General features: G+C 39.1%; 38 protein-coding genes (1 of these 38 only partly in view). 11 read left to right on the forward strand and 27 right to left on the reverse strand.

Features of this window, described 5'->3' with window-relative positions; genetic code table 11:
* The 24 genes from BLR60_RS13820 to BLR60_RS13935 form a co-directional block, all read right to left on the reverse strand.
* Nucleotides 1-3,834, reverse strand: partial view of a two-component regulator propeller domain-containing protein gene (locus tag BLR60_RS13820; RefSeq protein ID WP_090500816.1) — the 5' portion only. It extends 294 nt beyond the left edge of the window; the window shows 3,834 of its 4,128 coding nt (coding positions 1-3,834); the start codon lies at nucleotides 3,832-3,834; the stop codon falls past the left edge of the window.
* Nucleotides 3,835-4,581: 747 nt separating this feature from the next.
* Nucleotides 4,582-5,367: an NIPSNAP family protein gene (locus BLR60_RS13825; protein WP_090500818.1), complete on the reverse strand. Its 786-nt coding sequence runs from the start codon at nucleotides 5,365-5,367 to the stop codon at nucleotides 4,582-4,584.
* 23 nt (nucleotides 5,368-5,390) lie between these two features.
* Nucleotides 5,391-5,882 (reverse strand): DUF6265 family protein, encoded by a 492-nt coding sequence (locus BLR60_RS13830; RefSeq protein ID WP_090500820.1) that lies wholly within the window; start codon nucleotides 5,880-5,882, stop codon nucleotides 5,391-5,393.
* Nucleotides 5,883-6,011: 129 nt separating this feature from the next.
* Nucleotides 6,012-8,306 (reverse strand): S9 family peptidase, encoded by a 2,295-nt coding sequence (locus tag BLR60_RS13835; RefSeq protein ID WP_090500822.1) that lies wholly within the window; start codon nucleotides 8,304-8,306, stop codon nucleotides 6,012-6,014.
* Between the two features lie 76 nt (nucleotides 8,307-8,382).
* Nucleotides 8,383-9,831: an APC family permease gene (locus BLR60_RS13840; RefSeq protein ID WP_090500823.1), complete on the reverse strand. Its 1,449-nt coding sequence runs from the start codon at nucleotides 9,829-9,831 to the stop codon at nucleotides 8,383-8,385.
* 32 nt (nucleotides 9,832-9,863) lie between these two features.
* Nucleotides 9,864-11,642, reverse strand: coding sequence for a DUF885 family protein (locus tag BLR60_RS13845; RefSeq protein ID WP_090500825.1), 1,779 nt, complete (start codon nucleotides 11,640-11,642; stop codon nucleotides 9,864-9,866).
* 86 nt (nucleotides 11,643-11,728) lie between these two features.
* On the reverse strand, nucleotides 11,729-12,631 hold the full coding sequence (locus tag BLR60_RS13850; RefSeq protein WP_090500827.1) for an AraC family transcriptional regulator: 903 nt from the start codon (nucleotides 12,629-12,631) through the stop codon (nucleotides 11,729-11,731).
* 434 nt (nucleotides 12,632-13,065) lie between these two features.
* The gene (locus tag BLR60_RS13855) at nucleotides 13,066-14,307 is read right to left on the reverse strand and encodes an NAD(P)/FAD-dependent oxidoreductase (RefSeq protein WP_090500829.1); all 1,242 of its coding nucleotides are present in this window, start codon (nucleotides 14,305-14,307) and stop codon (nucleotides 13,066-13,068) included.
* A gap of 39 nt (nucleotides 14,308-14,346) precedes the next feature.
* Nucleotides 14,347-15,348: a 4-hydroxyproline epimerase gene (locus BLR60_RS13860; protein ID WP_090500831.1), complete on the reverse strand. Its 1,002-nt coding sequence runs from the start codon at nucleotides 15,346-15,348 to the stop codon at nucleotides 14,347-14,349.
* Entirely contained in the window at nucleotides 15,341-16,927 is a 1,587-nt protein-coding gene (locus tag BLR60_RS13865) for an aldehyde dehydrogenase (NADP(+)) (RefSeq protein WP_090500833.1), read from the reverse strand. The genes BLR60_RS13860 and BLR60_RS13865 overlap by 8 nt, the downstream gene beginning before the upstream one ends.
* 14 nt (nucleotides 16,928-16,941) lie before the next feature.
* Complete coding sequence (locus tag BLR60_RS13870; RefSeq protein ID WP_090500835.1) at nucleotides 16,942-17,859, reverse strand: dihydrodipicolinate synthase family protein; 918 nt, start codon at nucleotides 17,857-17,859, stop codon at nucleotides 16,942-16,944.
* A 320-nt stretch (nucleotides 17,860-18,179) separates the two neighbouring features.
* Nucleotides 18,180-19,850 (reverse strand): M1 family metallopeptidase, encoded by a 1,671-nt coding sequence (locus tag BLR60_RS13875; protein ID WP_090500992.1) that lies wholly within the window; start codon nucleotides 19,848-19,850, stop codon nucleotides 18,180-18,182.
* Between the two features lie 528 nt (nucleotides 19,851-20,378).
* Nucleotides 20,379-21,776 carry an aminopeptidase P family protein gene (locus BLR60_RS13880; RefSeq protein ID WP_090500837.1) on the reverse strand — a complete coding sequence of 466 codons (1,398 nt, stop codon included), beginning with the start codon at nucleotides 21,774-21,776 and terminating at the stop codon, nucleotides 20,379-20,381.
* 419 nt (nucleotides 21,777-22,195) lie between these two features.
* Nucleotides 22,196-24,979, reverse strand: coding sequence for a DUF5695 domain-containing protein (locus BLR60_RS13885; RefSeq protein WP_090500839.1), 2,784 nt, complete (start codon nucleotides 24,977-24,979; stop codon nucleotides 22,196-22,198).
* A 516-nt stretch (nucleotides 24,980-25,495) separates the two neighbouring features.
* Entirely contained in the window at nucleotides 25,496-27,271 is a 1,776-nt protein-coding gene (locus BLR60_RS13890) for an aminopeptidase P family protein (protein WP_090500841.1), read from the reverse strand.
* Between the two features lie 180 nt (nucleotides 27,272-27,451).
* Nucleotides 27,452-27,919, reverse strand: coding sequence for a hypothetical protein (locus tag BLR60_RS13895; RefSeq protein ID WP_090500843.1), 468 nt, complete (start codon nucleotides 27,917-27,919; stop codon nucleotides 27,452-27,454).
* A gap of 8 nt (nucleotides 27,920-27,927) precedes the next feature.
* Complete coding sequence (locus tag BLR60_RS13900; protein ID WP_090500845.1) at nucleotides 27,928-28,308, reverse strand: LytR/AlgR family response regulator transcription factor; 381 nt, start codon at nucleotides 28,306-28,308, stop codon at nucleotides 27,928-27,930.
* A 204-nt stretch (nucleotides 28,309-28,512) separates the two neighbouring features.
* Nucleotides 28,513-29,415 carry a metallophosphoesterase family protein gene (locus tag BLR60_RS13905; protein ID WP_090500847.1) on the reverse strand — a complete coding sequence of 301 codons (903 nt, stop codon included), beginning with the start codon at nucleotides 29,413-29,415 and terminating at the stop codon, nucleotides 28,513-28,515.
* 110 nt (nucleotides 29,416-29,525) lie between these two features.
* Nucleotides 29,526-31,391, reverse strand: coding sequence for an alkaline phosphatase (locus BLR60_RS13910; RefSeq protein WP_244155659.1), 1,866 nt, complete (start codon nucleotides 31,389-31,391; stop codon nucleotides 29,526-29,528).
* Nucleotides 31,385-32,908: a RagB/SusD family nutrient uptake outer membrane protein gene (locus tag BLR60_RS13915; RefSeq protein WP_090500849.1), complete on the reverse strand. Its 1,524-nt coding sequence runs from the start codon at nucleotides 32,906-32,908 to the stop codon at nucleotides 31,385-31,387. Before BLR60_RS13915 ends, BLR60_RS13910 begins: the two co-directional genes overlap by 7 nt.
* Before the next feature lie 11 nt (nucleotides 32,909-32,919).
* Nucleotides 32,920-36,264 (reverse strand): SusC/RagA family TonB-linked outer membrane protein, encoded by a 3,345-nt coding sequence (locus BLR60_RS13920; RefSeq protein WP_244155660.1) that lies wholly within the window; start codon nucleotides 36,262-36,264, stop codon nucleotides 32,920-32,922.
* A 122-nt stretch (nucleotides 36,265-36,386) separates the two neighbouring features.
* Nucleotides 36,387-37,331: a FecR family protein gene (locus tag BLR60_RS13925; protein ID WP_090500851.1), complete on the reverse strand. Its 945-nt coding sequence runs from the start codon at nucleotides 37,329-37,331 to the stop codon at nucleotides 36,387-36,389.
* Between the two features lie 63 nt (nucleotides 37,332-37,394).
* Complete coding sequence (locus tag BLR60_RS13930) at nucleotides 37,395-37,958, reverse strand: RNA polymerase sigma-70 factor (protein ID WP_090500853.1); 564 nt, start codon at nucleotides 37,956-37,958, stop codon at nucleotides 37,395-37,397.
* Between the two features lie 1,287 nt (nucleotides 37,959-39,245).
* Nucleotides 39,246-40,250 (reverse strand): LLM class flavin-dependent oxidoreductase, encoded by a 1,005-nt coding sequence (locus BLR60_RS13935; RefSeq protein WP_090500855.1) that lies wholly within the window; start codon nucleotides 40,248-40,250, stop codon nucleotides 39,246-39,248.
* A gap of 434 nt (nucleotides 40,251-40,684) precedes the next feature.
* Here BLR60_RS13935 and BLR60_RS13940 point away from each other — a divergent pair, with 434 nt between their 5' ends.
* The 3 genes from BLR60_RS13940 (at nucleotide 40,685) to BLR60_RS13960 (ending at nucleotide 44,222) form a co-directional block, all read left to right on the forward strand.
* Nucleotides 40,685-41,410 carry a LytR/AlgR family response regulator transcription factor gene (locus BLR60_RS13940; protein ID WP_090500857.1) on the forward strand — a complete coding sequence of 242 codons (726 nt, stop codon included), beginning with the start codon at nucleotides 40,685-40,687 and terminating at the stop codon, nucleotides 41,408-41,410.
* 234 nt (nucleotides 41,411-41,644) lie between these two features.
* Entirely contained in the window at nucleotides 41,645-42,781 is a 1,137-nt protein-coding gene (locus BLR60_RS13945) for a sensor histidine kinase (protein ID WP_090500860.1), read from the forward strand.
* Between the two features lie 823 nt (nucleotides 42,782-43,604).
* On the forward strand, nucleotides 43,605-44,222 hold the full coding sequence (locus tag BLR60_RS13960; protein ID WP_143009087.1) for a hypothetical protein: 618 nt from the start codon (nucleotides 43,605-43,607) through the stop codon (nucleotides 44,220-44,222).
* A 42-nt stretch (nucleotides 44,223-44,264) separates the two neighbouring features.
* On the opposite strand, the gene BLR60_RS13965 is transcribed toward BLR60_RS13960, so the two are convergent.
* Nucleotides 44,265-45,143: a sugar phosphate isomerase/epimerase family protein gene (locus BLR60_RS13965; RefSeq protein WP_090500868.1), complete on the reverse strand. Its 879-nt coding sequence runs from the start codon at nucleotides 45,141-45,143 to the stop codon at nucleotides 44,265-44,267.
* A 312-nt stretch (nucleotides 45,144-45,455) separates the two neighbouring features.
* Nucleotides 45,456-46,826: a YeiH family protein gene (locus BLR60_RS13970; RefSeq protein WP_090500870.1), complete on the reverse strand. Its 1,371-nt coding sequence runs from the start codon at nucleotides 46,824-46,826 to the stop codon at nucleotides 45,456-45,458.
* A gap of 294 nt (nucleotides 46,827-47,120) precedes the next feature.
* Between BLR60_RS13970 and BLR60_RS13975 the strand changes: the two genes are divergently transcribed.
* Genes BLR60_RS13975 through BLR60_RS14005 form a run of 7 tightly spaced genes read left to right on the forward strand, consistent with a single transcriptional unit; the run spans nucleotide 47,121 to nucleotide 55,610 of the window.
* Nucleotides 47,121-48,368, forward strand: coding sequence for an efflux RND transporter periplasmic adaptor subunit (locus BLR60_RS13975; protein WP_090500873.1), 1,248 nt, complete (start codon nucleotides 47,121-47,123; stop codon nucleotides 48,366-48,368).
* Between the two features lie 4 nt (nucleotides 48,369-48,372).
* Entirely contained in the window at nucleotides 48,373-49,833 is a 1,461-nt protein-coding gene (locus tag BLR60_RS13980; RefSeq protein WP_090500876.1) for a TolC family protein, read from the forward strand.
* A 26-nt stretch (nucleotides 49,834-49,859) separates the two neighbouring features.
* Nucleotides 49,860-50,540, forward strand: coding sequence for an ABC transporter ATP-binding protein (locus tag BLR60_RS13985; RefSeq protein ID WP_090500878.1), 681 nt, complete (start codon nucleotides 49,860-49,862; stop codon nucleotides 50,538-50,540).
* Nucleotides 50,534-51,766 carry an ABC transporter permease gene (locus BLR60_RS13990; RefSeq protein WP_090500880.1) on the forward strand — a complete coding sequence of 411 codons (1,233 nt, stop codon included), beginning with the start codon at nucleotides 50,534-50,536 and terminating at the stop codon, nucleotides 51,764-51,766. Before BLR60_RS13985 ends, BLR60_RS13990 begins: the two co-directional genes overlap by 7 nt.
* Before the next feature lie 19 nt (nucleotides 51,767-51,785).
* The gene (locus BLR60_RS13995; RefSeq protein ID WP_090500882.1) at nucleotides 51,786-52,967 is read left to right on the forward strand and encodes an ABC transporter permease; all 1,182 of its coding nucleotides are present in this window, start codon (nucleotides 51,786-51,788) and stop codon (nucleotides 52,965-52,967) included.
* 20 nt (nucleotides 52,968-52,987) lie between these two features.
* A complete protein-coding gene (locus BLR60_RS14000) occupies nucleotides 52,988-54,361 on the forward strand; it encodes a sigma-54-dependent transcriptional regulator (RefSeq protein WP_090500884.1) in 1,374 nt (457 codons plus the stop codon).
* Nucleotides 54,345-55,610, forward strand: a complete 1,266-nt coding sequence (locus BLR60_RS14005; protein WP_090500997.1) for a sensor histidine kinase — start codon at nucleotides 54,345-54,347, stop codon at nucleotides 55,608-55,610. Before BLR60_RS14000 ends, BLR60_RS14005 begins: the two co-directional genes overlap by 17 nt.
* Before the next feature lie 41 nt (nucleotides 55,611-55,651).
* Here BLR60_RS14005 and BLR60_RS14010 read toward each other — a convergent pair whose 3' ends face one another.
* The gene (locus BLR60_RS14010) at nucleotides 55,652-56,119 is read right to left on the reverse strand and encodes an Lrp/AsnC family transcriptional regulator (RefSeq protein WP_090500886.1); all 468 of its coding nucleotides are present in this window, start codon (nucleotides 56,117-56,119) and stop codon (nucleotides 55,652-55,654) included.
* Nucleotides 56,120-56,866: 747 nt separating this feature from the next.
* On the opposite strand from BLR60_RS14010, the gene BLR60_RS14015 reads away from it, so the two are divergent.
* Nucleotides 56,867-57,433 carry a GIN domain-containing protein gene (locus tag BLR60_RS14015; RefSeq protein ID WP_143009088.1) on the forward strand — a complete coding sequence of 189 codons (567 nt, stop codon included), beginning with the start codon at nucleotides 56,867-56,869 and terminating at the stop codon, nucleotides 57,431-57,433.
* Nucleotides 57,434-57,671 lie beyond the last annotated feature (238 nt).

The raw sequence follows: 57,671 nt of genomic DNA on the forward strand, positions 1-57,671 counted from the left end.
GGTTGATAAGGTATCGATATTAAAATCAGGATCGGTAAGATGTTCTTCTACAATGCGGATACAATTATCTAAAAACTCTTTGTATTCGGCAGAGATTTTGGTGCTGTTCGAGTTGAGTGTAATTTCATTATAAAAATACTTTTGAAGCGCATTTTTACTCTTTAATATACTGGCTACCCGTGCCTTTAAAAAATCCTTATCGAAAGGTTTGCTAATGTAATCGTCGGCACCACCCTCTATTCCTTTAAGCTTAACCTCTGGTGCAGATATGGCCGTCAGTAAAATAATCGGTATATGAGAAATGGAAACATCTTCTTTTATCTTGCTGCAAAGTTCTATGCCTGTTATACCATCCATCATCACATCGCAGATCACGATATCCGGTAAGAGCTCTTTCGTCATTTCGTAACCTTTTTCGCCATTACTGGCTTCGTAAAGATGGTAATCCATTTTAAAAACCTGTTTAAGGTATGCTCTGATCTCTACATTATCATCAATAATAAGCATGCTTTTTGATTCGATGGTAAGCTGGTTATCTATCACACGACCTTCGGCTGCTTCGACAACTTTGTTGGCGCTGATCTCGTCTTCTATCAGTTCTTTGAACAATGAAGATTCGCTATCTACTAATGCTTCCTGCAATATCACGGCGTCTTTAAAATGACTGATCCCCCGTAACAAAGCAATATTAAAGGTGGTACCCTTATTTTCTACACTGGTATAGTTTATAGTACCTCCATGCATTTTAATAAAAGTTTTAGCAAGATATAGACCAATGCCAAAACCACCTTTAGCCGATTTATTACCGGGATCCTGATAAAACTTTTCGTAAAGTTTCTCTCCTGCTACTTCTCCAATACCACAGCCGGAATCTTCCACAATGATGATTACATTTTCCTGGCTATTATCAACGATCATTTTAACATGACCACCATCTGGTGTAAATTTTATTGCATTGGAAAGCAAGTTAAAAAACACGATTTCCATTTTCTCACGATCAGCATAAAGCGTAATCATCTCATCGGCACAGCTAAACTCCAGCGTTATATTTTTTGACCGGGCCTGGTGTATAAAACAAAGAAATACCTCCCTGCACAAATTCACCAGATTTATTGGTGCTACTTTTAACTTTTCGCCATATGTATCTGCTTTTCTAAATAACAACAGCTGATCTACCAAACTTAGCAGTCGCTTGGCATTCCTGTACACAATATTTAAATCAGTAGTATCAACATTATTGTCATTTTTATACAAAAGTTCTTTAACCGGATTGATAATCAAGGTAAGCGGTGTACGGAACTCGTGTGATACGTTGGTAAAAAAGGATAGTTTCTTCTCGCTCAGCTCCTTTTCTTTTTCACTTTCTATATGAGCCAGTTTAATCTGAAATTTTAAGTTAGATTGGCGTTCTCGATATTTAAGATAGGCATATACCAGACCAAAGAAAGCCAAACCATACAAAGCAAACGCCCACCAGGTACGGTACCAAGGTGGCGTAATGATGATCTGGATCGAATTTCCGGTCATATTCCAAATGCCATCGTTATTTGATGCCCTGATCCTTAAAGTATATTTACCGGGATTTAAGTTGGTATAGGTTACTTTATGTTCGCTACCGCTATAATTCCATTTTTTATCAAAACCTTCCAGAAAATAAGCATACTGGTTTTTTTCTGAGAGTGTATAGTTCAGGGCTACAAAACCGAATGAAAGCACACTCTGATCGTAAGGCAGGGTGATACTTTTCGTCATATAAACAGGCGATTTTAAAGGAGAATCCTTTCCTGGGAGAATTAGTTTGTTAAAAATAGAAAAATCAGAAAAGTAAACTGCAGGCGCTTCTTTATTGTATTTGAGTTGTTGTGGATTAAAATAAACGATGCCTTTATTACCCGCCACAAAAATTTCTCCCTTTGCATTTTTGCAAATGGCCTCATTGGCATAAACACCGTCCTTTTCGTCATAATTTCTAACCGTTTTGGATACCGGATCGAAAAGCGAAATGCCTTGCTCGGTAGTTACCCATAGCTTGCCATTATTGTCTTCTACCAAATCAGTAAAAACATTACTGGCAAAACCATTTTGTTTTGAATATACCTCGAAAGTATTTGTTTTGGCTACATATTTATTTAATCCATCGCGGGTACAGATCCAAATATTTTGATGCGAATCCAGATAAAGGTTTATTACAATATTATTGCTAATACCACCTCTTTTTGAATTATCGATTCTATAATTCGTAAACTTTTTGGTTTTTGGATTAAAGCGGCTCAAGCCACTTCCATAGGTTCCAATCCAGATATTTCCCTGCGCATCTTTTAACAGGCAGTTTAAATGGTTATTACTTAATGAGCCTAAATTTTTAGGATCGTTATAATAATGCGTATAAGCTTTGGTTTGATCGTTATAGATTTTTAAACCTGCATCCGTAGCTAAATAATATTCGCCATCGTTTACTTCTATCAGATCTCTAAAAACATCTTCGTTAAAAAAACTGCCGAGTGCCGAACGATGGTGGTGATGTACAAACTTGTTCTCCTTTTCATTATAATAGTCAAACCCATTCTCGCTCATTACCCATAAATCACCTTTTAAATCGACAGACAGGTTAATAATATCGTTACTGGATAAACTATTTGAGTTACTACTGTGCGAAAGCCTGGTAATGGAGCGGTTATCCGGATGATATTGATAAAGGCCTTTGTTGGTACCCAGCCAAAAATTGCCCTTATCACTAATGATTGATTTGATTTCTGCCTGTCCGAAAGGGAGTGAGATGAAATTAAATTTGTACTGATTAAAATCGATTTTACTGAGACCATTTTTACCACAGAGCCAGATCATCCCTGTTTTATCGCGGTAAAAGCTGCCATTGGCAAAAAATTCGAGGTTATCTATTTTCTCCCATTTATTGAGCTTTGTGTTTACCCAGAATATCCCCGCACTTCCTCCTACCAGTAATTTTCCGGCACCTAAACTCAAAACATTAAATACTGCAGAATTACCTGTTTTCCCACTATTATAAGTGGTAAACATTTCCCTTTTCGGATCAAAACGGAACAGATCGCCTTTCCAATAACACCCGATCCATATCATGCCCTCATTGTCGATACAGAGGGTCCAGATGTCGTTTGGATTTTTTTGACTGGCGATTTCCTTTTGCATATAACTGGTAAACCGCTTTGTTTTTTGATCGAATTTGTTCAGTCCATTGCTCCAGTTGCCCAGCCATAAATTACCAGATCCATCCTCTGCAATGGCATTGACCGATTTTCCTTTAATGGCATATGTATTTTTTGCATCGGGCTGATAAACCGTAAATGTTTTTGATTTCTTGTTGTAAAGATTAAACCCATCATCGGTACCTACCCATAATTTATTTGTTTTGTCAATCAATAGAGACCATACCTTATTATTGCTGAGCGAAGTTTTATCGTTTTCTTTATGATAAAAGCGTTCAAATTTCTCGGTAACCGGGTCAAATCTGTTTAGTCCATTCATGGTAGCCACCCAAAAAACCCCGTGGTTATCCTCAGCTATTGCGTTGATGTAGTTATTGGTTAAGGAAGTGCTATCGCCGGCAATGTTTACATAAATTTTAAAAGAATAACCATCAAATTTACAGAGCCCATTTTCTGTACCTATCCATACAAAACCTCTTTTATCTTTTAAAGCAACAGTGGTATTTTTAGAAGGGAGACCATCGTTAATGCCATATGTTTTTAGCACATAATGTTCTGGAATAGCAGTTTGATCAACTACCTGTGCATTAACGCCGTTAAAAAACAGCAAGCATTGCACAATAAGACCAAATGCTTTGATAAATTTCATCATTAGTAAGGCAAACCGACAGGATAGCAAAAAATCAGTTTACGGGTGTAAAGATACGATTTGCTAAAGTATTGTTCAATTCCTGTACGCGTCATCCCCGCAATCGTCATCCTGAACTTCCGCCCGGCCAGTCGGACGGGTGTTTCAGGATCCTTGTAGCTGCTCATTTTGCCACACCTGCCCGACCATTCAGGCGGGGAAGCACAGATTTACACGGAGTGAAGAAATTAAGATTTCCAGTCAAGCCACGCAGTCGTCATCCTGAGGATAACTTATTGCAAAGCAATATGAGCGACGGCATTTAAATGAATAATCTGGCAAAAAGATCTCTCCACTTCGCGTTGCTCCGGTCGAGATGACGATCTTTCAATTGGAGTCTGTCAATGGTAAGTTGTTCCAGGATCTTTATAGTTGCACTAATTTGCCACGCCTGCCCGACCATTCAGGCGGGGAAGCACATATTTGCACGGAATTAAGAAAATTAAGATTTCCAGTCAAGCCACGCAGTCGTCATCCTGAGGATAACTTATTGCAAAGCAATATGAGTGACGGCATTTAAATGAATAATCTGGCAAAAAGATCTCTCCACTTCGCGTTGCTCCGGTCGAGATGACGATCTTTCAATTGGAGTCTGTCAATGGTAAGTTGTTCCAGGATCTTTATAGTTGCCATTATCTTTGGCTATGGAATCACAGATTTCCATGGCATGTAGTTTACCTTTAAGCTTTAGTCTTTAAGCTTTTGCCTTCCTTAAAAATCAGAATAGTCTGTTGGGTAAACAAATTTGGTATCGTTTTTAGAAACATTGTGCTGATACTCTGGCATAGCCGATAGTTTTTTCCAGTATTCATCAGCCGAAAAGACCTTCCAATGCGCATCTCTATCGGTTTTATTTTCGAAAGTGGTTAAATACATGAGGTTAGGCATGCGGCTTCCGGCAATGACCTCTCCATAAAATACGGCATTAAAATTTAATCTTTTAAATAAACCGATCTCATCGCCTTTATTAAACATTTGAACTTTGTTCTGAAAGTATTGCTCCGTCGGTGCTTCATAACTTCTTAATTCATACACCCTTTCTTTCATTGGTGCTTTTAGATTGGGCAACATAAAATGGGGCGCATTTTCGAAAGCTTTTAATACAATAGATTCCAGCCGCTCGAAAGGGGCATCGGTATAGGCTGCATCCAGATAGGCTTTACCATCAACCGCGTATTGCTGATCTTTGGCCAACTTTTTATCCAATTCCAAAACTCCATTAAGCGATTTTAACGGAATAAATACATAAATCAGTTTCTCGTTAACTCCGGTCTGATCACTTACAATTGGTTTAAATACACCAACTTTGGCTATTCCATTGCGATGTAATGCAGGCAAATATGCCTTTTGCAAATAATCATCTACTGTTTTTTCCTGAGCATCGGTTTTCAGGTGATAAATTTTGATCTGATAGAAATCTATTGAGGCATGAGCCGCAAATGCGCCCGATAACAGTACAAATAAAAACAGACAAGATATTTTGATTTTTGGCAACATGTTAGGATAATTAAGATGGAAAATTAATAAAGTTTTCGGTTAAAACTGAAAAAATCTTTTTTTAACTGACCATTTTTATCCTTTTCTTCCAGCACCACAGTTAATTTATTTTTAGCAATCAATTGATAACTTAGCCGCACCGATTTATCTTTCATTTCAAAAACAGCAAGTTTTCCTTTTAAGGTTACCAGCGGAAAAAGCAGCGGCTTTTCTTTGTCCTCCCAGGCAACATTTCCGCGGTTAAAATGCCGCATCTTCATCACCGGGAAACCTTCTTCCAGTTCAATGACTACAAATTCGTAAAATAAGGCTTTCCCATTTTTAACACACCTAAAGCTGCTCATCATGCTCTCACCATTTGGTTCACTCCAAAATTCTTCCAAATCTCCCCAGTCACTTTTCTGTACCCATGTTCCGGACATAAATGCCAAATCTTTTACTGTAGCTTTCTTTAACTGCGCAAAAGCAGGAACAGAAAAGCATAAGAAAGCCAAAATCAAAAAGTTATTTTTCATAGCGTAATTTATTACAGCTAAAATAACCAATTATCTTCAATTATTAAGTTATCAGTTTGCAGTTGACAATTAACAATTGGCAGTTTGCAATGACGAATCAACCAATGACCAATAAACTAACGACCAAAGCTACTTTGAAATATTCGGGTTTGGTGCTTCGGCATTTAATAAATGTTTCACGAAGAAATCACGCTTACGTCTACGTCCATAAACACCACCATCGCTGTGTCCCATGCCTGGAATGCTTAAAATATCGAAATTTTTATTGGCTTTGATCAAGGCATCGGCCAGTCGATAGGTCGATTCTGGTGGTACATTTTCGTCTGCTTCACCCACAATTAAAAATAGATCGCCCTGTAATTTACCCGCATTGGTAATGTTAGATTGTTCGCCATAATGCGGTCCTACCGGATAACCCATCCATTGTTCGTTCCACCATTGTTTATCAATGCGGTTATCATGACAGCCACAGGCAGAAACGGCGGCCTTATAAAACTCAGGATGCGATAATAGTGCACCAGTAGAGCTTTGTCCACCAGCCGAAGTGCCATAAATCCCTACCCTGGTGATATCAGCATTTGGGTATTTAACCGCCATCGCTTTCATCCATAATATCCGGTCAGGAAATCCGGAATCAGCTATATTTTTCCAACAGACATCATGAAAAGCTTTGGAGCGATTAGCTGTACCCATTCCATCAATCTGCACCACGATAAAACCCAATTCGGCAATGCTCTGCATTTCACTGGCCGGCAGGAAACTTTTTGGCACAAAACTATCATGCGGACCTGCATAAATATTTTCGATTACAGGATAAGTTTTGTTCGGATCCATTTTCGAAGGGAAGCAAGCAATGCCCCAAATATCGGTTTTATTATCTCTTCCTTTGGCTACAAACACTTCGGGCAGTTTAACCCCTGTCGCTAAATAAGCATCTGTTTTTCCATGTTCTATTTCGCTTACCTTTTTTGTGCTTTCCGTAAGCCTTAATTCGCTCACTGAAGGTACATTTACCTGAGAGTAGGTATCGATATAATATTTGCGATCTGGAGAAAAGCTGAGGTTATGGTTGCCTTTTTCGGGTGTGAGGTTAACCAGACCTTTTCCATCAAAGCCAATCCTATAATAATGCATAAAATAAGGATCTTCGCCAGCATGCATGCCATTTGCCCTGAACCATACCTGGCGTTTTACGATATCTACACTATCAATATCACGAACTACATAATTTCCTTTCGTAATTAACTGCTGCTTTCCGGTTAAGGCATTTACCAGATAAAGGTGCTGCCAGCCATCTTGCTCGCTCGTCCACAATATTTCATTTGTTTTAGGTAAGTATCTGGTATAAATCCGACTTTCATAAATGAAGGTTTTGGTTTTCTCATCAATAATGTTTTTGGTTTTCCCTGTTAAAACATCCACTTCAATGACTCTGAAACGCTGGTGCCCCCTATCCACTTTCTCATAAGTATAATATCTGCTGTTATTGCCGCGCCAATGCAGTTGGGGTGCATCAAAGAAATCAATCGGATCTGCATCTACTTTAATGGCCGTTTTATTGGCTACATTAAAAACATAGGGCTGATAAGCAGTAAAGTCATCACCGGGCTGCGCATATTCTCTCGTTTTTAACACGCCACGTGTAGTGCCGGGAACAGAACTTAATACATAATGAACGTTTTTAATTTCTTTAGGATCAATTTTATAGCCAACAATGTTTTTACCATCAGGCGCCCATTCAAAGTCTCCATAAGGTTTATCGGCATTACCATCAGTGCTTAACTGGGTTTCTGCCTTTGTTGCTAAATCAATTACAAAAAGGTTACCACCGCGGATCAGGATTTCACTTTTGCCATCAGGCGATTTTTCGATCTCGCGGTTTCCTTGCCAGCGCGATCTGCGTTGTTGTAAAGGCCGCCTGGCATTGTACCGATAAATATTGCTATCGTTTGTATGGGTTAAACTATAATCGTTCAGGTTTAACTGATACCATTTATCCGAAAATTTTAATTTTGCGTGATTACCATGATCGGCAAAATATAGCGCTGCAAGCTCAATTTTTAATGGATTCTGTTTTTTACCAGTAACCTTCTCTATATTTTGTGCCAGTTTATCATGATCAAATGCAACCTGGCGCTTACCCGTTGCCGCATTCACATAATAATATTCCCATGTTTTGTTAGGGAGATTCTTTTTATACCAAAATGCGGTACCATCTTTTTTCCAGAAAGGAATAATGTCATTATTGGTTGGAATATTACGTAAAGTAGTATCCATTTTTAAAGATAACTGGTAAGCAGCTGCCACTTCATTAGCATTAGGCGCATAAGGTTGCAACTTTACTTGCTGTGCCAGCAATTGAACGGCAACAAAACTTAATAAAATAAAGGCTATTGATTTTTTAGGGTTGGCGTAAATGCTCATTACAGATTTTTTGTGGTAAATATAGTATTGCTGTTTCGCAGGTCTTTTTTAAATTTTGATGAATACCGTTAATATTTTAACCCTTTACATCTACCCGATCTTTCGTTTTCAATTCCTGACGCACGATACCTCCTTTAATGAGGTAATAAACCGGAATTCCCATTAAAGTGATGATTAATCCTGGCCAGGTAAATTTGGGCTTAAAAATGATCAGCAGTATGCAAAAGGCAAGTCCCATTAAGATATAAATGATCGGTAGCACCGGGTAACCAAAAGCTTTATAAGGTCTGTTTGCATCGGGGCGTTTTTTACGGAGGATAAAAATTCCGAAAATGGTAAGCATGTAAAACATCACCACCACAAAAGAGATCATATCCAGCAGGTCGCCATATTTTCCGCTAATGCACCACAAACAAGCAAAAATGCACTGGATCCATAATCCAAATCCAGGGACTGCATTTTTGTTAAGTGTACCCACTTTTTTAAAGAATAGCCCGTCTTTGGCCATGGAGTAGTACACCCTCGCACCAGCCATAATTAAACCGTTATTACAACCGAAGGTTGAAATCATAATCATTAGGGCAATGATGATGGTACCTGCTGTACCGAAAATATGGTTGGCAGCAGAAACCGCCACCCGATCTTTATCAGCATGGGCAATTTCATTTAATGAAAGTACTCCGGTATACATCACATTAGTAAGGATGTAGAGTACCGTTACAATGATGGTTCCTAAGGCTAAACTTAAACCAATATTGCGTGCGGGGTTTTTAATTTCTCCGGCAATAAAGGTAACGTTATGCCAGGAATCGCTACTGAATATGGAACCTACCATTGCGGCAGCAATAGCTCCAAAGGCCGCAAAAGTAGTGTAAGAACCTATACTTCCATCGGAAGATAGTGGTCCCAAAGCCCACATATTTTCCCAATTGGTTTTCCAGATTCCTTTATCAAGGAAGAAAAGTCCAAAAGCGATCAGACCAAATAAACTTAACAACTTAGCCACTGTAAAGCTAGTTTGGATTATTTTACCGCCATTTACTCCCCTATTGTTAATATAGGTAAGTAAAATAATTACGCCAATGGCCAACAGTTGGGCGGGTGAGATGGTGAAAAAGCCTAAATCAATGGCCACCAAATCTTCACTTAAGGCAGGTACCAGATAAGCGGTAAATTTGGCAAATGCTACACCTACTGCGGCAATGGTTGCCGTTTGGATTACCGTGAAAAAACTCCAGCCATAAAGAAAACTAATCAGCGGGTTGTATGCTTCCTTTAAATATATATACTGTCCGCCCGCTTTTGGGAACATGGCACTTAATTCACCATAACTCAATGCAGCCGTTAGCGTCATAAAGCCTGTAAGCAGCCAAACCACCAATAGCCAGCCCGAGCTGCCTACATTGCGGGTAATATCTGCACTGACAATAAAAATACCCGAGCCGATCATACTTCCGGCTACAAGCATCGTTGCATCCATCAGCTTAAGCGAAGGTTTAAATTGTGTGGTTTCGTTTTCAGTCATGTTTTTTTGCTTGGTGGTTCGAAGGTGTTTATTTACTTAAGCTGATCGTAAAAATGCCATGAGGTTTTAAAATCGCGGGTTAAAGGCTGATTGGTTAATGTAGCCCTGATCATTTCTACCGGAATTAGGTTTTGTTTTATCACGGCATCATGAAAATCCTTAAAGCTCATTTTACCACTGTCTACCAGTTCTTTTTTCAGCGCAAAAAGCTGGAGACCCCCGGTGAGGTAGGCTACCTGGTATAACGGACTGTAATCGCCTTTGAAAGATCTGCGTACTTCGCCTTCTGCATTGGCCCTTTCGTGTCCTACACGGTCTACCAGGAAATCGACACACTGCTGAGGGGTCCATTTTCCCAGGTGAAAGTTCAGCGAAAACAAAATTCTGGCACAGCGGTGCATCCGCCAGAAGAGCATGCCCATTTTTTCTTCAGGCGTTTTGGCAAAACCTTTATCGTAGAGCAAAAGTTCCCAATATAATGGCCAGCCTTCTACGCTGAAAGGGGTTTTAAAAGGATCGCGATAGCTTTTATAACGGCTATTCATAAAATACTGATAGTGATGACCAGGTAAAAGTTCGTGCTGTACCGTTCCCCTTGAAAAATAAGGATTGTTACCCCGCATACTCATTAACTTATCGTCTTCCTCCATCGCATTGGTTGGATAGGAAATACTGATTTCGCGCCCGCCTGTAAAAAACGGATTCACCAACTGGCGTTCGGCCGACATCATGACCATGCCCCAGGTTTCTTCAGCAAGTGCCGGAATATTGATCAGATCATTGGCTTTGATAAAATTTAAGGCATCATCCTGTAATTTTACGATCAATTCTGGTTGTTTACCTAAAGGTACATAGCTGTTTTTGATTTTTTCCTGAGCTTTTTTCCAATCATTACCAAAACCCATAGCCGCTGATGCCCTCAGAAGCTCTTCATCGCAAAACTTAAATTCTTTTTCGGCAAGTTTGATCAGTTCTTCTGGTGTGTAAGGAATAAGCTCTGCATTTAGTTGCCTGATCAGTTCTTCCCTTCCAATAGGTGTTCCTTTAATTTCTGGTTTATTTGATTTTACGATAAGTTCAGTACCGTCACTACCGTTAAAAAGTTTAGCATAATTGGTTAACGCAAGATCCAACTTTTCGTAAGGTTTAGGTACCCACCAGGTAAAACCAGGCTCATAATCCATATAAAATTGGTAGAAGCCCTTTAAACGGTCTTTCAAACTCAAGCTGATGGCCCTTGCCATTTTAAGCTGATCGGGTTTTAGTATCCCTTTTTTAAAACCTAGATTTAGGGTATCAACCTGCTTTGTTATTCCGTCTATCTCAACTGCCAGCAAAGCACCATCTTTATAGGCACCTCTTCTTCTGAGGTTTTCGAGTGCATAAATGGCATCGGCAAAGGTAAAATACTTCGAAAGGGCCTTATAGTCTGCTTCTTCTTTACTTAAAAGCCAAACCGAAGATTCTATATCCTTTTTAAGGAGAATATAATCTACCTTTCCATAAATGCTAAAGCTTTCAAAATTGGCCGTCTTTAACTTGCTTAAATAATCATGATCAATATCCTGCAGGCGTTTTCTCTGTGTCGGACTTTTAAAGGTTTCTTTCGGATAAGAATAAGTACCCCCTGCGGAATACGGGTAGTAGAAATCGTTAATGGCATCAACATCCCTCTGGTAACTTACAATCAACGTCCCCAGTTCGCTGGTTTGTTCGTATAAACTTTCTTTTGAAGTTTGGGCAGATGCAAAAGGGCCGGAGAACAGACCCAAGATTAAAAAAATGGCGAAAAAGTTTAATTTGTTTTGCATTCGGTTTGGTTAAAACAGGCAAATAGCATTTGCCTCCATTTAAAAAAATGGTGAACTTAATTAATATAAAAAATGTTTCTTTTGGATTAAGCGCCTATATAACTTACTCTGCTTACACTATTATAAGTATCGATATATGCTCTTGGCGATTGCCCGATAATGCTTTTAAATACCCGGTTAAAATTGGTGATACTATTAAAACCGGCTTTATAAGCCACACCAGAAATACAATCGGCTTTTTCTCCTGATATCAGACTTTTGCAGGCATCGTTAATCCTCACTTCATTTAAAAATGATACGAACGTATGGCCGGTATGTTTTTTGAAATACCGGCAAAAGGCCTGTGGTGTCATAAACGCAGCATTGGCCACATCTTCTAATGAAATCTGACTATTGTAGTTTTCTGTGATGAAGTTAATGATCTTGCTCAGACGCATACCTTCATTTTCGGTTACGTTAGAAGAATACATATCAGAGCATAATGGCTCTACATTTTCATTTAAATCCTGAAGACTGTTAACCAATTTTAGAAAGTTGAACAATACGTCAACTCCTGCTGCCTGGTGCACATTGAGCATTTTGTTTACGATGCTTTTAGCAAACGCAGCCGGAACTTTGAAACCATGTTTGTTTTTAGCCAAAAACGCACTGGCCAGTTTCATTTCGGGAAGATTAAATAGCGCAGCCAAAATACCGTTTGGATTAAAGTAAATGGAACAGGCCTTAATGGTTTTATTGCTATCGGAGGCGAAATATTCGGGATTGCTTTTAAACAGATGTGGAAGTTTTGCCCCGATTAAAAAAATATCACCCGACCGGAAAGCATGCATATCATTGCCTGCAATTAATGTCCCCTCTCCTTTTTCGATATACGTGATCTGCCATTCATCGTGGCGGTGCAGATACTGATAAAAATAAGGCAACTCAATATGTTCCGATATCACACTCTTGTCGTCAGGAACAAGCATGGTAAATGGTAATACTTTCATAATCCGGTTAGTTAGGTTTGGTTGTTGATTATGAATTGAATATATAAATATTAACTCAAATAAACCAATAAAACCCAGATAAGGTTAAAATACTGCTACAATTTGATAAAATATGACGGATTTCATGATGAATTCGGTAGTTCGAAAATCACTACAGGTTTAGTTAACCTACTGTAAAGCACCATTTAAAACGAATAAAGTTTGCTATTTTTTGGTTTAGCAATCTATTTCGGCGTTTTTTTGTTGGGAAATTGTTCTTTATTTTGAAGATGGGGTTAGAAATCCCGACTAACAGATAGATGAGTAAAGAAGGTGAACGGCCTCGAAGTATCGTCATTTCGACCGCAGTGGAGAAATCTTTTTCATAGTTCAAAGATTTCTCCATTGCGCTGCGCTTCAGTCGAAATGACGGCGAATTTTTTAAATCTGTTCTATTATCGCACTACTCTGTATGGCTCCATTTTCAGATCAGTAGCTATGCCAGAAACAATCTGGCTAACCAACAAGCCTGTTGCTGGTCCTAAACTTAATCCCATCATGCCGTGGCCAGTTGCAATAATCAGGTTTTCTCTTTTTTTGCATCGGCCAATATATGGCAAACCATCAGGTGATGATGGACGGAAACCATACCAGATATCTTTTTCTACAGGAACGGCAGGTTTTAAATCGGGGAAATATGCCGGAACGGATTCTACAATCCCTTTAACCCTTTGCATATTAATACGGGTGTTAATCTTATCTAACTCCATTGTACCGCCGTATCTCAGCTGACCGTTCATTGGTGTGATGGCCACCCTGGCTTCGCATAACAATGCCGGGATCGTTACACGCTGCTTAGGTTCAGGTTCCATAAAAGAATAACCTTTACCTGGCATCAAAGATATTTTAGCATCAGCCATTTTAGCCACCGCAGGCGACCACGAACCGGCCGCTAAAATATACTCATCTGCTTCCCAGGCGGTGCTGCCCGTAAAAACCTTCGTAATGCGGTTACCTGAAGTCTCAATTTTGTCAACTTCTTTATGACGAACTATATTAACGCCATTGTTTGATAGATACTTGAGTAAGGCATTCATCAATTTTGTTGGATAAAGATGCGCATCGCAGCGATAGTGTACCGCTCCCAAAACATCTAATTTTAAATCTGGCTGTAAAGCCCGACATTCATCAGCGGTTAGTACAGCCATATCTAAGCCAAGTTCTATTGCTCTTGCCGCTAAATGCGCTTCTTCTTCTGCTGCTTTTTCCGTTTTATAAAATGCCAGAATACCATTTTTGGTTAATTCGAAATCGAAATCAGGTTCTTTGGCGAGGCCTTCATATAGTTTTTTGCTTAGTAAAGATAAATCGCGTAATGGCACCGCCGCCTCGCTTACATGTTTGGCCGTGGCATGTTTCATAAATTTCAAGCCCCAGCTGACAAGGTTTGCATTTAAAGAAGGGCGTACATAAAAAGGACTTTTGCTGTCGAACATCCAACGGATCCCCTGCTGTATCATCCCTGGTGCAGCCAAAGGAACGAAATGGCTTGGCACAATCATCCCTGCATTACCAAATGAGCAGTTGTCGGCAATATCTCCCTTATCCAAAATTGTTACTTCATAACCCCTTTTCTGCAAATAATATGCTGAGGTCAGACCGACTATTCCACCACCTATAATTAATACTTTCGACATGCTTTTAACTTATACTGCTGATATTCTTTTTTAAACTCTTTAAATCACCTGAAAACCATATGCATATGGATCATCTTCGGGATCTATTTTTATGGTATTATAACCATAAACTTTTGCCCAGCCTTCTACACTTGGTATAATGGCCTCAATTCCATTCAGGTTTACCACTTCTTCTACTTTACCGATAAACTTGCTGCCAATAAAACTTTCATGGATAAAATCCTCTCCCTGTTTTAGTTTTCCTTTAGCAAACCACTGTGCCAAACGGGCTGAAGTACCGGTACCGCATGGTGAACGATCAATAGCTTTATCGCCATAAAAAACCGCATTCCTGGCAGTTGATGTTGGATCTATAGTTTTTCCTGTCCATAATATATGGCTACAGCCATTTATAGTAGGATCTTGTGGATGAATAAAGCTGTAAAGTTCATTGATGCGTTTTCGAATGATCTGGCTCCAGCTAATCAACTGCGAAGCACTATAGTTTTCTAATCCCGGAAAATTCTCCTGTGGATCCACAATGGCGTAGAAATTCCCGCCATAAGCCACATCAAAAGTAAGCATGCCTAAATCAGGACAATCTACCTGAAGATTTTCAGCAGCCAGGTAAGATGCCACATTCCGCAACTTAACAGACTTTACTTTTTTTCCTTCCTGCTTATATTCAATCAAAACCAATCCGGCTGGCGCTTCCATTCTGATCAGTCCAGGTATTTTCGGTTGAATAAGCCCTTCTTCGATAGCAATGGTAATGGTGCCAATGGTACCGTGCCCACACATTGGAAGGCAGCCACTGGTCTCGATAAAAAGTACCGCTACATCATTAGCCGGATCGTGAGGTGGATAAAGAATGCTGCCCGACATCATATCATGGCCACGTGGTTCAAACATTAAACCCTTTCTGATCCAATCAAATTCTTTTAGAAAATGCTGGCGCTTTTCGCTCATGTTCGAGCCAATAAGCTGAGGTCCTCCACCTGCAACTAACCTCACCGGATTGCCGCAGGTATGTGCATCTACACAAAAAAAAGTTTTACTCATGAGATTGCGTTAATTTTTGATTGACCATTCTGAAAATACCCAATGGATTACCATCTTTCAACTCGTCTGGCAATAATTCCTGCTCCCAGTCCTGGTATGCCAACGGCCTAACAAAACGATTGATGGCAGTAGAACCGACAGAAGTAAAACGGCTATCGTTGGTAGCCGGGAATGGTCCACCATGTTGCATGGCGGCACAAACTTCTACACCGGTAGGCACACCATTTAGTATAATTCTTCCGGCTTTATCCGTCAACTTATTTACTAAAGCCTGGTATTGCTTAAGTTCCTGTTTTTCGGCCATTAAGGTAACGGTAAGTTGGCCTTCCAGCACCTCAATAACCTGTTCCAGTTCAGCGCTATCCCGGGCAACAACCAATAACGAATATGGGCCGAAAATTTCTTCGCGGAGTTTTGGATTTTTAATAAAATCGGCCGCACTTACCTGAGCAACTTTCGCCTCTGATTGATTTTGAAGCTCCGTATTTTTCACCGTTGATGCCGATAAAAGTACAACGCCATCTTCGTTTACCACTTGAGCAGAAAGTTTACCGTAATTATTGGCAATGCCTTCGGTAAGCATGGTTGCAGATGGAATAGTTAAAATGGCCTCTTTTAAAGCTGCTTTAAAATTTTCTAATGCAGGCGACTGTACCGCTAGCAATAAACCCGGGTTGGTACAAAACTGACCCGCGCCCAGGGTAATAGATCCAGCATATTTTTTAGCCAGTTCTTCTGCCTGATTTTCTATCGCTGACGGCAGAAAAATTACCGGATTAATACTGCCCATTTCGGCAAAAACCGGAATCGGTTGTTCGCGCTGTTGAGCAAGATTAACTAAGGCCATACCGCCTTTAAAAGAACCTGTAAAAGTTACCGCTTTAGTTAAAGGATGCTGCACCAGACCAGCACCAATAGCATAACCATCATCATACAACAAAGAGAAAACACCTTTGGGCATTCCCGTTTTTTCTGCGGCTTTAATAATGGCACCACCTACCAAAGCACTGGTTCCGTAATGTGCGGGATGCGCTTTAACCACCACCGGGCAACCAGAAGCTAGTGCCGACGCGGTATCGCCACCAGCAACAGAGAAAGCAAGCGGAAAGTTGCTTGCTCCGAAAACCACTACTGGTCCGATTGGGATTAACATTCGTCTGATATCAGGTCGCGGTAAAGGCTGTCTGTCAGGTAATGCCGTATCAATAATGGCATCAACCCAGGAGCCTTCTGCAACCAAATTCGCAAATAACCTTAACTGTCCGGTGGTTCTGCCCAACTCACCCTGTAAACGAGCCAAAGGTAAACCACTTTCTGCCGAAGCCCTGTTTACAAGTTCCTCTCCAAGATTAGCGATTTCATCTGCAATGGCATTTAAAAAAGCGGCTTTAAGATCTTTGTTTAAGTTTCTATAGCTTTGGAAAGCCGATGTTGCTGCTGTTAAGGCATCATCAACCAGTTTTTCGTTAGCTTTAAAAAATTCACCGTCAAGCGTTAATCCCGTTGCAGGATTAACAGCTTTAAGGCTCTTTTCATTAACTTCAATATAAGTGCTGGCTACAATATTTTTTCCGTTCATATTTGGTTTTTAAACTATTTACCCCAACTACCTGCAGGTAATTCCGGGCGAACAGCTAATGCATCGTTAATAATTTTTAATACTTTCTCTCTTTCCGCACCACTTAATGGTAAACGCGGGGCACGAACAGCTTCAGTGCCTAGTCCTGTGGCAACTTCTGCTAATTTAATATATTGTACCAATTTTGCATGAATATCTAACTCCAGCACTGGCAAAAACCAGCGGTAAATTTTTAGTGCTTCAGCAATGCGGTTTTCTTTAACCAATCTGAAAATGGCAACAGTTTCTCTTGGGAAAGCATCAACTAAACCTGCAACCCATCCATGTGCGCCCATTACGATACTTTCCATCGCCAATGGATCTACTCCCGTAAAGATTTTAAAACGGTCGCCAAAACGGTTGATTAACCGGGTTACGTTAGATACATCTCTTGTTGATTCTTTGATCGCCTGGATGTTATCGTATTTAGTTAAAACCTCAAACATATCTAAGGTTACCTCGATTTTATAATCAACAGGATTGTTATAAATCATGATAGGCAGGCTTGTGCTTTCAGCAATAGCACCAAAAAAGGCTAAAGTTTCATCTGGAGCAGCATTGTAGCGCATTGGCGGTAATAACATTAAACCTTGCGCACCAAGAGATTCTGCTTTTTTAGCGACTTCGATTGCTTTTTTTGTAGTTGATTCTGCAATGTTCAATAAAACCGGAACGCGACCATTTACCACGCTTAAGGTATGTGATAACAAACCAAATTTTTCTTCATCGGTTAATACACTGGCTTCTCCAAGCGATCCGCCTAATATAATCCCTTCAGCACCTGCTTCCAATTGTGCTTCGATATTTAAATCGAAAGCCGGAAAATCTAATTCATCGTTCGCTGTAAATTTAGTCGTTACAGCAGGGAAAACCCCAGTCCATTTGATACTCATTGTAATGTTATGTTTTTATAAAATATTTTCAAAAATTAACCTGTCCTTCACCAAAAAGCCAATGGACAGGTTTCATTTAATCAGATTGGTAAGCTAAATCATGATATTCAAAGTTAGGAAATTGCCCTGCGGCGTTATTGTTGTATTTTAACCGATAATGGTCGTAAATACGCCAATCAATCAGACAGGTTTGATTAGAAAAAGCCTTAAGTAATTGTAAAAGAAATTAGCCATCAAAAAAAAAGCATTCCCCAAAACAAGAATGCCTTTAAAATCAACAAGATAGAAAAATCTTCCTACGGTTTCTGTTTTACCATAATTTATTTTGTGTTTTTCACCTGAAGGTAATACATAAATTCGATACCCGATTTTGTAAAAAGTGCATCCTGCCCTTTGGCCAATGTAACCTGCTGCCAGTTTTGAGCAGGAATAATTTTCAGTGTTTTAACACCTTCTTTTTTTAAGCTTAAGGGCAGATTGAATCCTTTAACACAGTTGCTATATTTGTAAAAAGCTTTACCATCTTTAAGGTAATACTCAAATACCGGAACCTGCACCGTACGTAGATACTGATCAAAAACCTTTGAAAAATTGTAACCCGCTTTTTTAGAGATATAATTTTCAATCTGCGCAGTGGTTACCGTTTGATGGTAAAAAGTTTGGTTAAGTCCACGTAATATGGTTCTAAAAAGCTGGTCGTTATTTAAACTATGCCTGATGGCATGCAGCATATTGCCTCCTTTAGGATACATATCGCCACTGCCTTGCGCATTTACACCATAATCGGGAATAATAGGAGTATCATTTTTGATGCCTTTTCTTATGCCGAAATTGTATTCGTTACCTTCCTTTGTACCAAAAGTATAGTCTACAAAAAGGGTTTCGCTATAGTTTGTAAATCCTTCGTGCACCCACATGTCGGCCAGATCATTGCTGGTAATGTTGTTACCAAACCATTCGTGTCCGCTTTCGTGGATAATGATAAAATCCCATTTCAAGCCCCAGCCATTGCCAGACATATCTCTACCTCTGTAGCCAAACTTGTAGCCATTGCCATAAGAAACTGCCGATTGATGTTCCATACCCGTATGCGAAGCATCTATTAACTGATAACCATCTTCATAAAAAGGATAAGGCCCAAACCAATGCTCCATACTTTTCATCATTTTATGTACCTGATCGGGCATATAGGTTTTCGCCTTTGGGTAATTGTAATCAAGTACCCAATAATTCACATCAAGTGCCCCCTTTTCGCCTGCGTATTTCTCCTTAAAATTTACATACTTGCCTATGTAGGGGATAATGCAATAATTACTGATTGGATTTTTAACATTATACTGATAAGTCGTGGTACCATCGTGGTTATCTTTTTTGAATATCAGGCGACCGTTGCCCACGGCTACCAATGTATCTGGAACCGTCATGGTTAAAGATGCACCTAAATTAGGTTCGTCGCTTTGATGATCTTTATTTGGATACCAAACCGAAGCACCTAGACCCTGACAGGCAACTGTCATCCATGGACGCGAAAGCGAATCGGTAGTAAAAATAAAGCCTCCATCCCAGGGAGCTCTTTCGGCCTGGTGTACCTTTCCATGGTAGAAAATATGGACATTATTTAATGCCGATAACTTTTGTGCAGGCACGTGTACATACCACACACTGCCAACATGTTCGAATTTTAACCTTTGGCCACCATGATATAAAACACTATCAATAATTAGGGGCTCCTGCAAATCAATCTGCATGCGGGTATGGCCATTATTGGGCTGCACTACTTTATAAACGATCTTATTGGAGCCGGTTATGCTCTTATCATTGTAATCTGGCTTAACAGCAAGTTCGTAACGTTGCACATCCCACCAGGTCCGTTCGGCATTTAAGCTTCCCCTTAAGGTGTCGGCAAGGGTATAAACCTTTGTTGGTAACTGTGCAAAAAGCAGGGTACTAAACGTTAAGAAAAGTAGCGTTAAGGAGGTTATTTTTTTCATATCTTTTTGCTGGTTATTATGTTGCAATAGCGTGTTATTAATTTGAAAAGCAGTTTCAGTTTTTCATTGGTTATGGCAGTCCTGCTATCCCTCCTGTTTCGATGAAACCTGTGAAACAAGCAAGCACACCGTTAAACAAACAAAGCAAGTGCTTAAATCGGGAGCATCTATTCTATCATTTGCCCGTTGCAGGCGGGGGGGATTTAACCCGGGTTCTGCGCTGCTGTCCAACGTATCTAGCCCTGACAGTAGCGGGCATTCCGATCCTTCATCGGAATAAAGCGGATGGCAGGATCTTCCTTTAAAAAAAGCGAAAAACCCTGCGCTCCAAAACGAAATATTAATTGAAAAGCTGCAATATTCCTGATAACTGAACATCTTTAATAGCAAGCTTTTAATGATCTCCAGTGGTGATTTTCCAGTCAGAAAGATGCTGAAACACCCGTCCGACCGGCCGGGCGGAAGTTCAGCATGACGATCCTATCAGAAAATGAAACTAAAATGGATCACAACGGTTAAACCTTATTATTAATAAGCTTCGCTTCTAACCGTCTCTATTTCATCCGTAGTGATGGCCAAATGTTTTCCCAACATCCGGCTTCCGTTTTCGGTAACTAGAAAATCGTCTTCTACCCTGATGCCAGTAAAGTTTCTAAACTGCTCCAATTTTTCATAGTTAATAAATTCGGCAAACTGATTAGCGGCCTTCCAACGATCAATGAGTTCCGGAATGATGTATACACCTGGTTCTACCGTTAACACATATCCTGTTTCCAGTGCTTTGCCCAACCTTAACGATTTTAATCCGAACTGGGTAGTGTTTTTAGTCAGCTCATCAGTATAACCTACGTATTGCTCACCTAAATCTTCCATATCGTGTACATCTAAGCCCATCATATGCCCTGTTCCACACTGAAAAAACATGGCATGTGCACCAGCTTGCACGGCATCATCTATATTGCCTTTCATCAGGCCAATATCCTTTAAACCTTGGGCGAGCATTTTACACGAAGCCAAATGCACATCTAAATACCTTACACCTGGCGCCAGCATATCTTTGGCATGCGTATAAGCATTCAACACAATATCATAAACATCTTTTTGCTCGGCGGTAAATTTCTTGCCTACAGGAAAAGTACGCGTAAGATCTCCGGCATAACCTAAAGCGGTTTCTACACCAGAATCGTTTAAAACCAATTGTCCTTCCTGAAGCTGATTGCCATGGTAATGGTTATGCAAAATTTCGCCACGAACGGTTAAAATTACCGGGTAGGCCAAATTACCACCTGAAGCCAATGCAGCACCTTGAATTTTAGCGGCAAGGTCGCGTTCATACATACCTGGTTTTGCCTGCTGCATCACCATTAAATGAATATCGGCAGATCTGGCCGCAGCAAGATCTAACTCTTCAATTTCTTCAACTGATTTAATTGAGCGTTGTGCTACTACTGCCCTGATCAAGCTGACTGATGCTTTTTCTTTAAGCTGATCGATAGGCAGGTTGAGCCAGTTGGCCAATTTAATTTTATTCTCAGAACGGTAGGGAGGTAAGAAATGAACCGCCCTGCTTTTGTCTAAGTATTGTTTAAGATAAGTATTTAGCTGTACGTAAGGCAGCACTTTGGTTAGGCCAGCATCCAGACTTTTTTCTTCAAGTGTTTTTTTCCTGCCCATCCATACAATATCATCAATTCCCATTTCATCACCGAAAAGAATTACCTGATCTTCATCCAGGTCTATAATAGCACCTAAAGATGGTTCGCTGATACCAAAGTAATATAAAAAAGTACTATCCTGTCTAAAATGGTAGGTATTGTCCTTATAATTCATCGGGCTTTCTTCATTACCTAAAAAGAGTAATATTCCCGAATTTATCTTTGATTTTAATGCTGCTCTTCTTTGGAGGTAAACTTTCTTTTCAAACATTTTTTTTTTGTTAAAGCAAATATCCCAAAACCGAATTTTATTCAATAATAATTAAACACAATGGCTAAAATACGGTGGGTATTTGCAAATTATAAGCTATTAATCAGAAGTAAAAGTCACAATAAATTTCATTTTAACGAAATAGAAATAAAAATCTTGTTTAATATCCTTAGGCTATCAATACATGTTCGCTAGAATCTAAATAATACCGCATATATTTTTGTAAATTAGATTAATATATAATCTAGTTAAAGTATTTATACATATAACAAATGAACTGTAAAATACATTTAATCAATAAAAAATATTTATAAATAAATTGATTTACATACCAATAAGTAAAAAATTTAAATTAATATTTACAATAAATGTTATAATGTACTGTTTAACAGTAACTAAAGAATACAAATAAGATTTTCTTATTTAAGAAATGTTGCATTCGATTGAAGAATTACTTCAGTGGTATGCGCTTTTGAAAGTGGAAATTCATATCCCCTCCTTTTCTCTGTCCCTTTACTTTTTAATGAATAAATACCAGTGCCTTTAGCTTTTGCAGGTTGCGATAACCTCAGTAAGGCATTAGGTGAATATTCGTTTGCTTTAGCGAGTTTTAAGCTAATTTCACCATTCAAAGTATTATAATCTACTTCATCAATGGTTCCGGCGTCTAGACTAATCCAAAGTCCGGCAGGTGCAATGTAAACGGATGACTTTGCTGCCGTAGTTAATTTAACGTGGACAGTATGGCCAGTTTTATTCAGATTGCCGCCAAAAGCTAACCAACCAAATTCCGGATGCTTTAAAATGTAAGTAGCCGTATTAACCGCATAGCCAAAAAAGCCAGATCCATAATCGCCGGTAATACCATCGTTTTTTAAAGTTGATGGATAAGCATGAAATGCTGCAGGCGCAAAACCTTCCTGAGTGATGTTAGAGATTCCACCCAATAGACCACCATAACCAGCACGTAAAAGATAAAAATCGGCGGGGTTTTTACGGTAATCCATTAATACTGGAATGGCATTAAGTGCTGAACCGTAATGGTGGATCATCCGCTCAATACGTGAAAGTTTACCGCCATAAAGAAAATCCCAATACCTGCGGACATTACCGTTATAAGCCCAGTGTGGTATCACGGGCATGTAAGCCAGAATGGCATCAAGCGTAACATCCGCTTTATCCTGGTAACCAAAATAACTCGACCACACATAAACTTCTTCTTGACCTGTAGAATCCCAAGGCATCTCACTACCAAATGGATATTGTAAAGATCGCCAGTGATTCGCCCGCTTTTTCATTTCATTTTCTAACCGTGTTGCCTCTGCGGTTAAGCCTTCATTTTTAAGATCATTTAAGATGAGAAAGAACACTGTCCCCTCCATTTGACCGAATTCTGAATAATAAGGCGCAATGTTAACCATAGCCATGCCTGTTTCAGCAGCATCAATTAGGTGTTGTTTCCAGCTCTGCTCGTCTACAAGTCCACGGTAATTACGTGCCAACCGGTACATTACCCAATGCGCTGCAGCAACATGCGGGTAGTTATAAGATCTACCCAGGTTGTCAGCCTCCTTTTTCGGCCATGCGGACCATACTTTAAAATTGATATTTGCATCGTAAGTACCTTTAGGTAGCGAATCTGGTGCGTAATAAAATAGACTCTTTTTTACGCCATACTTCTGAGGTCCGCTTTTAAGCTGAATCCTCCCAAACATCACGCTATCTACAAATTGTTTCAGCTTATCTACTTCGTCTTTTTTGGGTTGAACCAGTTGTTTCATCATGGCACCCAACCACGAACCTGCACCGCCCTCATCACTTAAACCCGAAATCCAGGCGCGGTTATCCTGGATGACCTGCTGTTGTTTTTCATTGTCATAGGTAATGACCGACGGATTTCTGTTAAAGACAGGATCAGGCTGGTTAAACCATTGTTTGGTGGTTAAAAAATTACCATAGCTCACAATTACATCGGGCTCGGCTTCAATTACTTTATAATTTATGGTCTGCTCCAGGCCATCTTCATACGTAACGGATAATCTCGCCCTTCCCCAGGTATTCCCTTTTACCATATAGCTTTTCCAACCGTTTTTGGTTGAACCTGCTGAAACTACACTCAAAGCATTCTCAGGCTGAACCTGAAGGGCTTTAATCTTTTTGGGATAGTTAATAAACAGTTTTCCTTCCACATCTTTAGGCAATACATAGCCCGGAACCGATACGGCCACTGGTCTCTTGTTTTCAATCAGTTTCGTTTCAGTATCTTTTGCCGTGCCTGAAAGGATAAACTGCAGAGCATAACTTCTGCTTTCACCAGGCTTTAAAACGGTTGAAGTTGGCGTATTCCATTGCTCGGCATTCTTCCACTCATTTTCAGCATAGGCTTTACTATATACCATCCATTCGTAAAAACCTTCAAACGCAATTCCTCTCGGTGTCCAGTCGTCATTAAGTGGGTTATAAGCTTCAAAAGGTGTATGTCCAAATGGTACAACCAGCAATGAAGGTGCATGTCCGCTTAATCGCGTAACCTGCAAATAACCCGCATCTTTCCCGATGTATGGATCATAAAAAACATTCTTGGCGTGAGTTTGCTCCAATGTGCGGCCTTCTAAAATATTATCGAAAATCATCGGGATACCGAGCGCACCAATTTCTACTTTTTTATCAGTTTTGTTTTTCAGCTCAAAGCACAATACGAGCTTACCGTTAACGATTTCCCAGATCCGTTTTACCTCAAGCGGAATATCAGCTGGCAGTGTTGCGGCAAGATCGGCAGCAGCGAGTGCTTTTTTAATTAAGGGAATATTTTTTACAGGACTTCGCTTTGCTGCAGTGCTGTAACTTTTCCAGGCGCCTTCTCCAATGTAACGTAATTTTAAATTGATATCGCCCAAATGGTACAAACCATCAGAACTACGCACTTTTAAGCTATCGCTGGGTACAAAATCGAAATCTTTAACCATTTTGGGTTGAAGGCCAGCCACGGTTTGTGATGACTTAACGAGCTTTAGATTAAATGCCCCGGCATCATAGGTTGAAAAACCATTTTCCAAACCCAAAGTGGATGGCTTTTTACCTAGCGCAATCCATGGCGATTGAGCCTGAGTTACCTCAATGTTTAATAAAGTTAAAATAAAGCAAATTACTGCTTTAAAGTTTATTATGGAAAATATTATTTTTTTATTTGGCTCGATTATCATAACGACAAAGCAGATTTTAAGAATGCTAGTTAAACCAAAAATAAAATTTAAAAGTTAAAGCGGGCATGGAAGTTTAAAATAGCGCAAAATCGGTAAAGAATTGGCGTATTTACAAGAAGTTAGGCGTGAATGATGATGATCAGTTTTTGTGATCCCATAGATTAAGCAAGCACTCAGATTTACATGAGGGAAATCCACAGCCTATTGGCAATTTATTGGATACCTGATCCAACCATCAAATTATTGACCATGTAATTGATGCAGTGTAGTTTAACAACATATATTATAAGCCTGAACCGATAAATTATTTGGTTAGCGTACTGTCTTATAAACGCCCCATCCCTGACCGATTCGTCATGCTGAACTTATTTTACAATTAGAAATGATATTTTCAATGGACTTGCAGCTACTTCCTGGTCAGCATCTTTTTAGCAGGAAAGACCCTGAAATGAATTACCTTCGGTGAGCTCGCTAAGGCTCGGTTCAGGGTGACGGCCAGGTTCAGGATAGCAATGATTAAACAGGCTGACATTTCATTTCTAACCACTTGGCTTCTTCTTCAGTTAACATGGGTTGAAGCTTCTTAAACACCGTTTGATTGTATTGATTTAGCCATGCGATCTGATCTGGCGCTAATAGTGTTTTATTGATAATAGTGGTATCGATAAAACATAAGGTCAAGGTTTCGAAAGTGAGAAATTCGCCAAATTCACTATTGTTTTTAGGTACACATAAAACCAGATTTTCAATACGTACACCGTGCTTTCCCGGGCGATAAATTCCAGGCTCTATGGAGGTTACCATACCTGTTTTAAAGGCTACATCTACATTAGCCGGACTAATATTCTGAGGGCCTTCATGTACATTCAGAAAAAAGCCGATCCCATGCCCTGTTCCATGACCAAAATTTATAGCATGCTCCCAAAGGGGTTTTCTACAGATGGAATCGATTTGATAACCTTTGGTACCTTCTGGAAAAATCAGTTTAGAACCTTCAATCAGGCCTTTTAATACTAAAGTATAATCATCTGACTGAATTGCAGAACAATTACCGATGGGCATTACCCTGGTAATATCGGTTGTACCATACAAATACTGACCACCTGAATCGACAAGAAACAAACCATTGCCTACAATTTCCTGATTGCTTTCGGCTGTTACGCTATAATGTGGCAACGCACCATTTGCATTATAACCCGCTATGGTATTAAAACTTAAACCCGCGAATGATGCTTGTTCTGCTCTAAATGCCACCAGTTTCTCTGCTGCAGACCATTCTGTTATCTCTTCTCGGCCCAAATGTTCTTCCATCCACTTAAAGAATCTGGTTAATGCTACTCCATCATGTAGCATCGCTTTTCGGATATGGCTAATTTCAGTATCGTTCTTTAAACTCTTTAAATGGGTACTCGGATTAATACCAAAAATTATTTTAGCACTTTTTGGCAAACATTCAAACAAGCCAAAACAGGTGCGTTTTGGATCAATAAAAATCTGTATGTCTTCTGGTAGATTTTTCAATTCATTGGCCACCTCTTCGTAAGGATATAATGTTACACCCTGTTGATTTAAGGTATGAACATCAGTTCGCGACAGCTTTTGTTTATCGATAAAAAGTTTTACAGCTGTAGGTGTTATTAAAGCAAAACTTAAAGTTACCGGATTATACGCTACATCTTTACCCCTTAAATTGAACAGCCAGGCAATGTCGTCCAGCGAAGAAATAAAATGATAATCAGCTTTATTTATGTTTAAAGCTGCTCTTAGCTGGCTTATTTTAGCAGAAATGCTAAGTCCCGCAGCTTTTTCATCAATTAAAAAAGCATTTTCTACCGGTAGCCCTACCCTATCCAGCCAAACGGTGCTAATCAAATCCACATCGGTTATTTCTATTGCACACTGCACTAAACTATACTGCATTTCCTGTGCCAATGCCACTGTAATGAGTTTGTGGTTAAAACCCACTTTTGCTCCCCCCGGCAGTACTTTAGATAGCCAACTGATATACTCTGGTGTGTGCGGCACTTTCAGCTTTACCAACTCGTACCCTGTACCAATCAATTGCGCTTCTGCCTGTGTAAAATATCGCGAATCTGTCCACAAGCCTGCAAAATCTTGCGTAATAACCAATGTACCGGCTGAACCTGTAAATCCGCAAGCGAAGGGAATGGCCTTATAATGTTCAGGTAAATATTCGCTGATGTGAGGATCTGCGGCGGTGATGATATAAGCATCTACTTGTTGAGCAAACATTAATTGGCGTAGGGCCTGCAATTTTTCGGCAAAGGTCATGTTAACGATTGTTTTATCGAGCAAATTTAAATATTACATCGATATCTTAAAACAAACAAGGATTAATACAACCTATCTTTAGCCTACTTTTTATGGAAAGCAGACTCAACAAAGCATAATGCTACCGGAGCGGTTACTGCTTTAGAAATTATTATCCTTCAGTTGCAATACAATGAGATGTTAAACATAACGGTCAATTGCAGGATCTTTAATGACCTCATATGAATCTGATTTTTGAAAACAACGTATTTTGAAAACAAGAGCTGATTCCCGCTCAGCCAATGCATGGATCCCCAACGTGAAGCGTTGTTTAAAACGTTTGGTACATGCTTCCTGATGGCAAATTATTTCGTAACGCTGCAAATTTTCTACAACTACATCAAGTACATATTTTGGCCATTGTTTTTTAATCAGATCTGGCAACCAGCTAAACTGCTGCTTATTAATCAAATTCCCCATCCCCTCAATAGCGAGTGGCGGAATATCCTCGCCAACAATTTGGGTCCAGGAACCTTCAACCTGATCAATAATACCCAACACCTTACATCCAGATAATACCAACCAGGGGTCTCGCATACCTGCACGCATCAATTGATACGATATATTTCCTAAAAATTCCTGTTCAAAGCGATAAGTCAGTTCGATCATAAGCAATTTCAATTGTTTATCGACAGATTATTAAGTTGTATCAGTTTATTGATGGCACCTGCAAATCGTTTGATTGAGATCGGTTTACCCAGATAACACTCAAAGTTAGCATCTATTCCCCTGATCTCATTTTCAAGGTGGGAAGAAGCGTAGATCACAAACCTCGCTTTAGAACGGAGATGTTTAGATAACTCAGTACCCTTCATTCCATCCATATCAATATCTAAAAAAAGAAAATCGATTGTATCACCCGCACTAATCGTTTTTAATGCATCAATGGGATTGTTGAAAGTGCTGGATAGTTTTAAAAAACGATTGTCTTCAATATAATCATGAAGTACATCAATGGCATGTTGTTCATCGTCAACAATTGCACAACTATAATACATAGGCGGTTAGGATAGGCTTTATCAAACTTAACATATCTTAACCCTAATTTATACAGAAAGACAAAAAAAGGGTAAAATTACGGTAATACCCAGTGTAGTAATTAGACGGTATTTCTAATTTATGATTTTTTCATAACCATAAAGAGCAAGTCTATAATTCGGAAATAACACATTCCTCCATATTTATTAATAAAAACCCGCTTCCTAATATTCCAGGTATTGCTCTTCAAAACTCCCATCCTCATACAAATCGATCAAACCGTAACCTGGTGCAGTCTCTCTTCTGTTACCTTCCCACCATGCACCAGATACCGCGCCATTGCAAAGATAGGTCACATTATTGTACACAACTTTATCACGCATGTGCAAATGCCCGCTTAAACACAGTTTTACATTGGGATGCTGGTAAAAAAGATTAATAATCTTTGCAGTATCGGTATGCATATCGCCGCCCAGCATGGTCCATTTGTTAACAATATTATCTTCTATCATTAATAGTGCAGTAAGGATCGGAATGTGAGACATCACCATCACCGGCGTCGTTTTAGGCGTGTTTTCCAATTCATTTTTTAGCCAGTTAAATTGCTCATCTCCCAATTTGCCAATATACCAGGTACTGTCGATATCCAAATGGGTACTATCCAGCACGATGATTTTCCAACCATTCTGTATCAGGCTGTAATAAGGTTTAACCAGTCCCAATTTATCCATGGCGTATTTTTTTCCATAAAACACATCGCCTTTGCTATCCTCATTCCACCAGATATCGTGGTTACCCAAACAATAACGTACAGGGATGCTGCATTCGTTTTTCATCGTTTCCTGTACCAGTTTCCATTGCTCGTTAATGGTACTTATGTTTTCTTTGTTCATATCGAAAACAATATCGCCACCATTTAAAACCAGATCTACTTTTGGCGATTGTGCCTGTAAATGATGCAAACATTTGGCAAATCTTGCTGGTGCATTAAATTGGTTTTTCAGGTGTACATCGGTTATGTGCGCAACTCTTAAAACGGGCTTTTTATCTATAGCTATCGAAACTTTCGATAAGGTTGGCAGCAAAAAAAGGCCACCGATATTTTTAAGTGCAGATCTTCTTTCCATCAGGTTTTCTTTAATTTAATCTACGTTACATTTTTGCGTTATCAAGAAGAAAAAAGCGGCGCTGTAGTAGGAACAGGCACCGCTATAAAGGCATATCCGCCTTATTTTACTTATTTAGCTTTTGCCAGGCGATAAGCCCTGATGATTTTATGAAAAATTTGATTGTTGGGATAAACACCGCTGAAATTTTGTGCGCCTGGGCCATAGGCGAAAACCGGAACCATGATCCCGGTATGATCGTTGGTGCTAAATTCACCCCTTACCATTCCTTTTTCAGCATCACCGTCTAAAAGGGTTAATCCACCCGTTTCATGATCGGCAGTTACAATAACCAATGTTTCCCCGTCCTCATCAGCAAAGCGCAGTGCTTCGGCAATGGTACGATCGAAATCATGCAATTCGGAAACAAGATAAGGCAGATCGTTGGTATGTCCACCGTAATCAATCTGTGCACCTTCGGCCATGATAAAGAAACCAGGTTTGTTTTTCGATAAAATCTGCATGGTGTGCGATAGGGATTTTTTGAGCATATCGCCCCGACCTTTCATAATGGGTCGGGTAGCCGAATCATCCAACAAAACCAATTGTTTACCTTCTTGCTGCTTTTCAAAATCAGTTAAGCTATTGGTTACCTGAAAACCTTTAGTTTTTAGATCTGCCAAAAGCCTGCTGTTTTTATTCTGCTCGAAAGCTTTGCGGTTAGAACCGACTAAAACTTCGGCCTTGCTGTTTAACAGATCATTCGCGATTGCGCCGTTGTAAGAACGATCAAGCTGATGTGCATAAAATACGGCTGGTGTGGCATCAGTAAGATCGCCTGCGGTGATGATACCACTTTTGATCCCAAACAGAGATAAAGTATCAACCAAATTAATTTTATTCTGATCATCAGGTCCCATTCCAATGTAACGGTTATTGGTTTTATAACCAATGGCCATCGCACTTCCACCCGCGGCCGAATCAGTATTTCCGGCATCAGCAGCGGCGGTTTCAGAAAAGCCAATGTAATGGAACCTGGCCATGTTCAGATCGCCATGATTGGCAATCAAACCAGCATGGATGGCAGCCAGTCCCATTCCATCACCGATTAACAAAATGACTTTTTTTGGCGCCCTGTTTTGTCCGTCGGTTTTGTATGTTGGTGTATAAGGTGTATACGGTTGGGGATTGGTATAAGTCAATTTATCCTGATGTAGATAAAAATCTCTCAGTTTAGTTGGTTTATCGGTATTTATCCAGTCTACGCCAAGCCTTTCGAGTACAATCCAGGTATTCGGACTATCCTGTGAGGCCCAGAAGCGGAAAGGTTTGCCCTTTTGATGCGCCTGTGTGATAATCGCTCTCATCCTTGCTTCATCCGTTTTGGTCGGGTTGCCCTTTCCATTCCATACGGTATGATTTTTCAAATCATCGCTGATCATCGCCACCCTGGCCAATTGCGCATCGGTATAAGGGATTGTGGGCCTGCCATCAAAAGATAATTTCTCATCATAATTTTTAAAATCAGCTGGGGCAGGCATATCGCCACTAATTACCACTTTGATCGCATTGGCATTCTTTTTTGCATCGAATACCTCGGCATAACTTTCAAGTTCTTTTAGCAATACCGGAAGCACGTGCTGGTAATTTTCTTTTACATCAACCACCAGCTGCAGTTTTAGGGCTGCATTAGTGTAAGGATGATTCCCTTTTGCTTTAAAAAACCGGGCCAGCGGATCGAGGTATATTTTTTTAAGTGTAAAACCTGGCTTAATTTCTGCAGCTTCGTGTGCAACATATAATTCATCATCTTTTAAAAACACATCTGCCTCAATAGATCCCATTTCAGCATAATATGCCGTTAGAAGCGGAATTTCCTGCTTATAATCATTATGGCTATGTCCACGGTTGGCGTTTAGCCTCACCTGGGCAGAGGCACTTTGCAGCCCCAGCATAAAGGCCAGCACTGCAAAGTTTATCCCTATTTTTTTTACCATCCTGGATTTTGTTTAATTACGCCAGCACTATTATCAATTTCTCTCTGTGGTACCGCCCAAACATCGTGTACCTGTGGGTTAAAAGTTCTTGCCGGCCAGATTGCAGTTCCATCGTAATCATGCAAGGGTTTAGCATATGTAGCTTGCGCATCGCCCCATCTTACTAAATCGCGGTGACGATCTGCCCATTCTCCGGCAAGCTCATTACGGCGTTCGCGTTTAAGGTCTTCCATAGTCATTCCTGTTTTGGCACCTAAACCTGCACGAAGCCTGATTTTGTTTAGTTCGGTATCTCCCGCTCCTGCACCGCTCAGGTTAATTGCAGCTTCAGCTTTGATCAGCAGTACCTCAGCATAACGCATTAGAGGCACATTTAAATCCTTGGTTCCATTATCGCCGTTAGGGTTAACGTGTGTTGGAATCGGGTTAGCGTAAGAAAACGGCTCCATATATTTTTTAAACTGGTAATTTGACGTTGCGCCACCATCTTTGGTAAAACTACGCTCGGCACCAAAAAACATAAATTTATCGCCGGGTTTCAAAATGGTCGCTTCCCTGCGTTGATCGCCGGCTTCGTAAGAATCGTAAAGTTCTTTGGTTGGCAGATAATAACCCCATCCGTTATAAATGCCCCATGCTTTGTTGGTTAACATTACACCAGGTAACTTGCTTCCCCAGCCTGTTCCGCCACCGCTTGGTGTACAAACTACCGACCAGATATATTCTTTGGACCAATTGTTTGACGCCTTAAAAACATCAGCAAAACCCGTATTAATTAAATCATGCTGACCTGAAGTAATAACCATATCGGCATATTTAGCGGCATTGGCATAATCTTTTTTAAACAGGTAAACCTTAGATAGGTAAGCCCATGCAGCTGTCTTATGTGCTTTGCCATAATCAGCAGGTTTCATTGCCGAAAAAAATGGAAGGTTATCGGCAGCTTTTAAAAGAAGCGAAATAATATAATCATAGTTTTCATTTACATTGCTGGCGCGGGGAATTGGCTGAGATGCGTCTGTTTCGGGTTTAACAATTGGTACACCTGCTTTATCATTTCCATAATTTGCGGCCAGCTGGAAATAAACTAGACCTGCATTAAAATAAGCATCGCCAACAATCTGCTTCTTTAAACTTTCATCCATACTGATGTTAGGTACATTGTTGATGATATCATTGGCACGTTTGATAATGGCATAACGCATACTCCACTGCGTTTCGGTATAACCACCGCCTACATAAGTGCGGTTAAAGTTTTTAATGTTATCGGCCTCGGGCTTGTTACGGCCGGTAACCATATCATCGCTGGCATTGATAAACCAGAACATCCCGCGGCCGTAAAAATCTTCCGCATTATAAAGTTCGTACATTCCGCCTTCAGCTTTCAATGCATCCTCTTTAGTTTTCCAGAAATTTTGTGCAGATGGAGAACCCTCTGGTGTAATGTCAAGCTGTTTTGTGCACGAAGAGAAAACAGCAAGGGCGGCAAATGCCATGTATTTTAAATTCTTTTTCATTGTTGTTATGATTATAAATTTACGCTTAAACCCAGGATAAAACTTCTGGCTTGAGGATAACGACCAACATCTACTCCGTTGTTGTCCATTCCGATTTCGGGATCAAAACCTGAATATTTGGTAATAGTGAAAAGATTATTTGCCGTAGCATAAATTCTTACACCGCCTGTTTTTAATTTACCAGCGATCGATTTCGGCAAACTATAACCCAAGGTTACGTTGCGGATACGCAGGTAAGAGCCATCTTCTACATAAAAATCAGAAGCTGCAAAGTTTCCGTTGGCATCGCTGGTTGAAATTATCGGCACTTTGCCACCTGGATGCTCTGGCGACCAGGCATCTAAAATACCTATCAATTTGTTATAGGAAGGTCCGGAAGCACTATAAGTAGTACGTTTTACCGCATTAAACAACTTATTACCCTGAACACCCTGAGCAAAAATATTGAAATCGAAGTTTTTATAACTTGCATTAAAACTCAATCCGTAAGAGAAATCAGGATAGGCACTGCCTGCAAAATAACGGTCTTTGCTATCAATAGATCCATCGCCGTTGATGTCTACAAATTTAAAATCACCCGCTTTTGCATTCGGCTGAATTTTTTGACCTTTCGCATTTTTATAGTTATCAGCTTCTGCCTGGCTTTGAAAAATACCATCGGTTTTTAACACATAGTAACTGTAGAGTGCCTGTCCAACCCTATTGGTCAACGGTGCAACCTCGTTACGGAAATTGGTGGATACCACCTGGTTTTCTATACCCGGTATAAGTTCTTCTATTTTGTTATTTACTTTCGTTAAAGTTGCGTTTACCGAGTAAGTGAAGGCTGCATTTTTATCGCTGTTATAAGTTAATCCTAGTTCAATGCCTTTATCTCTTACCTTACCTGCGTTAATGATCTGCGTATTTAAACCTGCCGTCCCAGGCAATGTCCTGGTCAGGATCATTTTATCAATTTCTTTAATAAAATAATCTGCAGTAAGATTTAAACGTCCCAATACCGCTACATCAACACCAAAATTGGTTTGTTTAGATTCTGCCCACGCTATGTTAGGATTGGCCAAAACTGTTTGAACATAACCATTTTGTAAAGTTGGCGTTTGTCCGAAATAACTTTGCGTTGGCATTAATAATGGATTAACCGCATCAGAGGTAAGTGCTCCTAAATTACCAAGAAAACCATAGCTACCTCTTAATTTCAGTTCATTTAGCCAACTTACATCTTTAAGAAAATCTTCTTTGCTCATTACCCATCCAACCGAAGCCGAACCATAATTTCTGGTTCTGTTATTTTTAGAGAGCAAAGATGATCCATCACGGCGACCGATTAACGAGACCAGGTATTTTTCGCGATAATTGTAGTTTGCCCTTAAAAAAAGCGACGAAAGCGCCTGTGCAGTATAACCGCTCGAAGAAGGCTGTATAACCGTGGCATTCATCAAATATCTGTATTGTACTGATTCATCGTCAAAACCAGACCCAGAGGCATATAAACTACGGAGCTGTGTTTTTTGAAATGAATAACCGCCTGTAAAATCAATTTGATGATTACCAAAAGCACCTTTATAGTTTAACACCTGCTCTGCTAAGAAATCGCTGTTACGGTTACTGCTTTCTACCAAACTATTGCTTAATACCGGCTTTCCTACTTCAGGTCTTTTAGGTGTAAAGCTTTTAAATGATGCGTCTGTTTTGGTAATGCTTAAATTAGACCTGAAAGTTAAACCTTTAGCCAGTTTAACATTGGCATAAGGATTAATTACCAACACATTTACAGGGTTGTTAATATCAATTCGCATTAAATCGGCAACAGGATTAACAATATCACCATAATCCCCTGCATAAGGGCCTGGCAAACCTGCGAAACTACCGTCAGCATTGTACGGTGTAGCATTTGTAGGATAATAAATGGCTGAAAGTAAAGCACCTGTATAATCGCTGCTGGTATTGGCACCATTTCCGTTGGTACTGCTATACGACAGGTTTTCGCCCACTTTTAACCAATTGGTCACCTCATGTTCGGTATTTATCCTGAAATTGTAACGTTTGCTTTTAGTATTTAACACAATACCTTCGGCATTACGGTAATTAAAACTGAGGTAATAGTTAGATTTTTCGCTACCGCCATTAATTGCTGCGTTGTAATCCTGTAACAATCCAGTTCTAAAAACCTCATCCATCCAGTTGGTGCGGGTAATTTGTCCATCAGGATATTTTGCCGGATCAAAAGAAGGTAAAAGATTGCTACCTCCATTTTTAGCGGCTGTTGCTGCTACTTGTGCACGTTGTTGTGCATTTAAAGGCTCCAGTTTTTTCCAGGCACGCTGTTGGCCTACTTTAGCATCAAAACTGATCTGCATTTTTCCGCTTTTGCCTCTTTTGGTCGTAATTAATACCACACCGCCCGAAGCCCTCGCGCCGTAAATGGCAGCAGATGCATCTTTGAGAACGGATATCGACTCGATATCGTTAGGGTTAAGCTGTGGCGTACCCGAAAATATAGATCCGTCAATTACATACAACACATTTTCTCCGTTAATACCACCCGCGCCGCGGATATTGATACGTGGTGCAGAAGTTGGGTCGCCGCCTTCATTGGTTACGATCACACCCGGTGATTTTCCGGCCAATACCTCACCAACGCTGTTTAATGAACGCGAAGAAAGTTTATCAAGGCTAACAATACTAATTGCCCCGGTTAAGGTTTCTTTTTTCTGTGTACCGTAACCCACAACTACTACTTCAGCAAGTGTAGAATGTTCTTCCTTCAAAACCATGTTGATTACCTGTTCATTGCCTACTTTTGCTTCTTTGGTTTGGTAACCGATCATGGAGAATGATAAAACCGCATCAGCACCAACGGCAATGCGATAAGCACCGTTTCCATCAGTAATGGTACCACTTTGTGTGCCCAATACTTTAACTGAAACGCCTGGAAGTGCCAAACCTGTTGTATCGCGTACTATACCTGTCACAATCCGATCTGGTTTATTCATCACGGCGTTGTTTAAAATCACATATCCGCCTTTTTCTAAAACCTGCAAACCAAGTCTGTCTAAAAGTGATCTTACAGGCTCGGTGGTAAAATCGCCGCTTACCAACATATTTTTTTGTTGCAGCTGATCTGGATCATATACAAAACTAAGCCCGGTACGGGATTCGATTTCTTTGATGATCTCGGTCATCTTACGGCCTTTATTGATAGTGAGGCTAACGGTAGTTTTCTCTAGCTTTTGTGCCATACCTGCCGAAGCAAGGATTGAGCTGCAAAAAATGCAGAGGATGGTAAATGTTAAACATGAGTATTTCATGATCTTGTAAAGAGCTGGTGTCCGCTTAGCGGAGGTTGTTTTCATTGCTTAATTTGTTTGATTTTATTTTTTAAAGCTTTAATTATACTGGCGTTTTGCCAGGAAGAAAGATTGCAGTAATCCGGTCTGACCGGTAACCGTACATAGTTCTATATCATATCCCTATCTCATCTGTATATATTAAATGTTTTATGATTTTTTGATGCATTGAATTTGAGGTGATGCAGACTGCAGATAATATCCAAAATCTCTTCGGGCGATTGTTTGCTACTGAAAGAGGCAGTAGTTTTAAGTTTCCCCAAACCGCTATCGCTCAACAAAATTTTAATGCTATAAACATATTGGAGCTTGGCAATCACCTGATCGAGACTGGCACCGTCAAAAGCAAATCCGATAAAAGCAGGCGCTTTGATTTTACTGATGGCAGCACAACCGTTATTTTTATTACAAGTTAAAAACTCATCTTTAACCAGCGTACCCAAGGCACCTTTTAGATTGCTTACCGCAACTTTACCGGTAATAACGGCAACCTCAAGCTGTTTACTGGCCTGATAAGATTTAACTTTAAAAGAGGTTCCTAAAACTTTAATGTTTACCCCAGCGCTTGTATGTACGGTGAAAGGTCTTTTTTCCTGATGAGCAATATCAAAAAAAGCTTCACCTTCCTTTAGCTCAATCTGACGGCTGTTTGATGCGAATGTTTTAGGGTAACAGAGTTTTGCTGACGGACCTAACAAAACTACCGAACCATCTGACAAAGTAATTCGCTTCTGCTGCTTACTTCTGTTAAATACGGTTACCTGATTTTCAGATGGCACTTTAGTATTCAATTTCCAAACACTTATTCCTATGGTGAGGATAAGGAATACGGCGGCGGCGATCCTAATGAAAGATTGGAGTTTGAATACTTTGCCAGTTTTCGAGTCATCGCGCATAGCAAGCTGAAGTTGGGCAAACATTTGCGCGCCTATCGCCGCTTTCCGGTCGGCAGGTACTACCACATCTTTTACATGGAGCGTGGCATACCATTCTTCAACCTTTTTTTGCTCTTGCGGACTTGCCTGCTGATCGAGATATTTCTGCAGCAGTTCCTTTGCCTGTTCTTCTGTCATTTAAATACATGTCAGTTGAAAAGCAGATGGGTACTAACCAAAAATGTTATCTATAGATTAACTTTATGTTAAGCCGATCAAAGCAGCCATTAAAAGAATATAGGATAGGCTTTTTTTAAGAAGTTTTAATGCTGCTGAGATCTGATTTTTTACCGTCTGCACAGAAACGCCGAGTTCGGCAGCGATTTCTTTGATGGATTTCTCCTGTTTTCGGCTCATGGAGAATACCAATTGCATTTTTTCGGGCAATAATGCAACGGCGGTATCTACCGCTAAGTGCAGCTCTTTTAAAATGAGTTTATCATCGGCGGCAGCAGTATGCTGCTCATGCATTAAGGCTGTAAGTGCAGTTTGGTGCTGTTCTTTAATACCGCCCGACCTGAAATAATTAATCACTTTATATTTTACAGCTCCATGTAGATAAGCACCGAGGCTTCCGGAGATGTTAATCGTTTTGCGGTTTTCCCAGAGCGAAATAAAAATCTCCTGGGTAATATCTTGTGCAAGAGCTTCATCACCCGTTTTTTTCAGCGCAGCATCAAAAATATCTTCCCAATAAAACTGATAGATTTTTTCCATGGCCTGGTGGCTTCCGCGCTGTAAAGATGAAAGTAAAGTTTCGCTCAAGGGATACCGCTTTTTTCGCAGCAAAGCTACCAGCTCAATATTCCCTTATTATTAACAAATCTTAAAGTGTAAGTGATGATGGAAAATTTAAAATGGACAGGATTCTGTGCGCATTAGCGATATTTGTGGGACATTAAGCGATTAGTTCCCGCAGATTTAAGAAGACTACCGCGAAAATTGTATCTCAATAACTTTGTGTCCTCTGTGATTTTTTCTCTGTAAACTCGGTGGTTAAATGTAAGATGGAAAATGAACATGGTTCCACGCACATCGTCGATATCTGCGGGAACATTAACTATTAGCCCCGGAGATTTAAGAAGATTGCCGTGGAACTTGTATCGGACTAACTTTGTGTCCTCTGTGATCTTCCTCTATGAACGCTGTGGTGAACGATGGAAAATGGACTGGATTCTGTGCGCATCGGCGATATCTGCGGGAACATTAACCTATTAGCCCAGGAGATTTAAGAAGATTGCCGTGGAACTTGTATCGGACTAACTTTGTGTCCTCTGTGATCTTCCTCTATGAACGCTGTGGTGAACGATGGAAAATGGACTGGATTCTGTGCGCATCGGCGATATCTGCGGGAACATTAACCTATTAGCCCAGGAGATTTAAGAAGATTGCCGTGGAACTTGTATCGGACTGACTTTGTGTCCTCTGTGATCTTCCTCTATGAACGCTGTAGTGAATGATGGAAAATGGACTGGATTCTGCGCGCATCGGCGATATCTGCGGGAACATTAACCTATTAGCCCAGGAGATTTAAGAAGATTGCCGTGGCACTTGTATCGGACTAACTTTTTGTCCTCTGTGATCTTTCTCTGTGAACGCTGTAGTGAATGATGAAAAATGGACTGGATTCTGTGCGCATCGGCGATATCTGCGGGAACATTAACCTATTAGCCCAGGAGATTTAAGAAGATTGCCGTGGCACTTGTATCGGACTAACTTTGTGTCCTCTGTGATCTTTCTCTATGAACTCTGTGGTGAACGATGGAAAATGGACTGGATTCTGTGCGCATCGGCGATATCTGCGGGAACATTAACCTATTAGCCCAGGAGATTTAAGAAGATTGCCGTGGCACTTGTATCGGACTAACTTTGTGTCCTCTGTGATCTTTCTCTATGAACTCTGTGGTGAACGATGGAAAATGGACTGGATTCTGCGCAAATTTTCGACATCCCCAATAAAACCAGCTCAACTGGAGTGCAACGGAATGGAGAGATCTACCTAGATAGATTTCCCGATGAGGCTGCACTCCCCTCGAAATGACGATCAATCTTTTACCCAAACAACCCCGCAAAAATTTTATTCGAATGCAATTTTGCCTGATGATCGTAAATATGCGAAGTGCTCATGATCTCGTTTACACCATATTTGGTAACAAATGCTTCTAAATTTTCTTTAATGGTTTGGGCACTACCAATAAAAGAATAATACAACATCTGCTCTACTGCTTCTTTTTCCATACGATCCCAATACATATTAATATCGTCAACAGCTGGTTTGAGCAATTCTCGCTTACCTGTAATCACGCCAAGGAACATCCGTTTTACCGAACTTGATAACCGCTCTGCTTCTTCATCGGTATCCGCAGCAACTACATTTACACAGGCCATTACATAAGGTTCGTGCAAAAATTGCGATGGTTTAAAGTTATTTTTATAAATGGAAACTGCCTGTTCGAAATAGGTTGGCGCAAAATGACTGGCAAAAGCATAAGGAAGTCCTTTTTCTGCAGCTAAGCGTGCGCTATCCGTACTCGAACCTAAAATCCAGATTGGAATATCCAAACCCTCTCCTGGCATGGCCCTCACACTTGCCCGGTTATTACCGGCAGAGAAAAATTGTTGTAATTTCTCAATATCTCTCGGAAAACTATGAACAGCATTAAAGTTTTCGCCACGGATAGCCATTGCCGTAACCTGATCGGTTCCAGGTGCCCTGCCCAATCCCAGATCAATGCGATTAGGGTAAAGCGAAGCCAATGTTCCAAATTGCTCTGCCACAATTAAGGGCGCATGGTTGGGTAGCATAATACCACCAGAGCCTACGCGGATGCTAGTGGTATTACCAGCAATATAACCAATAAGTACTGCCGGTGCGGAACTGGCTACTCCCGCCATATTATGATGTTCTGCAAACCAGTAACGTGTATAGCCTAAAGTTTCAGATTGCTTAGCTACATCAAGACTTGTTTTAAAGGTATCTGCAGCAGTAAAACCATCTAAAACGGTTGCAAGATCGAGAACGGAATAAGGTATATTTTTCAATAAGTGATCAGCCATAAATTAAAAGGATAAATCTGTGTCTGCAAAAATATCGTTATTAAAACCAAGTTTGGCTTAAACGAATTACATATGACGTTTATCCAACATAACACTAATAAACATAACAAACGTCATTCAAAAACGAAATGGCTTAATCAGACAGCACCAATTACAGCGGTGTAGGACTTTGTATATTCTGGTAACAAACAGATGGGCATACGCTCTTAATTTAATTAAACTTGTTATATTGATTAGAAAATCAATTAAAGTCGTTATACCCTTATTCTAGAATATTTATGGATTGTAGCTATTGCAAGCATCAGGTAACTTAATTAACAGTATTCATGTTAAATTAACAAAAAGGGGTAAAATTTAAAATAATTGCGTACAGACAGTACCATTTTCGTTACAAAAAGGCGTAATTTCGTTATAAGAGAACCAGATATTTGAAGATGATTAAGTGCATAGCCATAGACGACCAGTATAGTTCCTTAGCCGGGCTACAAAAATATATAGAAGATACACCAAACATGCGGCTAGTACAGCAATTTACAGATCCAGTTACTGCTTTAAGGGAGCTGGCCAGCTCAGAAACGGTAGATGTGATTTTTATGGATGTAGAAATGCCCCAAATTTCTGGGCTCGAACTGGCCAAAGCCATCCGCTTTAGAACCAGGAAACTCATTTTCACCACCTCACACGAACAGTATGCTTTTGATGCTTTTGAAGCCGCAGGAGATGCATATTTGCTTAAACCATATAGCTATGCTAAATTTGCCACTACCATTACCCGGCTTTTTGGGCATGAAATGATGGGCGGTACCAATGAAGAATATTTTCTGGTTAAAAATAAGGAAGAAGAACACCGTGCAGTAATGGTTAAATATGAGGACATTATAGCCTTCGAAAGTTTTCATAATTACATTAAATTACACACGGTAACTAAAGTAATTATTGCTTATTTGAGTTTGAAAGACGTTCGGGAACAGCTTAGTATAAAAAAAGGTTTTATACAGCTACACCGTGGTTATATTGTGGCCATTGATAAAATTTTGTACATAGATGGTACTAGGATAACCATGAATAACCACATTAGCTTTACTGTAGGGGATATTTATCATCATGAATTTAAAAGTTTTATTTCCGAAAAGTTAATCATCAGTAGCCGTAAAAAATAACGGCTACCGATAAAACATTCCATCATAAATGGAGACCCGTACTTGTAGTAAGCGATACAGTAGTTGGATCAGATATCGTTGTTGGAAGATTAATCTTTCTACTTGGTTTTTTTTTAAATACAAAAAGTGTTTTTTTAGCTAGTTTTTGAGTTTTCATAATTATTTTTTTTTCGAAAACTAGCAGCGATAGCGCCCTATAACTTTAGTTGTTACACAGATAGTAAATAAGTCTTTATGAATAGATTAAAAAGGACCATGAAAATGTTACAAAGCTGGCTAGGTACCCACCGGATACATTTAATTGCATGGTCTGTATTTATAATCTGGGAAACCGTGGTGGTTATTTACTGGGCAGGTATGGCCGGTACCTTTGGTAACTATGCTATTCATTACACAATTAATATCACCTTGTTTTACACCTATGCTCTACTGCTGGAAAAAGCAACAGCATTTCATAACGGAGCAATTTGGAAAGTTCCTCTGGTTGTGATATCTACTATCTTGATTTATTTAGGTATAGTTACAGGTGTCGATATTCTGCTAAATACCTATACCAATATTTTACCTGGAGAACTACCAAGTCTTAGAATCAGAATAGCGAAGGTGCTTTACAGAGGCTCATTTTTCCTTCTTTTTTCTACAGGTTATTATTTCTTAAAGCGGTTCATTAAAGAAAAAACCGAAAAATCACGCATCGAGAAACAACGTTTTCAAATGCTTATCGAGAAAGAGAAAATGGAGAAAGAACTTGCCATGTCTAAAAATGCTTTTATGAAAGCACAGATTAATCCACATCTGCTTTTTAACACATTTGAGTTCGTACATCAAAAACTAAGTGCTCACTCTCCTGAAGATGCCAAAGTGATGCTCTACCTTTCTGATATGATGCGTTTTGCCGCCAACACACAACATAATGAGGGTTTTGTATATCTAAGTGATGAAATTTCGCAATGCGAAAACCTAATCGCTTTGCACCACATTACACAAGGTGCAGTTTATGTTGAACTAGCCAGCGGACCTGATCTGGATGAAATCAAACTCATTCCACTGGTTTTGCTTACCATTTTAGAAAATATGTTTAAGCACGGAAACCTTAATGATGTAGAAAATAAGGCTACCATAGCTGTTTACACTTATGATGGCAAGCTGCATATCGAAAGCCGTAATTTACCGAGATTGATAAAAAGCAAAGTAGGATTTGGCTCAGGAATGGACAATATCAGCAACCGGTTAAAATATGCCTATCATCAAAATGCCGAAATGATTGCGGGAATTGACGAAGAAGGTTTTTATACACTAAGCATCAGTATTTCTTTAAATGTACTAAACATAGTGCCTAAAACTACAAAAGCTGAGCAAATCCATGCTTAACAATTTAATGATTAGAAATTAAAATTACTTTTAAACTTACATAGATACCAACCTAATTCATAATTACCATTTTTGAATAGCATAATAACTGGGCTTTTCATTTCTAAGGTGGAGTTGCTTTACAAAATCCTCTTCAAAATTGTGACTATAAACTTTAAAATTGATTGCCCATTCTTCCTTTATCATACCTGGTACAAATTCTTCAAACATTTTTTCGAACGATCTGAATTTGCAAAAGGTTTGCAGATTACTATATATTCAACATCTGAGTTTACGATAACTTCTTCAATAAGCGCTGGCCACCTCCATTTGATTTGATCTGGTAAATACTGATGCTGCTGTTCATCAATAAACAATCCCATGCGATGCATCAGTTCTTCAGGTAATACATTGCCTGAAAGTTGTTTCCACCCCTCCCTTTCTTTTATTATCCTTCCCAGTTCCTGATCATGCACGAACACAGTCAGGGTTCAGTCTCCTTAAACTTTAAGCTGAAAATGTTTGATATCTCCACTAGGCAAATTGAAGAAAAAGTCGAGTTCGATCATCATTATGGTGTGATTACAAATATCACAAAAGCAAAATATCGAACGACTTCCAAAGCAAAAAATGTACGATTTGGTTCCAATCTACAAGAAATTTAGCTCACAAAATTTTAAACTGTTAAGCCATATACGATGCATATATTTTAAATGTTAAGCAATAATTAATAAAATTGATTTTTATCAACTAAAAAATGTTAAAAAGACATTAAAAACGTAATATTAAATATACACAAAAAATAATTTACGGAATAAGTTCGTACTTTTGCGCCATGAAAATTATGAAACCACTCTCTCTTGCATTTTTTCTAATCACCTCATTATCTGGCTCATCGATTGTTCTTGCTCAAAATAAGCAAACCACCATACAATCAAATATCAACGGGCAAATCGAAAAAGTAAACGGTAATGAGATACTGGAGCGACTAGCTGATCAGCGCATTGCATTTAATAAAAACCGTTCAAACAACAATTTTCCAAAGGCAGAATACATCATCAATAGAAGTAATCCAAGTATCATTAATTTTAATGGTTTAGATTATCATATAAAAAACAATAGGTTAACAGGTATCGAGGGCTTAAATCTTTCAGATTCAGTATTGAACCAAATCACAGCAAAACTGGTTCTTTTAGACAGCATCCAATTCGAACAAAGTGAGCGTTTAAATCACGAATACATTGATCCAAAAACTAATACTCAAAAGATCTGGTATATCGACCGTCAATTCATGTTAACACTTAAAATGTTCTCAAGCACGGTGAGGGACATAGCCGCACTTACCAAAAACGAAAACCCATCATTAGCCGTTGAAGCAAATGTGGCTAAAATGCGTTTACCAAACATTGATAAAGCTGCAAAAAATTTAAACATGCAATCGCTGCTATCATTAACGAAATAATGCCAGGGCTATATCTATAACAGACGGCGCATCATCAATTTGTTATCTTTCTGAATATACTGCTGCAATCTGAGCAGAAAGATATTCGAAAGCAAGCGGTATTTCATTATCCGCATTTTTGATGCTGCCTTCTATGAAAATAAATCCTTTATAATTTATTTTGTGCAACGCCCGTAAATAAGGTTTAAAATCATCGCCCATCACACCAGGTAATGATCTGTTTTGTTTTTCGGCAACTTCTGAAAATGCAATCCATTTACCGGCCTCAATAATTTCATTCGGAGACTCCCCTTCACGCATCATATGAAATATATCAGCGTTAAGTCTGAAATTGGGGTGATTAACCCGGGTTACCATCTCCGCTGCTGACTTTAACGAGGTGATGAAGTTCGTTTCAGTAGTTTCGAGGTTTTCCAGCAAAATGGTAACCTTATGTTTACCTGCAATTTGAGCCAGTTTTTTACATAGACCAACAAAATCAGATTTTGCCTTAACAACATCATAATCTACCGGAATACGCCTCGCGCCAGAACTGCCCAACACGATAAATTTAACACCTGCCCGTCCGGCTCTTGAAAGAACAGTTTCGGTATAAGCTAACACTTTCTCCTCATCTACATCGGGGCCAGCAATTTTCATACCCGACGGAAAGAAAAGATTACAGCTCAACACTTTACATTTGGCTGAGCTGATCTTTTTCAAATTAGCCTTAAACTGCTCATCTGTTAATGCAGGTGAAAGCAGCTTCGGAACCGATTCTCCAATCATTTTAAAACCTGAAGCATAAGCTAAACTATCATGCGCCAAACCAGACACAATGCCTAAACGCGGATAAACCTGTTTATCTGAAATATAGCCACAAAAAATGGCATAAATCAGGCAAATAAAAAGAACTGGAAAAGTATAATTTGCTATTCTCATATTATTCAATCATTTGGTCAAAAAAAGTAAATCTCAAGATTTCCCCTTGTCTGATTTATTAATAAATACACCAGCATTTTTAGAATTCCTGCTTAAAGATATCATTAGAAATTGTAATTACGAGCATAATTCATCCTATAAAACGTGGTAGGCTTTTAATTTCGACCACAGCATAGAACCTGAAGGCTCTGCGAAGCAAAATCTCTTAACATAGTTAACCAGTTCGAAGATTTCTCCATTTCGCTGCGCTTCAGTCGAAATGACGGAGATTTTTTAAATCTGTCAATGATAGCGTAAAAACCAATTCCTCCCCTATTTAAAATCCGGTACAGGTAATAAATATCCGCCAAATAAAATATACGACCATAAAAGGGTCCAAAATATATTGAATATTTGTGCTGTAACGAAAGTAAAGGCGGGTTTACCTCCCTGAAGTTTTACCAATGATGAAAATTTAGCTTCCATCCCAATGGAAATAAACGCGATGGCGAACCAAACAGTACGCAGACCATTTAAAGTTGGCCCCACACTTTTTGCAGTTGCAGGAGATAATAGAAAAGAAAATACTAAAGATGCTGCAACAAAGCCCAATACAAATTTCGGAAATCGCTCCCACACAATTTTCAATCCCGGCCGTTCTGCTTTAAGCGCTACTCCATCCTCACTTTTAGGATTTTTATAAGCCCACCATATTGCAATAAAAAAAGCAGCAACACCAATAAAAACATTTTGCGAAAACTTAGCAATAACACCTGCTTTAACCGCTATGGGCCCAACCAAATCTCCTGCTGCAGTTACGGTTGCTGTCGTATCTAAAGTTCCACCCAGCCATGCGCCTCCAATTACTTCAGGTATATGAAAATACTTTACCGCCCAAGGCAAAATGATCATCATCGGGATAGCCATAATCAATACCAAAGTAGTTACGTAAGATAATTTACGTTTATCGCCATTAATGGCTCCTGCAGCAACAATTGCTGCAGATACCCCGCAGATGGATACCGCTGAGGCTAATATCACACCAAATTCATCATCAACTTTTAACTTTCGGCTTAACCACATCGAAAAAAACCAAACTACTGTAACCACAATAACCGCTTGTATGATACCAGGTAAACCAGCCTTGATGAGATCAGCCGATAAAATAGTTGTTCCCAATATTACCAAACCTGTTTTAATATAAAACTCAGATCGTACCGCTTCTTTTAGCCAGGAAGGCAATTTGATTAGATTACCTAATGCGATACCAATAAGCAATGCAAATACCACATACTCCAGCCCAAAATAGGACACACTTTTATTACCTCCGATAATAAAGGATACGATGGCTAACAGATAAATAAGTGCAAAGCCACCAGCAAACCGACCGACATTCCCTCCTGATAAACCTATAGCTACTGAAGCTAAGGCCAGAAAAATCAAGCCCATTTCAGCAATCAACAATAAATTAGCTGCCGATAATATCTTCGCTAAAAGGTCTTCACTGTTTGCCCATTTAAATGTAGGTAAACTGATTACGATTCCATTGCTGGTTAAATAAAGTACGGTAGCGATAATAATTGATCCCAATATAACTGCCCACCAATCTTCGGTAAGTAATTGTAAAAACGTCTTCTTATCAACGCTTATTCCGGCATCTGTTAAGGCTCCACTGCTATCGGCTGCATGGTTTCTGCTCGACATAATATGATGTTAATTTGATTTCAGTTATAAAAATACTTATTGCATTCGGCAGCCTGTACCAAGCTATATGATTTTATTGCGATAAACCGTTACCCAATATCCAACTAAAATACTTATTCAACAGGATTTTATCCGTAACAAATCTGTTTATAAAGCTGCATCGCCATTTTTGCCCGATAATAACCAACATGTTCGATATCGGGCAATATTAAACCTAAAACAAAACATAAGTTACTAATAAACAATTATTTAACACTGGCACCCCTATTGTAAAGCCTGATGTAAATTATTTAAATGGACAAAGTCATTGAAGGCGAAGTTTCTTTGAAAAGGAAAAAGAAAACTTACCTCATCGTTTTTATCATCCTCGTTACACTGGCAATTATTACCTGGTTCCTACGGTTTTACTTTAAGCCATCGCTAACCATTGCTGATATTACCATAGCCAGAGTAGAGACCGGAATAATTGAAAACACCATTAATGCTACCGGAGAGGTACTACCCGAATTCGAAGAGGTTTTAACAAGTCCCATAAACGCATCAATTAAAAATGTATTAATGGATGCCGGTAAAAAAGTAAATAAAGGTCAATCGATTTTATTGCTTGATAAGTCGGTTAGCCAAACGGATTATGGAAAACTTCAGTTTCAAATGGAATCAAAAGAAAATGAGATCCGTAAGCTGAGATTGGATCTGGAGAAAAGTTTTTTCGATATCAAATCCAATAACAGCATTAAGCAATTACGGATCAGTAATCTTAAAGATGCAGTTTCTTCAGCTAAAAGATTATTAAAAGCCGGTGGAGGTACAAAGGAAGATGTAGAACACGCAGAACTTGATCTGAAAGTTGCTGAACTTGAAAAACTTCAACTGGAAAATGAGATCAAGAGCAAACAGCAGACCATGAAAATCGAAATCAGGGAAGCTGAAATTGCTTTAGCTATCCAGAGGAATGATCTTGATGCGCTAAAAAGGAAACTCGATTTGGCTGATGTAACTGCAACCAGGCCAGGAGTAATTACCTGGGTAAATAAAAATATAGGCTCAAGCGTACATGAGGGTGATGCTTTGGTCAAAATTGCCGATTTAAGTGGTTTTAAAGTTGCCGGAAGCATGTCTGATAACCTGCTGGATAAAATCCACAACAATATGGCCGCTATTATCCGCATTGGCAGTACACAGTTACGCGGTTCCATTGTAAACATCTCTCCTTCAGTAAGCAATGCCATCGTTTCATTCGATATTCAATTAAACCAAAAAGACAGTAAAGAACTTCGTCCAAACCAAAAAGTTGATGTTTTTTTGGTTACGGCTACCAGAAACGGTGTATTAAGAATTGCCAATGGCCCGGCATTTAATGGTTCCAACGTACAGGAAGTTTTTGTACTTAAAAACGGGATTGCCGAACGCAGAACCGTTAAAACCGGGTTGAGCAATTTCGATTATGTAGAAATTTTAAGCGGATTAAAAGCTGGAGACGAGGTGATTACCTCTGATATGGGTGATTATAAAAATGCAAAAACCATAACCATCAGTAATTAAGATTATGCGAAGAAAATTTTTATTTATGGTTTTATTGATCCTGCTTACTTTGAAAGGCTTCGCATTTCCAAAAACCGACACCTTAAATTTAACCTTACAACAGGTTGTGGAAATGGCGAAGGCCAATTCTATAGCTGCCAAACAGGCTATTACGGTAAAGGAAACCAAATATTGGGAATGGCGCACATTTAAATCCAATTACCAACCTCAACTCGCATTAGAAGGAATTTTGCCGGGATATACCAAAACCTACACACAGGTTCAACAGCCCAACGGAAGTATCCTCTTTCAACCTGTACATTACGATAACTCCTCATTAACATTAAATTTTAGTCAGCGCATAGCCGCCACCGGAGGAACCATTTACGGAACCACACAGCTACAACGTTTTGATGATTTCGACAGGAAAAGTGTGCTCTATAACGGAATTCCGTACGGCATTGGTTATACACAACCTTTATTACAGTTTAACAGTTTAAAATGGGACAGGAAAATAGCACCATTAAAATTCAATGAAAGCAAACAGGTCTTTATAGAAACACAGGAAAAAATTGCCATTACGGTTACCGAGTATTTTTTCGATCTGTTACTGGCGCAGGTTAACCTGAACATTGCCGATTTAAACTATGGAAACACCAAACGTATTCTAACCATTGCCGGTACAAAATTCGAATTGGGCAAAATCTCCAAAAATGAAATATTGCAGCTTCAGTTAGAGGTTTTAAACGCACAGAAAGCAGTAGGAACTGCAAAGCGAGACGTAGAAATTGCTACTTTAAATTTGAGGAGTTACATTGGCATGGAGGGTGATGACAGGGTTAAACTGCATATGCCTAAAGTAGTGGCCCAAATGACCGTAATCACAGAGAAAGTTCTGGCCGAAGCTTTTGAAAACCGTTCGGATGCCATTGGCTTTATCCGCCGTTTAGCTGAAGCAAAAAGAGATGTAGCAAAAGCAAAGGGCGAAAATGGCTTAACCGCAACATTGAGAGCTAATCTGGGATTCTCTAATGCAGCAAACAGCGCTTTCGACATTTACCGTTCGCCAAAAAATCAGCAATCGGTAGAACTACAGCTCTCTATCCCAGTATTGGATTGGGGAAGATCTAAATCTCGTACCAAAACTGCTCAGGCCAACGAACAATTTACCACCTATGCGGTAGAACAGGATAAACAAACGTTTAAACAACAGATTGTAACGCAGGTAACACTGTTTAACATGATGAAAGAGCAGATACTGCTTACTGATGAAGCCGAAAAAATTGCTGCTGAGAAATACAAAATTGCGAGCGAACGCTATGTTTTGGGCAACCTAAGCATAACGGATCTCAGTATTGCCTTTCAGGAAAACGACAGGGCCAGGCGCGATTATGTTTCATCGCTACGTGATTTCTGGGGGGCTTATTACCAACTCCGTTACCTATCGCTCTACGATTTTGAAAAAAACAGAAAAATAACCTATTAATAAATCTTAATTACTAATTATACATTATGATTCGCTTACAAAACATTGAAAAAGTTTACCGGACAGATACGGTAGAAACACTTGCCATCAACGGAATTAGCCTTGATGTTGCCAAAGGTGAGTTTCTTTCAATCATGGGACCATCAGGCTGTGGAAAAAGTACACTACTAAATATTATGGGTTTGTTAGATGAGCCATCAAAAGGGAATATTAAAATCGATGAACAGGACATCAGCAGGTTTTCCGATCAAAAACTGGCAAAATTCAGAAACCAAAAACTGGGTTTTATCTTTCAAAGTTACCACCTTATCAACGACCTGAGGGTACTAGATAATGTAGAATTACCGCTATTATACCGTAATTCATCAGCCAAAGAAAGAAAAATACTGGCTACTGCAGCTTTAGAAAAAGTTGGATTGAGCAATCGGTTAAAACATTTCCCCACACAACTATCAGGAGGTCAGCGGCAGCGTGTGGCCATTGCAAGGGCCATTGTTGGCAATCCGCAGATTATTTTAGCCGATGAACCAACAGGAAATCTTGATAGTGCGATGGGAAATGAGATTATGGATATCCTGATCAACCTGAATAAAAATGAAGGCACCACCATTGTGATGGTAACACATGATGAAAGCATGGCACATAAAACACACCGGCTGGTGCGTCTATTCGATGGATCACAGTTCAATAATCAGAAATTATGCTAAAAAACTACTTTAAAATAGCCCTGGCTGTATTAAAAAGAAGAAAATTCTTCACCTTCATCAGCCTGTTCGGGATCAGCTTTACACTTACCATTTTAATGGTAGCCACCGCTTTTATGGATAAAATTTTAAGTCCTGATTACCCGGACTATAAAAGAGCCCGCTCACTTTACGTTTCCACAATGGAATATAAAAACACCAAAGAAGGTTGGATGAACAGAAGCGATGTTTCTTTTTATTTTTTCGAACATTATGTTTCTACCCTTAAAACGGTGCAAAAGATGGCCATTTCCTCCAATGCAAAAGCATCAAACGCTTATGTAAACAATAAAAAACTGGTAATCGAATATAAATATACCAATGCCGATTACTGGAATGTACTGGAATACCGGTTTTTAGAGGGCAAAGCTTTTCAACAGAGAGAAATAGACAATGCAGAATTGGTTGCGGTAATTTCTGAAGAAACAAAAAAAGCTTATTTCGGTGATGCTAAAACCGTAATTGGCAAATATATTTCAGCCGATAACATTAACTACAGGGTAATTGGAGTGGTAGAAAATGTGTCGAAAACGCTTTATAATTTTAGTGGTGATATGTACCTGCCCTACACGATTTCAAAAGATTATAAAGACATTGATTTAATGGGGGGATACAATGCCATATTGCTGGCCAAAAGTGAGGCTGATGTACCTAAAATAAAAAAGGAATTTGATCAGATGGTCAAAAAATTACCATTACCAAAAGATTTCGACAAAATATATTGTAACGCCGATCCGTTTTTTGCCAATATCACCAGAAGAATTGCAGGTGGTGGAACGTCGAACGGCTTAACAAAAGTGGTTTCGATCATCAGTATTTTTACACTACTGTTTTTATTGCTGCCTACCATAAACTTAGTCAATATCAACATTACAAGAATTATGGAGCGTTCTTCTGAAATTGGCGTACGCAAAGCATTCGGAGCATCTTCTAAAACCTTAGTATACCAGTTTATTGTCGAAAATCTGGTTCTTACTTTTTTAGGCGGCATGATCGGGATTATTTTATCACTTATCGCTATTCATTTGATCAATGGTGCCAATCTTATCTCTAACATGCACCTCAGCATAAATTTTACCGTATTGTTTTACAGCTTAATTGCCTGCATATTTTTTGGTTTATTTTCGGGTGTTTACCCCGCATGGAGAATGTCTAAATTAAATGTTGTAAAAGCCCTTAAAGCACAATAAACCATTAAAATATACGATTATGTTTAAACATTTATTTAAATTGATATGGAATAAACGGAGACAGAATTTCCTGTTTCTTTCCGAAATACTAGTTTCTTTTCTGGTTATATTTGCGGTGTTTTCATTTCTCACTTACTATTACCAGAACTACAGCAAACCACTGGGGTTTGATTATAAAAGAGTTTGGTGTATTAATTACGACAATGGAGAGCTGACTAAAAATAATGATTCGTTGAAAATTTTCTACGATAACCTTCAAAAAGCTTTAAAATCAATGCCTCAGATAGAAGAAGTTGCATATTCTGGCGCTAACTACCCCTACTCAGATTCTTTTTCGAGCACAGGTTTAACTCAAAATGGGAAAAAATTCGATTATATTGCCAATTATACAGTTGGTACCGATTACAAAAAAGTATGGAATGTGCCATTATTGGAAGGCAGATGGTTTTTACCAGAAGATGCAGTTAGCAACAATAAAAATATTGTTATCAATGAAACACTTAAGAAACAGCTTTTTGGCCATGCACAAGCAACCGGGAAATTGATTGGCAATTACGATGAAAAAGAGAAGTTAAAGGTAATTGGAGTGGTGCAGGACATTAAAGCAAGTGGTGATTTTTTGCCTGCTGGCAGCGCTATTTTTAATCCCATTGATACCGCTTTTCATAAATACACACATAATATTTTAATAAAAGTGCGCGAGGGTGCAGATGCTACTTTTGAAAGCCAGTTGTATAAGTTTATGGCCAATACAGTAAAAAATGCAGTGGAAATACAGCACCTGAATGAAATGCGCGATTCGAAAAATAAGCAAACCATTATTCCAATGGTTATTTTTATCATTATTGCCAGTTTTTTGGTTATCAATGTAGCCTTGGGTTTATTCGGCGTTTTGTGGTATAATATTAATAAAAGAAAGGGAGAAATAGGCTTGCGCAGGGCTATTGGTGCAAGCGGCCGGTCGGTTTCTTATCAGCTGGTAATGGAAGCAGTAATATTAGCCACTATTTCATTAATGGTTGGTTGTTTTTTTGCTATTCAATTTCCATTACTGGGTGTATTTAACATCCCAACAAGCGCTTATATCATTGCGATGCTATTATCGGTGGCATTTATTTATGTACTGGTGCTATTATGTTCATTTTACCCTGGTAAACAAGCGGCTGGCATCCATCCTGCTGTTGCATTGCACGAAGAATAATACTTATCTTAACTTTGCATATGATATTAATCATTGATGACGATATAGCGGTAAGAACTTCACTTTCACTCCTTCTAAAAAGTATTGAAAATGAAATCGTTATCATCGATAATCCGACTCAGGCTTTTGAGGTGGTAAAACTCAAAAGGCCTGAGCTGGTTATTTTAGACCTAAACTTTTCTATCGATACTTCCGGGAAAGAAGGCATGACGCTTCTTCAAAAAATCAGGGCCTTTGATGCCAAGCTACCCATTATCCTGATTACCGGTTGGGCAAGTATTGAACTTGCGGTACAAGGAATGAAACTGGGTGCAAACGATTTTATCAATAAACCATGGAATAATGAATACGTATTACAGTCGGTAGAAACGTTACTGGCATTAAACGGAAAAAAAGTAATTTCAAGAAGCCGAAAAGAAATTGATAAAAAATATAATTTTAAGCAGATTATTGGCGAAGATCCGAGTCTACTGGCCATTCTCGAAACCATTGGCCGTGTAGCATCTACAAATGCCGCAGTTCTGATTACCGGAGAAAGTGGGACGGGAAAAGAATTGATTGCAGAAGCCATACACGAAAACAGCAACCGCATCAGTAAACCTTTTGTAAAAGTAAACCTGGGTGGCATTTCTTCCTCTTTATTTGAGAGTGAAATGTTTGGCCATGTTCGGGGTGCATTTACTGATGCCCGTTTTGACAGAACCGGGCGCTTTGAAATGGCAAATAAAGGTACAATATTTCTAGATGAGATTGGCGATTTGGAAGCTTCGAGCCAGGTAAAACTATTAAGGGTACTACAAGATAGAACTTATGAAGTATTAGGTAGCAGCCGAACTAAAACAGTTGATACGAGGGTAGTTTGCGCCACCAATAAAAACCTGAACGAAATGGTAGCTTCAGGTCTGTTCAGAGAAGATTTACTGTACCGGATCAACTTAATAACCATTCATTTGCCTGCGCTAAGAGAGCGGCCATCAGATATTCCCTTACTTGTAAATTTCTTCATTAACAACATGAAAGTGATTTATAAACGTCCTGATTTATCTATTTCTCCTGCTGCCATGCGATGGTTGCAAAAACTGGCCTTGCCAGGCAACATCAGGCAGTTAAAAAATCTCGTTGAGCGAACGATATTGATCAGCCAGAAAGACGAATTGGGAATTGATGAATTTCAATCTCAATTGAATTTATCGCCTTTGAGAAATGAAAAAGTAAGATTACCAGGCGTTGGCGTGATGACTTTAGACCAGATGGAAGCAGAAATGGTTAAGCAAGCCATGAATTTCCATAAAAACAGGATTACAAAAGCAGCCGCATCTTTGGGTATTACCCGAAATGCACTATACCGCCGATTGGAAAAACATCAAATTCCTTTTAATGAAACTGAAGACTAAATATATATTTTTTTTAGTGTTGCTCCACCTGATCTGTCTGGTGATGAGCTATTTCATTTTTAAAGAAAACAAGCTTGTTTTCTTAATTGCCGAAGTATTTATTATCATTTCGATATTGATTTCGCTGAGTTTATACAAACAGTTAATTGCACCGCTTACCTATTTGAGACAGGGCGTTGCGGCAATAAAGGATAAAGATTTTAATGTTAAATTTTTATCTACCGGCAAAAAAGAAGTAGATGAACTGGTGGATGTTTATAACCGGATGATAGATGAACTTAGAACGGAACGGACTAAACAACAAGAACAGCACTTTTTCCTTGAAAAACTAATTCAGACCTCTCCTACAGGCATTATTATATTAGATTATGATAAGCAAATTAAACAGATCAACCCAAAAGCGACCGAAATTTTAACCGACAACCAACACCTGCTTGAAAACCAAATGCATGAAATAAAAGCAGGCAGCGCTAAAGTAGTACGTGGTAATGGACTGCGTACCTACAAGATACAGAAATCAAGATTTATTGATCGGGGTTTTGAGCGCATTTTCATCATGATGGAAGAGGTAACGGCCGAAATTTTTGCCGCAGAAAAAGAGGTGTACAGTAAAGTGATTCGAATGATGGCACATGAAGTAAATAATACTGTAGGACCGGTAAATTCAATCATCAATACCGCCTTATCGCAACAAAGTCTGTGGCTAAACGAAAAAGACTATTTTTTAAAAAATGCGTTAAAGGTTGCTGTTGACAGGAATCAGAACCTGAATATCTTTATGCGCAACTTTGCAGATTTGGTTAAACTACCAGCGGCAAACAGAAAAAAAATAAACCTGGTTGAGCTGGTAAAATCGGTTACTGAACTGATGTATTTCTCCTCGAATGAAAAAAACATCAAAATTTATTTCGAAGCGAAACAAGAAAGCTATTTTATATCAGCCGATGTTGAACAAATGGAACAGGCACTGATCAATATTGTTAAAAATGCAATTGACGCCATTGAAAGTACTGGAAAAATCACATTAACGCTAGATCGATCTAAGCACTTGCTCATCATTTCAGATACCGGAAAGGGAATTTCTCAACAAGATACAGCGCAGCTATTCAGACCATTTTTCAGCACTAAAAAAGATGGACAGGGAATTGGATTGACCTTAGTACGCGAAATACTGCTGAACCATGGCTTCGAGTTCTCCCTAAAAACAATACAACCCAGGGAAACACAGTTTTCAATTGTATTTACATAGTTCGATGGATCGAGATTACCGAAATAAATATAGTTTACATCCTAAACAGGCAGCGCAGTTTCGCGTTTTGCCTGCGTAATAACGAGCGAACTATTGAGTGTACCAATATTTGCAAGCTGCCCGAATTTGTTGATTAGAAAATCATTATATGCGATCATATTTTTTGCAACAACCTTTAGCATAAAATCAAATCCTCCTGTTGTATGGTAGCATTCCAGTACTTCCTGGAATTTGCTTACCTCCTGCTGAAATAACTTAAAGTTGTGCACTGAATGGTTAGTAAGCTGAACCTGCAAATAGCAGATCATACAATTATCGAATTTATTTGGGTCAATTAATGCCACAATAGCGGAAATAAACCCTAAACGCTCTAAGCGTTTTACACGTTCCTGAATAGGAGATTTTGAAAGATGCAGTATGGCAGCAAGTTCTTTGTAGGTTAGCGTGGCATCTTTTTGCAATAGTGTTAAAATATCTCTATCTGTTTGGTCAGGGCTGTATAATTCCATTATAGTTATTAGTCTATTTATTTTTTAGGCTTAGTTTATAATGAATAGCCAAATATACAAATACTCTTTCTCACAATCATCAGGAATAAATTAAAAAACAATAAAATTTCGATAAAAAGTACAATTAAAACTACAAGCAAAATTAAATTTCGCCAACACTTATTTAACAGGACATTTTCCGTATTTAAGAGACGTATTCGTTTTAATTCTCAGTGCTATAGATATTTGTTTAACGAATGAAGCAACTGCCAAAAGCGGTATGTCGATTTAGTTTAGTTAATGATAATAAGAGCGCCAGCGCGATGCTGGCGCTTTTACTTTTTATAAACGTCTTGCCTAATTATATCTCATAATATCAAAACCTATCAGAAAAGCTGAATCATCCACTTAAAAGGTCAACATGTATTACCGCTGACAACCACATTTGTATTGCTATGCAAGCGGTTTAATGAGCATTAAAATTGGTTAGGCTGGTTACCCTAATTTCGTTAATCACCATTAATACTAAAACTGTCCGCAGTCGCACATCCACTGTTCGAAAATGAACAGATCTGTATAAGCGACAAGCAAAAAAGCCTATTTAAAAGCGACTAAGGGCACATTTTCAAATTGGCACCAGCTTGGCTAAGCAAGTAACATAACAATATTGGTGCAAACTGATTCAGATTAGTAAACACCGTGACTTAAAAAAATTAACATTTAATTTAATAAAAACAGACAATGAAAACCTCAATTAAAACGCTAATCATGGTATTTACCCTAATAACTTTAATGGGTACTCAATCAAAAAATTTAAGGGCCGCAGAAAAAACAAAAACCGGAATTGATAAGATTGCAAATTTTAGAAAGTTAGTAATCACAGGCAATGTAGAAGTGATACTGGTTCAACGACCAACCGTTGGCGTATCTTATGCAGATGATAACATGGGAAATGCGAAAGTTACCCAACAGGGCGAGGTACTTAGTATTACCAACCCCAATAAAGAAAAGTGCAAACTTGTTATTTTTGTTAATGACATTTACCGTATTGAGGCAAATGAAAATGCAGTAGTAAAAACAGAAGCGAAGCTCTCCACCAAATTTCTCCAGATCATCCTCAGAGATCACGCCTTTGCAGACATCAACACCAGTTGTGAAGGATTATATACGGAAATTCTTGGTAGCAGTACACTAAAATTAAAAGGTAATACGAATCATCATGCTTTGGTTATGGGGAAAGCACCTAATTTAACCATGGATAGTTTTGCAGCAGTCCAAACAGATGTTAGACGTGTAGAAATATCCGAAGAGGAAATTGCTGCGTTAGTTCCTTAACTTAAGCAATTTTGTATACGGTCAAAAATCTGATATTAAATTTATTCACATAATGACGTATCAAAACGCCATCATTTTAAAAGAGGTTCTTCGACAAGTTCCCATTATCAGAATCTAGTTGTCCCGATCGACATCCGATAGTTTATCGGATCTCGCGCATGCGGGAATCCTAAGACGCTAACATTAAGATTATCTTCGATGATCGCCGTGGTTCCCGTCCGATAGCCATCAATCAAGT

This window comes from Pedobacter terrae, from assembly GCF_900100705.1.
GTDB classification, from domain to species: domain Bacteria; phylum Bacteroidota; class Bacteroidia; order Sphingobacteriales; family Sphingobacteriaceae; genus Pedobacter; species Pedobacter terrae.

Excerpts from the sequence above, each read along its gene's own strand:
- BLR60_RS13875 (WP_090500992.1), bottom strand. The coding sequence starts at position 19,850 with ATGAAAAAAATAACCTCCTTAACGCTACTTTTCTTAACGTTTAGTACC.
- BLR60_RS14015 (WP_143009088.1), top strand. The coding sequence starts at position 56,867 with ATGGTATTTACCCTAATAACTTTAATGGGTACTCAATCAAAAAATTTA.
- BLR60_RS13980 (WP_090500876.1), top strand. The coding sequence starts at position 48,373 with ATGCGAAGAAAATTTTTATTTATGGTTTTATTGATCCTGCTTACTTTG.
- BLR60_RS13960 (WP_143009087.1), top strand. The coding sequence starts at position 43,605 with ATGAAACCACTCTCTCTTGCATTTTTTCTAATCACCTCATTATCTGGC.
- BLR60_RS13920 (WP_244155660.1), bottom strand. The coding sequence starts at position 36,264 with ATGAAAACAACCTCCGCTAAGCGGACACCAGCTCTTTACAAGATCATG.
- BLR60_RS13905 (WP_090500847.1), bottom strand. The coding sequence starts at position 29,415 with ATGGAAAGAAGATCTGCACTTAAAAATATCGGTGGCCTTTTTTTGCTG.
- BLR60_RS13940 (WP_090500857.1), top strand. The coding sequence starts at position 40,685 with ATGATTAAGTGCATAGCCATAGACGACCAGTATAGTTCCTTAGCCGGG.
- BLR60_RS13850 (WP_090500827.1), bottom strand. The coding sequence starts at position 12,631 with ATGAAAGTATTACCATTTACCATGCTTGTTCCTGACGACAAGAGTGTG.
- BLR60_RS13945 (WP_090500860.1), top strand. The coding sequence starts at position 41,645 with ATGAATAGATTAAAAAGGACCATGAAAATGTTACAAAGCTGGCTAGGT.
- BLR60_RS13865 (WP_090500833.1), bottom strand. The coding sequence starts at position 16,927 with ATGAACGGAAAAAATATTGTAGCCAGCACTTATATTGAAGTTAATGAA.
- BLR60_RS13890 (WP_090500841.1), bottom strand. The coding sequence starts at position 27,271 with ATGACCTTTGCCGAAAAATTGCAGGCCCTACGCCAATTAATGTTTGCT.
- BLR60_RS13970 (WP_090500870.1), bottom strand. The coding sequence starts at position 46,826 with ATGTCGAGCAGAAACCATGCAGCCGATAGCAGTGGAGCCTTAACAGAT.
- BLR60_RS13985 (WP_090500878.1), top strand. The coding sequence starts at position 49,860 with ATGATTCGCTTACAAAACATTGAAAAAGTTTACCGGACAGATACGGTA.
- BLR60_RS13870 (WP_090500835.1), bottom strand. The coding sequence starts at position 17,859 with ATGAGTATCAAATGGACTGGGGTTTTCCCTGCTGTAACGACTAAATTT.
- BLR60_RS13885 (WP_090500839.1), bottom strand. The coding sequence starts at position 24,979 with ATGATAATCGAGCCAAATAAAAAAATAATATTTTCCATAATAAACTTT.
- BLR60_RS13840 (WP_090500823.1), bottom strand. The coding sequence starts at position 9,831 with ATGACTGAAAACGAAACCACACAATTTAAACCTTCGCTTAAGCTGATG.
- BLR60_RS13830 (WP_090500820.1), bottom strand. The coding sequence starts at position 5,882 with ATGAAAAATAACTTTTTGATTTTGGCTTTCTTATGCTTTTCTGTTCCT.
- BLR60_RS13975 (WP_090500873.1), top strand. The coding sequence starts at position 47,121 with ATGGACAAAGTCATTGAAGGCGAAGTTTCTTTGAAAAGGAAAAAGAAA.
- BLR60_RS13995 (WP_090500882.1), top strand. The coding sequence starts at position 51,786 with ATGTTTAAACATTTATTTAAATTGATATGGAATAAACGGAGACAGAAT.
- BLR60_RS13935 (WP_090500855.1), bottom strand. The coding sequence starts at position 40,250 with ATGGCTGATCACTTATTGAAAAATATACCTTATTCCGTTCTCGATCTT.
- BLR60_RS13835 (WP_090500822.1), bottom strand. The coding sequence starts at position 8,306 with ATGAGCATTTACGCCAACCCTAAAAAATCAATAGCCTTTATTTTATTA.
- BLR60_RS13845 (WP_090500825.1), bottom strand. The coding sequence starts at position 11,642 with ATGCAAAACAAATTAAACTTTTTCGCCATTTTTTTAATCTTGGGTCTG.
- BLR60_RS13990 (WP_090500880.1), top strand. The coding sequence starts at position 50,534 with ATGCTAAAAAACTACTTTAAAATAGCCCTGGCTGTATTAAAAAGAAGA.
- BLR60_RS13965 (WP_090500868.1), bottom strand. The coding sequence starts at position 45,143 with ATGAGAATAGCAAATTATACTTTTCCAGTTCTTTTTATTTGCCTGATT.
- BLR60_RS13900 (WP_090500845.1), bottom strand. The coding sequence starts at position 28,308 with ATGTATTATAGTTGTGCAATTGTTGACGATGAACAACATGCCATTGAT.
- BLR60_RS13825 (WP_090500818.1), bottom strand. The coding sequence starts at position 5,367 with ATGTTGCCAAAAATCAAAATATCTTGTCTGTTTTTATTTGTACTGTTA.
- BLR60_RS13880 (WP_090500837.1), bottom strand. The coding sequence starts at position 21,776 with ATGTTTGAAAAGAAAGTTTACCTCCAAAGAAGAGCAGCATTAAAATCA.
- BLR60_RS14005 (WP_090500997.1), top strand. The coding sequence starts at position 54,345 with ATGAAACTGAAGACTAAATATATATTTTTTTTAGTGTTGCTCCACCTG.
- BLR60_RS13855 (WP_090500829.1), bottom strand. The coding sequence starts at position 14,307 with ATGTCGAAAGTATTAATTATAGGTGGTGGAATAGTCGGTCTGACCTCA.
- BLR60_RS14000 (WP_090500884.1), top strand. The coding sequence starts at position 52,988 with ATGATATTAATCATTGATGACGATATAGCGGTAAGAACTTCACTTTCA.
- BLR60_RS13910 (WP_244155659.1), bottom strand. The coding sequence starts at position 31,391 with ATGGTAAAAAAAATAGGGATAAACTTTGCAGTGCTGGCCTTTATGCTG.
- BLR60_RS14010 (WP_090500886.1), bottom strand. The coding sequence starts at position 56,119 with ATGGAATTATACAGCCCTGACCAAACAGATAGAGATATTTTAACACTA.
- BLR60_RS13895 (WP_090500843.1), bottom strand. The coding sequence starts at position 27,919 with ATGATCGAACTGACTTATCGCTTTGAACAGGAATTTTTAGGAAATATA.
- BLR60_RS13860 (WP_090500831.1), bottom strand. The coding sequence starts at position 15,348 with ATGAGTAAAACTTTTTTTTGTGTAGATGCACATACCTGCGGCAATCCG.
- BLR60_RS13925 (WP_090500851.1), bottom strand. The coding sequence starts at position 37,331 with ATGACAGAAGAACAGGCAAAGGAACTGCTGCAGAAATATCTCGATCAG.
- BLR60_RS13915 (WP_090500849.1), bottom strand. The coding sequence starts at position 32,908 with ATGAAAAAGAATTTAAAATACATGGCATTTGCCGCCCTTGCTGTTTTC.